This is a genomic window from Mangrovimicrobium sediminis, assembly GCF_004745945.1.
GTDB classification, from domain to species: domain Bacteria; phylum Pseudomonadota; class Gammaproteobacteria; order Pseudomonadales; family Halieaceae; genus Mangrovimicrobium; species Mangrovimicrobium sediminis.
Genome location: NZ_SRLE01000014.1, coordinates 114,937 through 172,607 on the forward strand (window position 1 = coordinate 114,937; position 57,671 = coordinate 172,607).

A 57,671-nucleotide genomic window follows, 5' to 3' on the forward strand; every position below is an offset into this window, starting at 1 on the left:
AGTCCATGATCGAATCGCTGATCATGCTGCTCATGCACTCCACGGCGGAGACGTCGACGAACTGGCCGACACCGCTGCGCTTGCGGTGCAACAGGGCGACCAGCGCGGCGTAGGCGGCCGCGGCGCCAAAGGTGGAATCGGCGTAGCGGGTATTCATGCCTTCCGGTGCACCGGGCTCGTGACCGACCAGAGCGCTGATCCCTCCGAGCGCGGCAAAGCACGGCGCGTAACCGGTCTGGTAGGCGAGCGGACCGTCGCTGCCCCACATGCCCATGGAGACATAGATGATCTCCGGGTTGGCGGCCTTGACGGTTTCATAACCCAACCCCAGGCGCTTGACCGCGCCCGGGCGCAGGTTCTCCACCAGGATGTCGCACTCGCCCACCAGGTCGAGGATCAGCTTGATGCCCTCCTCGCTCTTCATATTGATCTGCACGCTGAGCTTCTGCGGGTTGACCGACTGCCAGCCCGGGGCGTTGTCGATATCGTCGACGCCGAAGGTGCGGGTCACATCCAGCGAACCCTCGCTCTCCACCCGGATGACCTCGGCGCCGAGGTAGGCCAGCAACTTGCCCACATAGGGGCCGGCCCACACCTTGGTGAGTTCGAGGACGCGCACGCCCTGCAGCGGGCCGCCACGTTGCTGCGTGCTCATGCCGCACCTCCGCTTGACGCATCTGCCAGGGCGCCGAGTTGTTCGTCGCTGTGTTCGCCGAGCAGTGGCGCGGGACGCTCGATGCACGCCGGTGTCTCGCTGAGCCGGTAGGGTACGGTCGGGTACAGCGCTTTACCCTGCACCGGGTGCTCCACTTCGGCGAAGAACCCGCGGTGCTGGTACTGCGGCGATTCCTGCAGGTCGCGGCCGTTGTTCACCGCCACCAGGGTGAGGCCCAGCTTCTGCGCCTGCGCCGCGACCTCGTGCTTGTCCTGGGTCAGCAGCCATGCGGCGACGTGCTTGCGACACAGTGCCACGCGCTCGGGCGTGCAGCCGCGCTCCAGCCAGTTGGGCGGGAATTCGTCCATCCAGGCGTTGTCGTCGAGCAGCTGGCGCAGGCCGTCCCAGTGCTGCGGGGTGGACATCCAGATGTAGGCGTAGCCATCGCGGCAGCGGAAAATACCCGCCGGGCCGGCCAGGTCGTAGGCGGTGCGCTCGGGGCCCACGGCCATCTCACCGGCGACCATCTGCGCCACCACGTAGTCGCAGCGGGCGGTGAGCACCTGCTGCATGGATATATCGATGAACCGACCGAGGCCGCTGTCGTCCTGCTCGTACAGGGATGCGGCGATGCACAGGGCGGCCTCCATGCCCGACTCGTAGCTGGGCAGGAAGCGTCCCGCGGCGTTCAGCGGCGGCTTGCTGGCATCCGGCGCGCTGGGCGTGTGGTAACCCCAGCCGCTGCTGTGGAAGACGTTGAGGTCCTGGGCGTAGGTGCGGTCCTCGGGCAGGGTGCTGCCGAAGGGTGTGATGGAGGCCACTACCAGGCGCGGCCAGTCCTGCTCCAGGCGCTCCGGGTCCAGCCCCACCTCGCACAGCCAGTCGACGGCGTGATCGTCGATCACCGCATCGACCTTGCCCAGCAGCTGGCGCAGGGTCTCGCGGCCGTCATCCGACGCGAGGTCCACGGTCACCGAATACTTGTTGGTATTGAGGAAGGCAAACAGGCCGCTGCGCTCGGGGTCGTCCCCCTGCGCGGCGAACGGCCCCAGGGCGCGCGTCGGGCTACCGCTGCCCGGCCGCTCCAGCTTGATCACCTCGGCGCCGAAATCCGCCAGCAGCTTGCCGCAGTATTCACCGGCCACGCCCTCGGCGAGTTCCAGTACCTTCGTCCCACGTAAAGCGGACATTCCCGATCCCTCCGCGACCCGGTGACAGCCTAGGCTGTCACCTCCCGGGTCATCTCGTAGTCGCCGGCGTCGTCGAGCACCGCTCGCCAGCCCGGGTAGACCACGATGGTGGTAAAGGTCTCCTCGATGATCGCGGGGCCCGCGATCTCGTTGCCGGGTTCCAGGTCCGGGCCGTGGATGATCGGCACTTCCTGGAAGCCGTCGCCGAGGTTGGCGCGACGGGTGCGCGATACTTTGGCCGCACGCGAGGGTGCGTTGAAACCGTGGCCGACCAGCGGTGACGCGGTGGACACGGAAGTGGCCAGGCGTACACCGGTGATCTCGGGCACCTCGTGCTCGCGGATGTGGCCGTATTCCTGCATGTGGCGCTTGTTGAAGGCCTCGATCGCGTGGGCGCCGATACCGGCGTCGACGAAGTCCATGTCGTCCAGCCCCTCGGCCACTTTCACGTCGAAGTTCAGCGCCCAGTTCTGGCCCGGGTAGCGCATGTTCAGCTGGTAGCGCGCGGTGATGTCGCCGGCACCGAAGCGGGCGTCGGTGAAGTACTTGCGCGCGCGCTCGGCCAGTTCCGCCCACAGCGCTTTCAGGCGCTCGGGGTCGACCTTGTCTGCCGGGGTGATGTAGGAGCGCTCCTCGTCGATCGCCGGGTCGGCGACCAGGGTGCCCAGCGCCGAGAAGGTCGGCGATGCCTTGGGCACCAGCACTTTCTCGATGCCCAGCTCCTGCGCCTGGATGCCGGCGAAGGCTGCGCCGTTGCCGCCGTAGGCGAGCATGCACATTTCTTTCGGGTCCACGCCCTTGCCCGCGGTGATGCGGCGCACGCCCATGGACATGTTGGCGTTGACCACGCGGAAGCAGTCGAAGGCCGCGTCCTCGGCGCTGTAGCCCATCTCGTCACCGATCGCCTGGAAGGCCTCGGTGACACCGTCCATGCTCAGCGAGAAGCTGCCGCCGGCGAACTGCATGTCCGGCGAGAGAATGCCGAGCATGAGCAGCGCGTCGGTGATGGTCGGCTGCTTGCCGCCGCGGCCGTAGCAGATGGGGCCGGGTTCGGCGCCGGCGGAGGCCGGCCCGACTTCGACGATGCCGTTGTTGACGTGGCAGATGGAGCCGCCGCCCGCGCCCAGGGTTTCCACCTGGATCATCGGCACACCCACCAGGTAGCGGTGGTGCATGTTCCAGCCGGCCACCGCCGGCGCGGCGCCGCCGAGTACCATGGAGATGTCGTAGGAGGTGCCACCCATGTCCACGCTGAGCAGGTTCTTGTAGCCCTTGGCCACGCCCACGTGGGCCGAACCGATGACGCCGCCGGCGGGGCCGGAGGCGAGCACGCGAATCGGCGAGCCCTCGATGTATTCCTTGGTCATGACACCGCCGCTGGCCTGCATGACCATCAGCTGGTTGCCGTAGCCGGCCTCTTCCAGGCGGCTGACCAGGCGCTCCAGGTAGGAGTACACGCGCGGCGCCACGTAGGCGTTGACCACCGTGGTGCTGGTGCGGTCGTATTCCGGTGCGCGCGGCAGCACCTGGTACGAGCAGGAGACCTGCACGCCGGGGATCTCCTCGGCGACGATCTGCGCGACGCGCTTTTCATGTTCCGGGTTGACGAAGCTGAACAGCAGGGAAATCGCGACGGACTCCACCCCCTGCTTTTTCAGGCGATGGCAGACCGCGCGTACCGCGTCTTCGTCCAGCGCCTGGTGCACGCTGCCGTCGAACAGGATGCGCTCGGGCACGGTGAGGCGGCGACGGCGCGGGGTGATCTGCTTCGGCGGTTCCAGGCGCAGGTCCCAGATGTCTTCCTTGTAGCCGCGGCGGTATTCCATCTCGTCGCGGAAACCCTCGGTGGTGATCAGGCCGGTGAGCGCGCCATTCATCTCGATCAAGGTGTTGTCGGCGACCGTGGTGCCGTGGACGATGGCGTCGCAGCGGCCCATGAAATCCTGCAGCGGCAGCTCTTCCATCTCGGCCAGTTTCTGCAGGCCGCTCATCACGCCCACGGAACGGTCCGCGGGGGTGCTCAGGTTCTTGTACAGTATGACGTCGTTGCCCTTGAGCAGCGCGAAGTCGGTGAAGGTGCCACCGATATCGATTCCAACGCGGTATCCCATCTTATTTTGCTCCAAGTCCTCAGGCGGCGCGCTCGCCGCCCATCTGCTCGCGCAGCGCTTGCGTCGCCGCGATATCCACTGCCAGGTCGAAGTCCTCGACGGTGCCGGTGAAGACCACGCCGTACTTCTCACGCGCCCGCTCGACACTGACGATCTCGTCGAGCACGTCCTCTTTCACCGCCTCCGGGTTGCGCATGATGGCCGGTTCGAAACCGGCGCCGCCGCCATACTGGTAGGCGATCACCGAGCCCGAGGGCAGCATCTCGTTGGCCGAGACATCGATATGCACCTCGTCGGGGGCGCCGACACGGAAGCGGTTGGAATAGGGGCTGGCGTCGTCGCCGCCGCACATGCCGCGCAGCGGGTGGTCGACGGTGACCATCCAGGTCATCGCCGTGGTCGGCGCCAGCACCTGCTTGACGTTGAGGCTGCCGGGCTGGCCGCGCCAGCGGCCGGCGCCCTCGGAGTCCTGCACCATCTCGCGGCTCATATTGAGCATGGGGAAGCGCGCCTCAGCGTCCTCCACCTGCGACAGCAGCAGGTTGCCCAGCGCCGCCGGGCAGGAGCCCCAGCCGTCCATGCCCTCTACCGCGGAGGAGTCATGGGTGCGCGAATCCACGCCCTGGTCCAGCCACATGCGGCCGAGTTGGTCGAAGCCGATGACCGCGTTGGGCATGCCCATCTTGTACACCTGCGGCGCCGCGCGCCCGGGCACGATGCCGGACAGCGCCACACACACCGCCTCGGTGATCTCGCAGGCCGGGTGGAAGGAACCCAGCGCGGCGGGCTTGTTCGGCGGCGGGTGCGCGATGCAACCCTCGGGGATGATCATCTCCACCGCGTTGAAGAAGCCCTCGTTCTTGTTGATGGTCGGGTCCATCATGGCGACCACCTGGGTCATCACGTAGCCGCGGCTGTTGCCGAAGGTGTTCCACACGCCGACCAGTTCCTGGCGGTCGTCGGTACCGGTGAGGTCCACGGTGAGCTTGTCGCCTGCAACCTTGCAGGCCACGTGCACGCGAATGTCCTTGTGCTTGCCGATACTGTCGTGGTCGATGTACACGTCGGCCTCGTAGACGCCGTCGGGCCACGCGGAAACTTCTTCGCGCACGCGCTTCTCGGTGTGCTCCACGTTGTAGTTGATCGCCGCCTTGACCTTGTCGGAGCCCCACTTGCGGATCAGGTCGGTCATCAGGCGCACCGAGTGCTGCACGCCGCCGATCATCGCCGCGAGGTCGCCAGCGAACTCGGGCAGGCGGTTATTGCGCACCACCATGTCGAACACGTCCTGGCGCATGACGCCGCGGTGCACCAGCTTCAGGCAGGGGAAGGCCATGCCCTCGGTGTAGATGTCGGTGGCCTCGAGGGTGAAGCCGCCCGGGTCCTTGCCGCCGGTGTCGCCCTGGTGGGCCTGCAGGCACTGCACCATGATCAGCTCGCCCGCGTCGTCGTAGATCGGCGCGTAGACGTTGTAGTCGGGCAGGTGACCGCCGCCGTAGTCGGGGTCGTTGGCGAGGAAGACGTCGCCCGGACCCCAGTCATAGTCGTGCTGGCGGTCGAGGCCGTAGCGCACGGTCAGGCCGGTGACGAAGGTCAGGTGCGGCGTGCCGATGGCGGCGCCGGCGAGGCGGCCGTGGGCATCGACGATACTGCCGTTGCGCTCGTTGGACTGGTTGATGATTGCCGACGATGCGGCGCGCCCGAGGTAGGTAGCGGCCTCGAAACAGATCGTCTCCATACCGCCGCGGATAATGGCCGCGGTGACGGGGTCGACGGTCGCTGATGTGGGCAGGGGCTCGCGCCTGGCGGCGAGTTTGCGGTTCAACTCATAGGACATGCTCTTATTCCTCCCGGGACGAGTGAATCCTCAGACGGCAAAGTCGTGCAACGATACACTAAACACCCTGTTGATAAGGCGACAGCAGATGAAAGCTGATTGACATTTGACGCAATAATTTGCGCCTGCGGGCAGATTAATTTTCACCTGAGCGCACTCCATGTCACCCAGTAACTCATTCCTGGCCGGTTTTTTCCCGCCAGCGGGCAAAGGCGAGGTCCGCGCCCTTCTGCCGCTCCTCGGCCATCTCCTCGAAGTCCTCGCGCAGGCGGTCGAAGGACTGCCGGCGCAGGCGGTTGACCCGCTCGAAGTGCGGCATAACGTGGCGGGCGTACAACTCGTAGGATTTCTTTGTAGCGCCCCACTCCGCCCAGTTGTGGGCCTGCAGCAGCAACACACCGAACTCGCCCTGCTTGGCGATCAGTTTCTCGACCATGGCGATGGCGTCCGCCGGCGTACCGATCACCGCGCGGCCGGCGTTGACCAGCAGGTCTACCGGGTCGCCGTTGCCGACCAGGCCGCCCATGCCCTTGGGCGCGACGCGGTCGAAGTACTCGCACCAGCGGGCCAGGCCCTCGCGCACGTCGGCGCGGGCCTGCTCGCGGGTCTCGGCGATATGCATGGGGGCGACCAGGCGCAGCTTGCGCGGGTCCATGGTCTGGCCGTGCTCGGCGGCCACCTGGTTGGCGATCTTCCAGTTCTCGCCGAGCACGTCGAAGCCGGCGGTCTCGGTGGCCGCCACGCACAGCATGCCCAGGCCGTACTTGCCCGCGGTCATGCCGCCGGAGGGCGTGATGGCGCTGGCCACCGCGACCTCCGGGTGCGGGTGTGAGTACGGCAGCAGGTGCACCCGCGCGCGCTCCAGGGTGTACCAGGAGGACTTGTCGGTGACCTCCTCGCCGCGCAGCAGGCGCAGGATCACATCCAGCGCGCGGGCCATCATGTCGCGCTGCGCCTTGATGTCGATGCCCAGCATCTGCGCGTCGGTGGTCAACAGGCCGGGGCCGGCGCCGAACATGGTGCGCCCCATGGTCATGTGGTCCAGCTGGATGATGCGGTTGGCCACCATCAGCGGGTTGTGGAAGGGCAGCGACACCACCCCGGTACCGAGGCGGATACTGCGGGTGCGCTCCGCGGCGGCGGCGATCATCAGCTCCGGGGAGCAGATCGTCTCCCAGCCGGTGGAGTGGTGCTCGCCGAACCACGCCTCGCGAAAACCCAGTTGTTCGCACCACGCCACCAGTTCGATGTCCCGGCGCAGGGCGACCGTGGGGCTCTCGTCGATGTCGTGGTAGGGCGCAATAAACAGGCCGTGTTCCAGGAAGGGACGGTTCATGCCGGTGTCACCTCGTTATCGTTATTCTCGTGGCCGGGCCGCGGGCGCCGCGTAAACGCCGGACGCGGCCGTCGGCATAGCGTTTACTTGCGCCCGCGGGCCACCGTCAGCGGCGGGTTCAGGCGCTGGAAACTGCGGTCGATGTAGTACGACAGGTACGGGTACGGCGGCCGCGTGGCACTCACCTCGTCGAGGCGCTGCACCTGCTCCGGGGTCAGCGACCAACCCACCGCGCCGAGATTGTCGCGCAACTGCTCCTCGTTGCGCGCACCGAGGATCACCGTGGCCACCGTGGGCCGCTGCAGCAGCCAGTTGAGCGATATCTGCGCCAGGCTTTTGCCGGTCTCGGCGGCGATCTCGTCGAGCACGTCGATGACGTTGAACATCAGCTCCTCGTCCACCGGCAACCCCCAGTGCGCCACCTGGCCCAGGCGGCTGCCCTCCGGCGCCGGCTGGTCGCGGCGCACCTTACCCGCCAGGCGGCCCCAGGCCAGCGGGCTCCAGACCATGGCGCCGACATTCTGGTCGTGGGCCAGGGGCATCAGGTCCCACTCGTAGTCGCGGGTGAGCAGCGAGTAGTGCACCTGGTGGGAGATGTAGCGCGGCCAGCCGTGGGCATCGGCAATGCCCAGCGACTTCATCAGCTGCCAGCCGGTGAAGTTGGACACGCCGACGTAGCGCACCTTGCCGTCGCGCACCAGCGCATCCATGGTGGAGAGCACTTCCTCGATCGGCGTGTGGCCGTCGAAGCCGTGCAGCTGCAGCACGTCGATGTAATCGGTGTCCAGGCGCTTGAGCGCACCCTCCACCCCGCGGTGCAGGCGCAGCCGGGAGGAGCCGGATTCGTTGGGGCCGGGGCCCAGCGCCAGGCTCATCTTGGTGGTGATGATGAGCTTCTCGCGGCGGCCCTTGATGGCGCCGCCGAGGACCTCCTCGCAGGCGCCGTCGGAGTAAACGTCTGCGGCGTCGAACAGGTTGACCCCGGCCTCCAGGCAGATGTCAATCAGGCGGCTGGCCTGCTCCACGTCGGTGTCGCCAAAGGCGGAGAAAAACCGGCCGCTGCCGCCGAAGGTCGCGGCGCCAAAGCTCAGTACGGGCACCTGCAGGCCCGAGGCGCCGAGGTAGCGGTATTCCATGTCAGACATCGGCGGCGTCGCCTCCCCTGTTATGGTTATGATTTTCTGGTCTGAAGCGTCCTGCGCAACCCCGGTATTAGGCCATATGCGTACGCTTCGTACCCGACATCTCATGTGTTACCATCGACAGTCCACGCAAGCAATCCCGACTGCCCCCTGCCGGTTTGGCAAGGAGTATATAAATATGAACACGGGCGAGAATATCTTCTTCGGCGTCGACGGCCCGCTGGGCTCCATGCCGGTCAACGGCCAGATGCGCATCGCCAACCTGAGCGCCCTGCCCGGGCTGGTGCGCCGGCTCGGCGCGGACCCCACGCCGATCCTGGAACGCCACGATATCGATCCGCAGAACCTGGCCGACCCGGACCACTACGTCGAGTGCAAGTCGGTGGTCGACCTCTTCGAGTACTGCAGCAATACCTTCAACGATTCCCTGTTCGGCCTGCAGCTGGCGCAGATGCAGAACGCCGACGTGTTCGGCTGCGTCGCCGCCCTGTGCCGCTCCGCCGCCACCGTGCGCGAGTCGCTCAACTGCTTCATGGATTACATCCCCGTGGTGCACTCGCCGAACACCCTGCTGGAGATGGTCGAAGGCGAGAAGACCGCGGAGATCCGCTGGGGCCTGCGCACGGACCTCGGCCTCAACCGCCAGGCCAACTACCAGGCGGTGCTGCTGGACATGAAACTGCTGCGCCTGGTGGCCGGCGAGGCCTTCCGCCCGAGCTACGTCAACCTCGCGGTGGACGCGCGGCCGCGGGACATCCCGGAACTGGAGCGCACCCTGGGCTGCCGTTTCAACCCGACCAAGGCGGACAACGCAATCGCCTTCCCCACCGCCCTGCTCGACCAGCCGGTAACCAGCGCCAACCGTACCGTGTTCCGCCTGCTCGGCGGTTACCTGCAACAGGTGAAGATGGCCTCGCGCACCAGCCTCGCGCAGCGCGTGGAGGACTACGTGCGCGGCAGCCTGTCCTCCGGTCACTGCTGCATCGAACACTGCGCGCGCAAGCTGAGCCTGTCCGTGCGCACCCTGCAGGCCCACCTCAGCGAGCAGGGCCTGGTGTTCTCCGAGATCCTCGAGCGCCAGCGCTACGACCTGGCGCGCGGCTACCTCGCCCGCGAGGACCTGACCCTGGACGACATCGCCGCCCTGCTCGGCTACGCGGAGCAGTCCAGCTTCGGCCGCGCCTTCAAGCGCTGGAGCGGCACCACGCCGAAACTCTACCGCCAGCAGCTGGGGCGGCGCGTACAGGGCGCTTCACTCGCGGCGCAATAACGCCTGCCCCTGGGCGCAACGCGCAGCGCGCGCGCAGGGCGCCCCTTGCCCCGCCCGGGGCGATTGCGTATAAACATCAGGCCTGTAATTCCCGCCCGGCACAGCGTGCCCGGCGGCACCCATCCTACTAACAACATCGGGCCGCCCACGCGAGCCCGGGCAGCAAGCACGGAGACATTCGCATGCCAGATTCATCATCCAAACCGGTCGCGCTGGTCACCGGCGCCAGTTCCGGTATCGGCGACGCCATCGCCCGCAAGTTCGCCGCCAACGGCTTCGACCTGGTGGTCGTGGCGCGGCGCCGCGAGCGGCTGGAGCAACTGGCCGCAGAACTCGCCGACCAGGCCCGCGTCGAGGTCGTGGTGGGCGACGTGACCGACCCGGCCACCGCGGACAACGCCGTCAAGGCGGCAATGGACGCCTTCGGCCACCTCGACTGCCTGGTGAACAACGCCGGCTCCGGCATCTGGGCGCCGGTGGGTGATACCACCGACGAGATGATGGACGAGGTCATCGACATCAGCCTGAAGGGCCCCTTCCGCTTCTGCCGCGCGGCGGTGAAAGTCATGCAGCCCGGCTCATCGATCATCAACATCGGCTCGGTATTCGGCGTCATCGGCGGCATGACCGGGGGCGTGTACTGCGCGGTGAAAGCCGGCCTGATCGGCCTGACCCAGGCCATCGCCGCGGATTACGGCGCCAATGGCGTGCGCTGCAACGTGGTGGCGCCGGGCGTGATCCGCACCGAGATGACCGACGCCTTCTGGGAGGCCGAGCCGTTCCAGCGCAGCAACCAGGAACAGACCCCCTTCGACCGCGACGGCACCATGGCCGACGTGGCCAGCACGGTGTACTTCCTCGCCTCCGAGGGCGGCAGCTACATCAATGGCCAGACCATCGCCCTGGACGGCGGCTGGTCGACCACCAAGTTCCTGTGCAAGGAGGCGCTGCTGGCGGAGCGGGTGCCGCAGCAGGGCTGATTATCCGGCGGGGCCTGGCCCCGCGTTTTCCCCGACAACCTGTCGCGCCGCACCCCAGGCGCGACACGCCCCATCGCTGCGGGCGACCACTCACTCGTAGCGGATATCCAGTACCTCGAGTCCAAAGGCCAGATCGCGTACTTCGTCATCGCCCTGGCTTGCGGCCTTCTCCCGCACCGTGTCTGTGTCCGGCACCGGCTCATGACGCAATTCGATCGTCACCACGTAGGGCGACGCCAGCCGGTGTCGATCCAGCCGCAACTCGAACTCGCGAAGATCCTGCGTGCCCATGTCCTCGCCGTTCACTGACAGGCGGGTCGCGGTGTGCGCGCCGAAGTAGCGTCCGGCGATCTTCATCACCAGCGTGTCCCAGGACAGCGACCACAGGGCGAACTCGACCCGGCCACGTATTACCGACAAGCCACCGTGGGACCACACACCCCACTGCTCGGGCTCGTACCAGCCCTCGACCAGCAGGTGAGAAAAAGAACGCCAGCGGCGGGAGTGCCGCGGCAGCAGTGCGATACCGCCGTAGCGGGAGAGGCTGCCCAGCGAGCGTGCCAGGGCGAAGTCGAGTTGTTCCTCGACGCTGCGCGTTTCCGCGGGCAAGTCGCCGGGCTCGAGCAGGCGCGCTGGCACGCCCCACTGGGCGACCAGTTGCTGGTTGCCCTGCGCGTAGTGCGCCCGAATGCGCTCGACATCCTCCATCGGCAGGTAGTAGCGGCGCCCGGGGAACGGCGTAGCGGCCTGGTCCAGCAGTAACAGGTCGACCAGCGCCCGGCGCCGGCGCCGGTCCATGCTGGCCTGCCCTGGCAGGGTCAGCTGCTCCAGCAGTGCCAGAAAACGCGCGGAGGGCAGGTCCAGGCTGAGGTTGTGCTCGCGGCTGTTCGCGGGAGATTCGATACGGCAGCCGATGCGGCGCGCGAAATCCGCCACGATATCGCCGTCCGGCAACTCGCGCCGGTCGTACAGCCCCACGTCCCATTGCCGCACACTGAACACCGCATTCCAGCGTTCGATGGTGCGATGGTAATCGCGCGTGGCCGGCAGCTCGCGGTGCCGGGACTCCGACTCGAAATCGACGCGCCGGACCACGCCGCGCAGTTCCTGCAGCAACCCCGATTGCAGCATGGCCGCCTGTTCGCGGACATAGAACACGACCCGCAACGGGTAGTCGCGCAGCTGTTCGTGCAATTGCTGGAGCTCGGTATCACCCAGGAAATGCAGCCCCTCCCAGCTGAGCAGGCAGCGCGGGTACGGCGCCGCCGCGACCAGCGCGTCCTGCAGCGGCTGCGCATCGCCGTCGAGAAAACGCCGGAACAGTGTCTGGTGGCCTGAGGTATTGAGCACGGACAGCGGCGGCACGAAGATGCCCTGCGCGAGCAACTGTTCGCGGCTGTGCACCAGCGCGGCCTGCAGCGCGGTACTGCCGGCCTTGTCCAGGCCGATATGCAGGATGAGTTCGGGGAGCGCGGACACAGTATCAGGCTACAGCTGCCGTGGCCGCGCGGTGGTCAAACGCTGCGCGGACACGGCGATGCCAGGCGCGGCCTGCGGGCAGGCTGCGGGCGGGACGAAACCAGCGGCACCTGACATCGGCTCAGGCACCACAGATCTCGACGTAGCCGGACAACACGCCGGCGTGCTCCGGGAACGAGGCTTCGAGGGCCTTCGAGAACTGCCGGAGGAAATCAGCGTGGGGACGAATTTTCTCGATGGCCGCGGCCGCAGGCCCTGTATCGGCCGCTGGCAGGGCCGGGATTTCCCTGCGGTAGCGCTGCAGCCGGCGGTTGATGACCTCGCCGTTGGGTCGCCCATGCTGGGCAAACTGCATGAAATCCCGCGATATCCGCGGGTCGATGTCCTCGATCGCGATGGCGAGTTCGCGAAACGCGTCGACATGCGGCTTGCACAGTGCTTCCAGTTGTCGCGCCGCATCCTTGTCCAGGGGAGCGGCAGCTGCGCCGGCCGAATCGACGTGGTCAGCGCCGCCGGTGTACTCGCCGATGACTTCGAGGGCGATGCGCAGGGAATCCGGATCGACATGCGCATCCGGCTCAACGGCAGGGTCTGCACTTGAAAGCACGTGCGGTTCCGCCAGGAAAGTTTCTACCAGCGCCGCCTCCACCGGTTCGCGGTAGGACGCCAGCGGCGGCTCGATAGCGGCGATGGCCGCCCTGGTGGCCGCCAGTTCGGCGTCGGTGATCGGGGCGGATTGGCGCTCGGGATGGTCGGCGATCAAGCGGTTGCTGATCCTGGTGGCCAGGCGAGGATCGTCGTATACGCGGTTCACCTCGACGAGTAAATTGAGCTCGCCGCGGGTCAGGCTGCGGTTCACCGTGGCCGTCTCGGCCAACTGCCACAGCGCCGCGTCCTCGCCGATCAACTCGAGTACCCGCGGCAACAATGTTGTCCTGTCGAACGGGAGCACGTGCACGGGCGGCATGTAGGCCGCCACATTCTGGATGTAGGAAGCGGGCAGGCGCCGGGCGACATCGCCCACCCATGCGTCGAAGGGTCGCGCCACCGCATCGCGTTTCACGCACTGCATGTAGGCCGAAAACAGCTGCTCCACCAGCGGCCGTCCGATGACAATGATCTCGACCTCGTAGCCGAGCCGGGCAAAGTAATCGGTCATCGCCCCGGCACGGTCGGCCGGCGCGGTGGAGAAAAACTCCGAGGAGACCAATACGGACCTGTCGGGGTCCTGTACGCGCTGCAACAGCCGGTCGATCTTCTCGTGCAGCACCTCCAACCTGAATTCCGGGTTGAGCCGGGGTGAGAGATAGTGGCCCACTTCCACACCGTTACCGCTATGGATGGTCAGGAACGACTCGTGAGTGGCCAGCAACGGGTAGCTGACGCAGCTAAACTGCGATTGCTTTTCAAACCACTCGAAGCAGTTTTGCAGGTAGGTGGTGCCGGTCTTGGGCAGACCGATGTGCAGATACAGCTTGGGCACGGGCTCTGCCCTCCCTCGGCGGTTAGTCAAAGTTGCGAGGAGGTTGCGCAGCAACGCTCCCCGCCGTCGACCCCGGTCAGCCAGTTGCGCAAGCTCACTGGCCAGGGTGGGCGCGAGCGGTTCCAGTTCGCCGGCCAGCTCTCGCAGGGTCCCGGTGTGCTCGCCGAGGACCTCGCGGTAAATCTTCGGGTCGCAGGCAACGCTGGTCGCTTCCGCCGAGGCCAGGCGGCGGTCTAACCCGGTGAGCTGATGGGCAACGTCGATGGCCCCGGGTCGCCCCAGGCTCGCCAGTTGCATCAGGTTGCGGGCCCGGGGCGGGTCGTGGGGCTCGAGCGCCGCGGCCAGCTTGCGCAGGGTCCTGGCGTGTGCCGACAGGACGTTGCGGCACAGGCGCTCAGGAGCGGACGCCTCCGCGATCATCTGCTCCACGCGCACCCGCTGCTCGTCGGTGAGCCCCGCTTCAGCCGTCAGGTAGTGCTGGATGGGCTGCAGGAAGTGCTCCGGCAGGCCGGGCAGGGCGCCGGCCAGTTCGTCCAGTTGCCGGTCCGACCAGGCGCAGTCACCGGGCTCGGGAACGCCGTCCGTATCGCAAAATTCCGGCCCGAGGTTTTCCAGCAGCCAGCCATTGAGCTGCTCGATCTGCGGCAGGACTTCCACCAACTCGCCTTGGTTGAAGCGAAATTTTTCACCGGAAACCTTCAATAACGGTGCGGTATCGTTGCGGTTCCGGTACGGGCTTTTCTTGCCGCGGACAATACTGGGGTATTCGGCGCTGATGCTCTGCATCAGGCGCACGGCCTGGGTGGATGGACTTCGATTCAGCCAATCGGCCGCATCTGCGAGCTCGTCCGGCAAATCGAGCAGGCGAAAAAAATGACGCACCGAGCTGCCGTGCTGTTCGCAAACCTGTTCGAAACTGTAGAACTCCACCGCCGGGAACACCGACCTGACCGCACTGACCCGTTCGATGATTTTTTGCGCCTCGTTGGTTTTCGCTGGATCATCACCCAGCCTGCTGCGCTGCGCAAACCAGCTGGAAAAAAAGGTCGCGGGACGGCGCAGATAAACAACCGCGCGAACCTCCCAACCGGCGGCTTCGACAAACTGCTTCAGGCTCGTCAATTCGACCGCGGACAACAGGGAGATCGCCTCGCCGGACAGCACCAGCCGACTCTCGCTACAGTGTAACGCCTGCTCCAGCTGCTGCCGGAAGCAGGTGTTTGCCGCGATGACATCGTGCCCAATCAGCAGGTTGCGCGGGAACTCCTCCGGCCTTTCGCTGAACATCGAGTAGACCGGGATAGAGTGGTTCCGGTTGTACTGGACTCCCTCAAACACGAATTCCGGGTAGTAGATACCGGCTTCACCCAGGCGCTGCGCATTGATCCTGCAGGCTTTCTGGATCGACGTGGTCCCGGTCTTGTGGAACCCCATGTGCAGTATCAGTTGCCTGTTCATCTGGATACGTGTCCGCTGGCCGTGTCGCGCGCTGGCCGGGCTTCTTCGGGGTCGGCTTCTTCGGGGCCCGCCTCATCCGGACCTGCCACATCCAGGCTGGCCCCATCCGGGACGGCGCCCTGCGACCCGGCGCAGCCCGCCTGCGCGACTATCGCATACTGGCCGGTGACCCGGCCACTGAACGAGGCGACTTCATAGCCGGCGGACAGGGCGCTGAGGGAGATTGCCCGCTCCAGGGCATGGGCCAGGGTGCCATCGACCTGGCCGGCCTCGACCTCGAAATCCGCCCTGGAGAAACCCAGCTCCAACAGGGGCTTCAATGCGTCGACGCGGGCGATGAACATGGTCCCCGCGACAAAGTGCGCCGCCAGCATCCGCTCGACATCGATACCCAGCGCGGCGCCGATCTCGCCGACCTTAGACGCATTTTTAGCCATGAATTCGCGCATCGGCGCCAGGTGCCGGTCCGGACCGAGCACCCCGAGTTGCGGACGCATCAGCAGTTGCTGCAGTCCTTTGCCGAGGCTGACACTCTCGAACAGGGCGTCGAACAACTCCTGGCGCCACAGGGTGCCATCCTCCCGGTGATGGGATTTCTTGGTGTGCCCCTTCACAACATAGGCATGCCCCGCCGCCACGATATCCGGGAGCACGCCGAGGAACGGCAGCAGGTCGCGCCCCCGGTTCTCGCAGGGGTAGATGCGGAAACTGGCGATACCGCTGGCCTCCAGCTGGCGCCGGATCTCGCCGACATGTTCATCGACCGTGGTGACGTACAGGCAGAACGAGACGCTGCGGATGGTGCGCAGGTACTCGAGCAACTGGGCGAAGACATCGAGGTAGTAGGCGTGAATGACCAGGGCGACGCTATCGCCGTCGGCGGCGATTTCCGCCGCCGGACTGCTCAGGCTGTTCTCCAGCCGATAGCGGCGCCGCAGCCCGCCGGGATCCCCATCGACCTGCGGCGACGCTGGCTCGCCAGGCGCAGCCGGCAGCAAGCGCGATTCATGGCCGCCGATGACGCGATACAGGCGCGATCCGGCCAACACACTACCGGTGCCGGCCGCTGTGGTAATGGCGTCCCGGGTCGCCTGCAGGTTTTGCTGCCCGCAGGCTTCATCCGCTTGCAGGTACGCGCCCGCCGCCCAGTCGTTCCAGGCATTGACGAAAACCAGCGGCGCATGCGGTCCGGCGTTTGCGCCGGCCTCGCGCAGCAGCGACGCCAGCCAGTAGCTGTAAACCCCGGGTGTGAAGCCGTGGAAGATGCGCGCCGCTTGTGCCCGCTGCGGTGTCTCGTCCCAGGCCAGCATGGCAGTGCGATAGCGCGGGTGGCGCGTGGGCGGCTCCTCGATGCGGTCCTTGGCGTAGTGGTAATAGTCGAAAATCTCGCCGCGAAACCCGGCGCAGGTCGCGGACAGCTGGTCGTTCACGATCGGCGCCGGATGTTCGCCCGGCGGCATCTCCACCGCCAGGTCGAAGCCGGGCGGCAGCGGCTCATCGACGGCACGACTGCAGGCGGCAAGCAGGATTTCACCGACACCTGCGCCGCGGCAGGCGGTGCGTAGATGCGCGCTGGTCGCGACGGTACCGGCCAGCGCGGAAGCGCGCTCTACCAACAGCAGAGGCCTGCCATCGACCCGCAGGTAGCGCGGATCGGCCAGCAGCGGCAGCAGTGCATCGACAAGCGCAGGGTCGATATTTTGACGACGCTGGCACCCCGTTACTCTCTCGCTGTCCGCGCTCCCCTCCCCGCCGGTCGTGCCGTCGTTCTGCCAGCAGACGCAGAACGGAAAGTCCATGCCGGCCTGGGCGAGCAGCGGCCGCAGCGGCCGCTCCAGCCGCCGCTGGCCATCGCGCCAGTTGAGGTAGTAGCAGAAACCCCGGATACCGAACTGCCGGGCGAGGTCCGCCTGGACACGCTGCACATCGCGGTCCGTCTGCGAGTTCCTGTCCTCCTCCAGCGGCTGCCGCGGCTGCTGGTGCCCGGGGTACAGCGGCTTCGCGCTGCGAACCTTGGCCCAGAGCGGGTTCTCCCGGCGCCACAGCCAGCCTCTGCCCGGACCGCGGTGAAATTCCGGCCGGTGGAACGCGATAACGCCTGGCTCGCCCTCACCCGCTTCGGCGCCCACCGCAGCATTGGTTCGCGACTGGTCCGTCGCCTCTGTGCACGCTGTCGCCAGCCAGCGGGTATGGAAGCGGTTGCGGTTGGCGGTTTCGCGCAAATAGTCGATGCGCCCCTCGGTGATCGACTCGTAGTGGTACAACTGGCTGCGCGCGCAGTACACCGTCAGCAAACCGCGCTCACCGGCACGCAGGCAGTAGTCGACGTCCTCGAAGCCGTTGCGGTAGCCCGTGTCGAAGCCATCGAGCTCCAGGAACAGCGCGCGGCGCGTCAACAGGCAGGCGCCGGTGACCGCGGCGACCACGCGGTCGTCGCTGACCATGGCATCCTCCCGCGGACGCCCCAGCCCCAGGTGGTAGGGCAGCCCGTGCCTATCGAAAGCGATACCGGCGTGCTGTACCAGCGCGTTGCCGGGGAACACCAGGCGGCTGCCGACCACGCCGACCTGCGCGTGTTGCTCCAGGGTGTCGAGCATGGGCTGCAGCCAGCCCGACATGGGAATAGTATCGTTGTTCAGGAACAGCAGGTGCTCGCTGCGCGCCCGCAGCGCACCGGCATGGCAGGCTCGGGCAAAGCCCTGGCAGCTGCCCGTGTCGACGATCTCGACCCCGGTGACCAGCCGCAGCAAGTCCCGGTCGGAAGCCTGCGAACCGTCATCGACGATGATGATTTCGTACCCGGCCGGCGTGTTGCGCTGCAGGTGGTAGAGGCACTGCAGCGTGTACTCGACGCGGTTGTGCATGGGTATGACGATCGAGCAGCACGGATTTCCCGGTCGCTCGAAATGCAATTGTGCGGCCCGGTCACTGGCCTTGCGCCCACAGTCCTGTGCGCCCTGACGCACCAGCACGTCGGCAATGACAATGGCCGTATCCGTCGGGCGGTCCGCCACGACGCGGAAATCCGCGCCGTTGGTGCGCCTGGTGTGGCGGGCGTCGTCGATCTGGAATTCAAAGGTGACGAAGTCGTTCGAGTTGCTGACCGCCTGGCTCGGGGTGCGCTTGAAGGCGCCCGGCTGGCCGGGGACGATATCAACGCTGTCGTCCTCGGAGTCGTATTCAAGCCACAGGCTGGCGTCGAAATCGCAGTACAGGGTGACCTCGATGCTCAGCCGGCTGCCCAGCATCTGCGCGGCAACCGGCAGGCACATATACAGCCAGGGAGCACCCATCGGGTTGCTCGCCTCGATACAGGGTCGGTCCAGCTTGTCGAGGGTACGCGTGCGGCTGTCCGGGGCATCCATGGCGGACAGGGCGAATTCACTGGCGACGGTCGCGCGTTCACCCCCCGACCAATGGGATCGGAAAATCGGACAGATAAACCCGTCGGTTTCTCGCGTCACGCGTGGGAAGACCTCCATTGTCTTCGCCGCGGTATCGCTGCCGGGGCACTCTGGAAAGCGCCCTCACCAGCAGCCTTTCCGCCGGCACTGGCCGGGAAGCGTGAATTATTGGACGTTGCTTCCAGGCGTCATCAGGATACCAGGGCACCGGTACAGACCGGACACTGATGGCGACACTCTACCAGATAGCCGCAGCCCTTTGTGCAGCTTGTGCAACGCAAGTGGAGAATTCGGAAGGAACACGCAGCGGGGGCTGCAAGGCCCCCGTGTGCGCAGGGAGCAATATCTCAGCCCATACCCAGTTCGGCTACCGTCTTGCGGCAGTAGTAGTCGCGGAACATGACGAACTCGCCGTCGACGATGCGCGTGGCGTTCATCACCGGCAGCGGCATGTGCTTGTCGCCCATGACGTGGGTGTCGATGCGCTCGGCGAGCAGCCACTCGCCGTTGCAGGCGATATTGAGCACCTCCACGTCGATGCGGGTGAGGTGGGCGAAGACCATCTTCAACCACTCGCGCACCGCCTCGCGCCCGACCATGGGCTTCTTCTCCGGGACGTTGTCGTAGACGCCGTCGACGGCGAACATGTCCGCCATGGCGTCCCACTCGCGGGTGGCCCAGTAACCGAGAAAACGGCGCATCAGCGCCTCGTTGTCGTTCATGTGTATCCCTCTTATTTTGCGGGTTTGACGGCGGGCTGCGGCCGCGCCAGGACAATCTGGAACTCATCCCCCGGACCCTGCGGAATGTGCACGCCGCCGGACAGGTCGCAGATCTGCTCGAAATGGGTGGCGATATCCTCGGCACTGGCGGGCGCATCCAGCGCCCCGTGCCAGCCCTCGGTGGCGCCGATGAAGACCCGGGCGATGCGCCCGACGCAGGCGGAGTACACCGCGTGGGTCGAGGTGCAGGCCTCGCTGGCCAGGTACACCGCGAGGCCGGTGTTGAATGCCGGCGACATGGCGTCGCCGATCACCGCCATACGCTCGGCGGCCTCGGCCATCGCGGTCTCGCCCATGCGCTCGGCCAGCTCCGCGCTGACCATGTCGGTCATGCGACTGATGGCGTTGGGCATGACCGCGTTGCAGGTGATGCCGTGGGGGGCGCCCTCCAGGGAGAGCACGTTCATCAGGCCGGTGATACCCGCCTTGGCGGCGGCATAACAGGCGTAGAGTTCGCTGCCGTACATGCCGGTGCTGGAGGACGTGAACACCACGCGGCCGTAGCCCCGGGCCTTGAAGTGCGCCCACGCCGCCTGGGTGACATTGAAGCTGCCGCCGAGGTGCACGCGCAGGATGGCGTCGAAGTCCTCCTCGCTGTACTCCTCGAAGGCCTTCACGCGCATGTTGCCGGCGTTGTTGATCACCGCGTCGACGCGGCCGAAGGTCTCCAGCGCCGTGTCCACGATAGCCTGCGCCCCCGCGCGTGAGGCCACGCTGTCGTAGCTGGCGACGGCGCGCCCGCCGGCGGCGGTAATCTCCTCGACCACGGCGTCCGCCATGGAGCGCCCGGCGCCGGGCCCCTCGACGCTGCCGCCGAGGTCGTTGACCACCACCGCGCCGCCGCGACGCGCGATATCCAGGGCATAGGTGCGGCCGAGGCCGCCGCCGGCACCGGTGACGATCGCCACCCGGCCGGCAAAGGAAATATCCGTCATCTTATTCTCCGCGTTGCGATTACTGCCTGGTGCAGCCTACACCGGGTCCCACTCCAGCGGCAGGCGGTCGATACCGAACACGCCGCCGGAGTGGTACTCGTATTGCTCACCCTCGGCGATGCGGATATTACGGAAGCGGGCGAGGAAGGTCTCGATGACCATGCGGATCTCGCGGCGCGCCAGGTGCATGCCCAGGCAGATGTGCGGGCCGGTGGCGAAGGAGACATGCCGCCCCTTGCGCTCGATGTCGATACGGTGCGGCTCGTCGTAGGCCAGCGGGTCGCGGGAGGCCGCGGGGGTGGACAGCACCACCACGTCGCCGGCCTTCATCTGCACACCGTGGAACTCGCAGTCGCGGCGCACGCGGCGGGTAGGCGTGGCCACACCAAAGGCGCGCATGAACTCCTCTACCGCGCCCGGCAGCAGGTCCGGGTTGTCGCGCAGGCGGTCCTGCAGGGCGACATCGCCGGCGAGGTGGCGCATGACCCAGCCGAGCACGCTGTACACGGTGTCCAGGCCGCCGATGTAGAACAGGTAGCACATGCCCAGCAGTTCCTCCTCGGTGAGCGGGCGCTCCTTGTTGTAGGTGGCGCCTACCATGCCGCGCAGCAGTTCGGTGGTCGGGTTCTCGCGCTGCTGGCGCACGAACTCCTCCATGTAACGCAGCACCGAAAGCATCGCCCCGGCGCGTTTCATCATGTCCTTCTCGCGCAGCATCAGGCGCTCCCACTCGAGGAAGTCCTCGAGCTTGTCCTTGGGCATACCCATGAGGTCGAGGAACACGTGGGAGGGAAACATCTCGGCGAATTCGCTGATGAATTCGCAGGAGCCGCGCGCGGCGAAGCGGTCGATCAACTCGTCACAGGCCGCCTGCACCGGCGCGTCCATCTCGCGCACCCTGGCCGGGGTGAAGAACGGGTTGAGGATGAACCGGTAGTAGTGGTGCTCCGGCGGGTCGAATTCCAGCGGGTTGAGCTTCCAGGTGATGCCCAGCGGTTCCAGCGCGCGGTAGTCGCTGGAGAAAGTCTCCCAGTCGCTGAACGCCTCTTGCACGTAGGCGTTGCGCGAGATCACCCAGCCCGGCGTGCCGAACAGCACGTCGGTACACCAGTCGATGCCAGTGCCCTCGTGCAGCTTCGCCACCGCCAGGTAGGGGTCGTCCCCGGCACTGGTATAGGCCTCGTAACTCATGTCGATGACGCGCTCGGCGGGCACGTGCCCGGGAACGGCGCTGGCTGCGGTATCGGGTGATGCGGTCATGCTGGGGCACCTCTGTCGGCGTTAATTATCGTAATGGCCCCGTCGCTGACACACAGCGGCGGCGGGGTTTCGGGTCCGGCGGACATCATACTTTGCATCGCAAAGTAAATAAACACAAAAAGCGACCCTGGCGTTGCATTTCACGCCATTCCCCTTCGCGGCGCAGACAGGCGAACGGTAAAACCCATTGACCGGGGCACTAACTTTATCGTACAAAGTTATTGTACTTTGCAATACAAAGCTATAGGCACAGGTCCGGCGCCAGACCGGCCAGCCCACACCCACAATACCGATAACAGGTGGTTCACATGCTACTGATACGCCCCCGCCGACTGCAGTCGGCCACGGTGCTCGCCCTGTCGCTGATCGTCGCGGCACCGGTCAGCGCACAACTCGAGGAAGTCATCGTCACCGCGCGCAAGCGCGAGGAATCGATCATGAAGATCCCGGTGGTCGCCACCACCCTCGGCCGCGAGCGCATCGAGCAGTTCGGGCTGGATTCGGTCAACGGCATCTCCGACCAGGTGCCGGGCCTCAACGTCGGCAACCAGGTGCTGGCCAGCGGGGTGCAAGTCACCCTGCGCGGGGTCGGCACCTCGACCCTGAACCCCGCCGTGGACCAGTCGGTGGCGCTCAACGTGGACGGTATGCAGATGACCCAGGGCTACGCCTACCGCATGGCGATGTTCGACATGGGCCGGGTGGAAGTGCTCAAGGGCCCGCAGGCCCTGTTCTACGGCAAGGCCAGCCCCGCCGGCGTCATCTCGATCACCACCGCGGACCCGGGGGACGAACTGGAACTGCTGCTGCGCGGCGGCTACGAATTCGAGACCGAGGAAAAGATGACCGAGCTGGTGCTGTCCGGCCCGCTCACCGATACCCTGGGCGCGCGCCTGGCACTCAAGTACGCGGATTCAGACGGCTATTTCACCAACACCGCGGAGCCCGGCTACGACCCGCTGCCCGAACTGCTCGGCGACCCCGCCCTGGGCGGGCGCACCCCCGACAGCCGCGACTTCAACGCCAACGAGTACTGGATGGCCCGCGCCACCGCCCTGTGGGAACCGACCGACGTATTCAGCGCCCGTTTCAAACTGAACTACGCCCACGACGAGACGCCCAACAACGGCGGCCTGGGCCAGCTCTCCTCCTGCCCCGACGGCACCGACGGCCTGTTCCTCAACTTCATCGGCGGCAGCGAGAACTGCAAGGTCGACGACAAGACCAACGTGATCTCGCTCAACCCCGACTTCTACCCCAATGTGAAAAATGGCGGCCGCCCGTTCAGCGATGCGGAGCAGCTGTTCACCACCCTGGAGTGGAACTATGAAGTGGCCGAGGACCTCACCCTGACCTCGGTGACCGGCTACTACGACATCGACATCGAGACCATGATCAACGGCACCGCCACCACCCAGTTCGGGCCGGCCTTCGCCGCCAATAACGACATGACCCGCGAGGACCTCACCCAGGAACTGCGCCTGACCTCGGACTACGACGGCGCGCTCAACTTCATGCTCGGCGCGTTCTACCAGGACAGCACCACGGAGTTCCTCGTCGACCTGCCCTTCAACCAGATCATCGCCGGCGCCCAGGCCCTGGACCTGCCCACTCTGGGCCGCGCCCTGCACACGGTGGACGGCGAGGCCTGGTCGCTGTTCGGCCAGGTGCTTTGGAACATCACCCCGGAGCTGGAACTGGGTGCCGGCGTGCGCTGGACCGACGAGGAGCGCACGCACACGGTGATCGACTCCACCGCCGCGGTGTTCGGCGTGCCGCCGTTCAAGGTGAATCTCGCCGAACCGGAGATCAGCTCCGACGACTTCTCACCGGAACTGTCGCTCACCTATACGCCGACCGACGATCTCACCCTGTTCGCCTCGCTCAAGCGCGCCTTCAAGTCCGGCTCCTTCGACGTCGCCGGCCTGCCCGGCGACGGCGAGAAAACCTCCTTCGACGACGAGAAGGTCACCGGCGGCGAGGCGGGCCTCAAGGCGCGCATGGCGGGCAGCCGCGTGCTGTTCAACGCCGCGGCCTACTACTACGAGTTCAGCGACCTGCAGGTGGAGCGCTCGGACTTCGACGCCAAGACCGGCCGCTTCCTCACCCACACCATCAACGCAGCCAGCGCCGACGTCTACGGCATCGACATGGACATCGCCTGGACGCCCGAAGCGCTCGAGGGCATGACCCTGTACGCCGCGGGCAACTGGAACCGGGCGGAGTACGCAGACTTCGACAACGCCGCCTGCAGCGGCGGCCAGACCATCGCCGAGGGCTGTAACCTCAACTACAGCCCCAACGCCAACGGCGGCGCCGGCGGCTACATCGCCCAGGACCTGGGCGGCGAGTCGCTGCTGCGCGCGCCGGAGTGGGCGGCCAACGCCGGCTTCGACTACCGCGTGCCGGTGTTCGGCGACATGCTGCTGGCCCTGGGTGCCAACGCCAGCTACGCCTCGAAATACCTGGCCAATCCCCTGGCCCGCGACGACATGTGGCAGGACGCCTACACCAAAGTCAGCGCCAGCATCGGCCTCTCCGGGCGCGACGAAGCCTGGGAAGTGCTGTTGATCGGCGACAACCTCACCGACGAGCTGGTGTGCGGCAGCCTCGGCGAGGCGGACTACGCCAACGCGGGGCTGTTCGGGGATATCGTCACCGGTGCGGAAACCGCCGGTGCCAGCGGTGTGACCGAGCTGGCCTGTATTACCGACCCGGGTCGGACCGTGTGGTTGAAGTTGACGCTGCGGCCGACGGCCTGGCTGGGTGGCTGAGGCTTGCTGGGGGAGAGAGCGGCCGAGGCCGCGCTCTTTGCAGCACTGAAGATCGAAGCCGGCTTGCGCCGGCTTTGTTTTGCCCTGAAGTTCACCGGGCTGGAGTGCTCAAGCTAACGTTTGCGCCCGCTGGAAACCAGCGGGGACGCGGCCTACGCCGCGCTGGCCCCGAAGCAGTGTTGGGCCACGGCCTGGGCCTGGCCACTGCGGCCGCCGAGTTCGGAGATCAGCGCCTTCATGCGGTAGGTCCACAGGTGCAGGTCCATCTCCAGGGTCATGCCCATGGCGCCGCTCATCTGGTGCACGTCGTAGATCACCCGGGTGGCGCTGTCCTGGGCGTGCAGGGCCGCCAGCGCGGCATCCCCGGCATCGCCGGACCAGGCCGCCTTCAGCGCCAGCCAGCGCACGCCGCCGGTGAGCACCGCGCACTCGGCAATGCGGTGGCGCAGGGCCTGAAAGGTACCGATGGGACGGCCGAACTGCTTGCGCACGCTGATGTGCTCCACGGTGGCGTCCACCGCCGCCTGCAGCAGGCCGGCCATCTCGGCGGCGCAGGCCACACGCATCCAGTTGCGCACCGCCTCGGCCTGTTCGGCGGGCAGCGGCGTAACTTCCGGTGAGCCGGTGAGCCGGCCCATGGGGTAGGCGAACAGGGAGTCCGGCAGTGCCTCGACATCGTCCGGTGTCGGGTGGGCGATACCCACGCTGTCGCCGTCGATGACGATGAGCGTCTTCGCGCTGGCCACGTAGCGGCCGGGACGGCCGTTCTCGATCACCGCGATGGGCCGCGGCAGTTCCAGGTCCAGGTGCGGGCGCACCAGCATGGACAGCGCGATCTCCGCGGTGTACGGCAGGCGCGCCAGGCGCTCCACCGCCAGCGCGGCGGACAGCGGGCCCATCTCGGGGATCGCTGCAATCTCGAAGTACTGGCTCTCTTCCAACTCGTTGTCCAGCTCCTGGCTGACCAGGGCGAAGCCGTGGAAGTCCACCGGCGAAGTGGCGAAGCGCTCGGCGAGCTTGTCCAGTGCGCCCTCGACCGCGAGTTGGTCGTCGTTCAGTGCAAAGTCCATCAGCGCGGCTCCCTCGGCAGTTCCAGGAATTGGGTGGCGATCAGGTTGAGCTGGATCTCGGCGGCGCCGGAGGCGATGCCGGCGACGATGCCGCGCTGGTGGTGCGCCAGCAGCAGCGGGTGGGCGCCGCTGATCGCCTCGGGCACGTGCTCGACCACGAACTCGCTGACCAGGCGCTCACAGATCACCGTGGCGAAGCGGCCGACGCTGGCCTCGGCACCGGCGATGATGCCCTTGGCGCGCTGGTCGATGATGCTGTAGCTGTACAGGCGCGCGGCCTCACAGGCGGCGTGGGCCTTGGCCGCCTGCTCGGCGACGCCGGGGCCGAAGCTGCCCCTGGACTGCAGCAGTTTCACCGCGTCCGCGAGGGTCTTCGAGGCCAGGGCGAAACGCGGGATTCCCACGCGCTCCAGCGACAATGCCTTGCCGACGATCTCCCAGGCCTGCCCCTCCTCGCCCAGGCGCGCGCTCTCCGGCACCTCGACGTCGTCGAAGAACACCTCGTGGATGTCGCCCTCGCCGATGATGCTGGGGATATCGCGCACGGTGATACCCGGCGTGGTCATCGGCAGCAGGAAGATGGAGATGCCGCCCTTGCCCTGGGAGGTGCGCGCCAGCAGGAAGCAGGTGTCCGCGTCGCCGGCGTAGGAGGTCCAGATCTTCTGGCCGTTGATGCGGTAGACATCGCCCACGCGCTCGGCGCGGGTGCGCAGGGAGGCCAGGTCGGAACCGGATTCGGGCTCGGAGAAGCCCTGGCACCAGATGGTCTCGCCGCGGGCCATGGGCGGGATGTAACGCTCCTGCTGGGCTTCGGAGCCGAACAGCATCAGCGTCGGGCCGATCCAGTTGACGTTCATGTACTGCCCGCCGCGGGGTTCGCCGGCCATCCACATTTCCTCGGCGAGGATGAAGGCGATCCACGGGTCGGCGTCGCGGCCGCCCCAGCGTTCGGGCCAGTGCGGTACCAGCAGGCCCGCCTCGGCGAGGGCGCCGCAGAACTGCTTGGCGAAGGCCGACTGCTCCTTCGAGGCGGGGCCGTGGGCGATGTGTTCCCAGTTATCGGGCAGGTTGTCTTGAATAAACTGACGGACAGAGGCGCGGAAGCTCTCCTGTTCGCTGGTCCAGGCAAAATCCATCGGGCGCGTTCCAGGTGTTGTTGACGTTATCGGGCGGCGGCTTCAGCCGTCTTTCTTGCCCTTGCTGCCGATGCCGGCGACGTATTTCTCGATGCCGGCCAGGTAATCCGGGTTGAGCATCAGGGCGCTGTTGGCCATGCGCTCCACGTGGCGGGCCTGGTCGCGGCCCAGTTCCCAGCACATCTCGATGGCGAGCTTCGCGGTACCCATCTGCTCGCCGTGCTGCTTGGCCAGGTGCCGGCAGAACTGCATGACGTCGTCCTCGAAGGTATCGTCGGGGAAGACCTCGTGCACCAGGCCCATAGTATACGCGCGGTCGGCGTCCGCGGGCAGGTTGGCCATGATCAGGTAGCGCGCCCAGTGCGGGCCGACGATACGGGTCAGGCGGCTGACGCCGTTGGAGGCCGGCAGCACGCCGAACTTGCCTTCCGGAAAGGCGTAGGACGCGCTCTTCGCCGCCAGGCGAAAATCGCAGGACAGGGACATCTCCAGCCCGCCGCCCACGCAGGTGCTGTGGTGGGCGATCACGATGGGCTTCTCGATGTGCTCCATCTCGTCGTAGATGCGGTGCATGCCGTTCAACTGCAGGCGGTGGCGCTCGCGTACGGCCACGCCGGTGCGGTCCGGCGAGGGTACCGAGCCGTCCTTGGTGCCCGCGCGCAGGTCGGCGCCGGAGCAGAAGAAGCGGCCGGTGGCGCGGATCAGCATTACCTTGAGTTCCGGCGTTTCGCGGAAGCGGATCAGGGCCTCGTCGAACAGCGCCATCATGTCCGGGGTGATCGCATTGAGCTTGTCCGGGCGGTTCAGGGTGGCGATGAGGATGCCGTCGTTGTCCTCGGTCAGCAGGTGCGGTGCGTCGGTCATGTGGTCTCTCCTATCCCCGGGTGCGCGGCAGGCCGAGCGCGCGCTCGGCGATCATGCTGCGGTGGACTTCGCTGGTGCCGCCGTAGATCGTCGTGCCGTGTGCGTGACGGTAGGCGAGGTTGATCTCCCCGGCGGCGCCCTCGCGCTTGGACAGCGAGTACGGCGCGGTGAGGTCGAGCAGGTCGCGGGAGTCGGACTGGAACTTCTCCGAGGAGAACATCTTGGTCATCGGGCCGAAGGCCAGGTTGGGCATCTTGTTCACACCCGCCCACAGGGCGCGGTTGCCAAGCATCTCGGAAATATAGAAATGCGCTCGGCAGCGGGCCAGGCGCTTCTGCGCGTCGACCTGTTCGATCAGCTGCCCGCCCTGGAACTGGATCTCGCGGCACAGTTCCTCGGCCGCCTCGCACATGGCGCGCTGGCTCTTGGCGAAACCGCCGCCGTGTTCCAGTTCCAGCGCCGCGGCCATCACCTTGACGCCGCCGTCCACCGGGCCCAGGCGGTAGCTGTCGGGCACGATCACGCCGTCGTAGAAGGTCGCGTTGGTGCGCTCGTCCTGGAAGGTGTACACCGGCTGGATCTCGATGCCGGGGCTGTCCAGGGGCACCACGAACATGGTCAGGCCCTTGTGCTTGGGCACGTCCGGGTTGGTGCGGGTGAGCATCAGCACGTACTGGGCGATGTTGGCGCCGGAGGTCCACATCTTGGCGCCGTCGATGCGCCAGGAGCCGTCCTCCAGCTGCGTCGCCTTGGTCTTGGCGGCGAACACGTCGGAACCGCAGCCCGGTTCGCTGTAGCCCAGCGAACAAATCGCGTCGCCGTTGACGATCTTGGTCAGGACCTCTTCCTTCAACACGTCGCCGCCGACCTTGCGGATCATGGTGCCGACCAGGTTGGTGGTGCCCACCGGGTGGCTGGTCCAGCCCTGCTCTTCCCACACCTTGTACATGGCGTTCATGACGTAGGGCTCAGCCTCGCGGCCGCCGTATTCCTTGGGCCAGGACGGGAACAGCAGCTTGGCCTCGGCCAGTTTCTTGTGCACACCGGCGTCGAAGCCGTCGAAGGAGTAGTGCGCCTTGGCGCGCAGCTCCGGGGTGAGCACGGCGTTGAAGAAGTCGTCCAGCTCGCGGCCCATGGCCTCGGCTTCTTCGCCGAGTTCGAAGTTGATCAGCACCTCGCCCACCTCGGGCAGCGCGGCTCTCTCACCGGCGTACAGGCGGCGGCCGGCCTCTTCCAGGAAGCGGGTCGGGTCGCCCCACACCAGCGGCCAGGCGCGGGCGCGCAGGTTGTACAGGTGAATGTCGTATTCCGTGGCCAGGCCGTAGCCGCCGAAGGTGTGCAGCGACTGGGTCACCGCGCGCGCCGCGGTGTCCGCCGTCCACCACAGGGACAGGGAGATCAGCGCGCCGGCCGCCTCGGGCTCGTGCACGATGTCGTGCACCGCGCGCCAGGTCAGGTACTTGCCGCCGTCGACGTCGACAATGAGGTCCGCCAGCGGGTGGGACATGCCCTGGTAGGCGCCGATCGGCTGGCCGAAGGCCTCGCGCTCGCAGGCGTATTCCGCGGCCAGGCGAATCGCCTCGCGCGACAGCCCGGACAGGGCGATGGCCATGAGCAGCTTCCACTCCTCGATGGCCTTGTCGAACTCGGCCACGGCATCGGCGCCGCTGGCCAGCACGGTCTTGTCCGCGGCGGCAAAATCAATTTCCGCAATCGGCGTGGAGGCCAGGTTGTCCTCGCCGCGCTCGTCACCGGCCAGGGTGACCAGCACTACCGCATCGCCCTCGCGCGCCACAGCGACGTCGGCGACAGCGCCGCCGGCCAGCCACTGCACCGGCTGCGCGGCGATATCGTGCATGGCCAGGGTCAGCACCTTGCCGCCCACCAGCACTTCCTCGAGCAGTTCCGCCTGTGCCTCGCCGCCCAGCACTGCGAGCAGGCGCGCCGCCATCAGGGTTTCGGCGAGGGGGCCGGAGGCGATGGTGCGCCCGGCCTCTTCCATCAGCACCGCGGCGTCCATGGTGCCCAGGCCCAAACCGCCGGCCTCTTCCGGGATACGCAGGGCAAAGGCGCCCAGCTCCGCCAGGCCCTGCCACAGCGCGGCGTCGAAACCGCCCTGTTCGGCCGCGGCGCGCACGCGCTCACTGTTACTGTTTTCATCAAGGAAGCGAGCGAATGACTCGCGCATCATCCGCTGATCTTCGGAAAGATCGAAATTCATAACGTGGTGACTCCGGATACGGGCTGGGACAAGTTCAGGCTACAAGTTCAGGATAAATCGGCGTCGAAAACGAAGGGGCCGCGAACTGCGAGCGCCGCTGGCGAAACAGGCCGCAACACGAGCGCTGTTCCGGCCTCGCCCCCGCGTAATCGCTATTGGTATGAGGGCATTCATCGGCTTCGACCAAATCCAGACAAGGGTACTATGTGCCGTCCAGAATGGTCAACTTGATCAACACCACTGTCTATTTGCTGTACAAATGCGCCAAGTATTGGCAGCATGCCATACCGGCAGGAATTACTACAACACTGTCGTATATTACCGAAATAACAGTACACAAGCGGAGTAATTACAGGTGATTGGAGAAGACCCCCTCGACCTGGACGGCCAGGTCGCCTTCGTTACCGGGGCCGGCCAGGGCGCCGGCCGCGGCATCGCCCACGCACTGGCGCGGCACAATGCCGGCGGTGTGGCGGTCAACGATTTCGTCGCCGAGCGCGCCGAGATCGTGGCGGCGGAAATCCGTGAGCTGGGCGTGCCCGCGGTGGGTGTGCAGGCGGATGTCGGCGATCACGCCTCGGTGGCAGCGGCGATGAAAACCGCTGCGGAAGCGCTGGGGCCGGCCACCCTGCTGGTGAACAACGCGGGCAACGCCGGGCCGCGCGCGGACATGGGCTTCTCGCCGCCGTTCTGGGAGGCTGACCCCGGCGAGTGGGACAAATTCATGCGCACCAACCTTTACGGCGTGATGAACTGCTGCCACCTGGCGCTGCCGGCGATGGTCGAGGCCGGCCGTGGCCGGGTGGTCACTATCGTCTCGGACTCCGGCCGGGTCGGCGAGGCGCGGCTGAGCGCCTACTCCGCGGCCAAGGCCGGCGCCGCGGCGCTGATGCGCTCGCTGGCCAAGGAGACCGGACGCTACGGTATCACCTGCAACGCGGTGTCGCTGTCCACCCTGGAGCCGCCGATGTCGCCGGAGGAACTCGAGGGCCTGTACGCCAACGAGCGGGTCAAGGCGCAGCTGTCGCGCTACACCCTGCGCCGTTTCGGCAAGCCCGACGATGTCGCCGGCATGGTGCTGTTCCTGTGCTCCGACGCCGCGGCGTGGATTACCGGGCAGACCTACCCGGTAAACGGCGGCTATTCCTTCAGCCAGTAACCGGCTTCGACAATCCCCCAGCCTGGCCGCCACCGGCGGCCAGGTGAAACACAATAAGTGACCGACCGGCCACTTGAATGCGCGACGCGCTTGCGCGCCACGTCCCGATAAAAGCAAACACAAAGGAGACCGCCATGACCGACTCTGCAGCGCTGCAAACCCTGATCGACAAGGACCAGATCCGCGAACTGGGCATGCTCTACTCGCGCGGCGTCGACCGCAAGGACGCGGCCCTGTTGCGCACCCTGTACACCGCCGAGGCCACGGACACCCACGGCGACACCTTCGACGGCCCCGCCGACAAATACGTGGATTTCCTCGAGCAATCCTTCCCCTACATGCGCTACAGCGGCCACCACATCTGCAACCACCTGATCTCGGTGGACGGCGATACCGGTGAGGGAGAGATCTACGCCCTGGCCTGGCACATCATCCCGGACGGCGCCGGCGGCTGGCAGGAGGATTTCATGACGGTGCGCTACATCGACCGCTACGCGAAGGGCGATGACGGCCGCTGGCGTTTCGCCAAGCGTGTGGTGACCTACGACCTGCGCGCCCGGCGGCCGCTGGTCACGCCAGAAGATGCCGAACCGCGCGGGGAGGACCCCAGCTACAGCGTCCTCGCCAGCCGCCTGTTTGCCGCGGGGCCGCGCATCTAGCGAGGCCTTGGCGAGCAGGCACGACACCCTGGCGCCGCAAGGGCGCTGGGCGTGCGTTCTGCGCTGATATTAAATGTTCAGGCCGCGGGCGCGGCGTCATCCTCGGCGTCTACCGGGCCGCTGTAGCGCTCGACCAGTTCCGGGTAGTGCTCGCGGGTCAGGCTGCCGAACAGGGTCAGGCGCATCATCTCGTCCATGAAGCGCTTCTGCATTTTCGCCCGCGCCTTGCTGCCCTTGGCATGGGCGCCGACCCAGATCGGCCAGAGCAGCGCGCTGGACAGGGAAATGAAGGCGAACACCTCCACGTCGATATTCTCGCGACCGTAGCCGCCCTCGGCAAACTGGCTGAGTTCCTTCACATATTTCTTCCAGAAGCGGTCGGTGACCACCCCCTGGGTGGACATCACGTCGAACAGCCAGGCGCGGCTGAGCTCGGGATTGTTCATGGCGAAGTTGCACAGGCGCGCCAGGGCCACGTCTGGCGGGTAGACCTTGCTCAGCTCCGACTGCTCTACCATGTCGCCGTAGAACTCGTCGTAGATGCGCTCGCTCACCCAGCTCGCGGTGGCGTGGGCGAGGTCTTCGCGGGTGGGAAAGTGCTGGTAGGCGGTGCCGCGGTTGACCCCCGCGCGGCGCGCCACCTCGGTGACGCTGAGACTCTCGGGACCGTCCTTGGCCAGCACCTCGAGGGCGGCCTGCAGGATCTCGCGACGCGTGGATTCCGGATTGGTGTTATTGCGCCGTCCCGACCTGGATTTGTCTGACATGTGTTTTCCCCTGTAAACGTCAGTAAACATACATGTTGATCAGTACCGGCGCAAGCGAGCGCCGCGCGAAGGGGTACTAAACATCAGCGTTGACTACTGACTGGCGGTGAAGTACTTTCCCCGCTGCACCGCCGCGACCGACAGCAGGCGCCCGCCTCACGGCAGTCGCGAACAGCCGGGCCCCGAAAAATTCATCGATAGAACCCATAACAAGAGGAACCAGCACATGTCACTCAACGGAAAGATCGCCGTGGTCACCGGCGGCGGCAGCGGCATCGGCCGCGCCATCAGCCTGAAACTGGCCGCCGACGGCGCCGCCGTCGCGGTGTGGGACCTGAACCCGGAAGGCGCACAGGAAACGGTGGAGATGATCACCGCCGCCGGCGGCAAGGCGCTGGCCTGCGTTGGCAATGCCGCCGATGCGGCGACCATCGCGAGCAGCGCGGCGCTCACCCGGGAGACCTTCGGCGGGCCGATCACCATCCTGGTCAACAACGCGGGCATCACCGGCTTCACCCCGTTCCTGGACATCACCGAGGATCACTGGGACCGCATGATGGCGATCAACCTGAAGGGGCCGTTCCTGTGCTGCCAGCAGATCGTCCCGGACATGCTGGAGGCGGGCTGGGGCCGCATCGTCAACATCTCCTCGTCCTCGGCGCAGACCGGGGCCATGGTCATGACCCACTACTCCGCCTCCAAGGGCGGCGTTATCGCCTTCACCAAGTCCCTGGCCAAGGAGTTCGCCGCCAAGGGTATTACCGTGAACAACATTCCGCCGGGCTTCGTCGATACGCCGATGCTGCGCGCCTCGCCGGTGAACGTGGATGCGGAAGCCAGCTCCGGCAACTCGCCGATGGGCCGCCCGGGCGTGCCCGAGGATATCGCCAACGCCTGCGCCTTCCTGGTGTCCGAGGCGGCCGGTTACATCACCGGCCACACCCTCGGCGTGAACGGCGGGCGGGTCATGCCCTGACAGGAGTGCCCTGACAGGAATGCCCTGAGCCGGCTGCCGCCGGTTCAGCTGCCGCGCGCGAGGCCCACGGCCTCGCGCGGGATGTCGAAAAAGTCCATGTAGTCGCCGTAGTCCTCGGCGACCTCCTCAGCCACCAGGCCATACTCCTCCAGCGCGTAGGGATTCGCGCCGCGCGCACCCTTGGGATTGTCCCGGTGCCAGCGCGCGACCGCGTCGCGCACCGCCTGCGGGGAATCGATACCCAGCCCGGCATGCACCTCGCGCATCGCGCCCGCCGGGTCATCCAGCAGGCGGTAGTAGTCCACGTGCACCACCCTGTTGGCGTCGGCGCCGCGGGCAAAAGCCAGGATACGGTCGATATGCAGGCGCATGAACGCGCGCATCTGCCGGCCGACCCGCGCAGGCTCGGCGGGCGTATCACAGCGCGCGCTGCGCAGCAGGTGGGTGAGCTTGCACAGCGAGGCCAGGGTCTGCACCGGGTCGCGGTGGGTCATCACAAAACTCGCCGAGGGGTGCACCCGCAAAATCGCATCCATGGCCAGCACGTGCGCCGGGTACTTGAGCGCCCAGCGGCAGGCGGGCGTGCGCCATTGCAGGAGTTGTAACTGGCGCTTGTGCACCGCGTAGGCGGCGGTGAAATCCAGGTCATCGCGCAGGTAATCGAAATACCCGGGCACGTCGAGCAGGTTGTGGAAACCCGCGGCCGCGCTGGCGTGCTCCATGAAGGCGTGGCACTCCTCCGGGCCGTCCGCGTCCATCAGGTGCAGGGCGTCGAAGCCCTCCACCATCGGCCGGGCCGCGGCGCGCCTCTCGGCCTCCTCGCGCTTGCGCTGCTGCACAGATGCCGGGTCGAAGCCGGGGGGCGGCTGCGGGGTGATCGCCTCCCAGGTGCGGATCAGGCGGAAGCGGTCGTCGCGGTCGAACAGGTACTGGAAAAACGTGGTGCCCGAGCGCGGCAGCCCGGTGAGGAACACCGGTCGGTCGATGACCTCGGCGGCGATCTCCGGGTAGTCGGTCACCCAGCGCTGCGCCGCCAGGCGGTCGGCGAAGCGGTCGACCAGGCCGTTGTGGGTGATCGCCTCGCCCCAGTCCGGCAGGCCGCTGTCGGCGTTGATGGAGGCCACCAGGGCGCGCAGGTTGTCCTGCAGCGACGCGGCGTCGGCGTCCTCGCGGCCCTCCCGTTGTTCCGCCTCGCGGCGGATGGCGTCCGCGTCCAGCACGCCGCTACCCCGCGGTGATGCCGTTGTCGATGTTGATGCAGGCGCCGTGGTAGCCGCGCGCCGCATCCGTGGCGAGGAAGGCGACCATCTGCGCCACGTCCTCCACCTCGACCAGTCCGCGCAGCGGCGCGATGCGCCCGAGCAGACTCGGGTCCGGGTCCTCCAGTTTGGTCAGGCCCATGGCCAGGGCGGTCATCATGCCGCCCGGCGCCACCGCGTTGAAGCGGATCGGCTGGTGCATGTATTCCATCGCCAGCGATTTGGTCATGTGGGTGAGACCGGCCTTGGTCGCCGAATACGCCGCGAGGTAGGCCTGGCCCATGAACGCGGCGCAGGATGTCACGTTGACCACCGCACCGTGGGTCTCCAGCAGGTGCGGGATGGCGGCGCGGATCAGCTTGAACGGCGCCGCGAGGTTAACCGCCAGCGTGGTGTCCAGTTCGTCGTCGGTCATCGCCGCGCTGTGCCGCGGGATGAACACCGCCGCAACATTGCACAGGGCGTCGAGCCGGCCATAGGCCTCCACCGCGGCGGCGACAGCCGGTGCGCACTGGGCGGTCTCGGACAGGTCGATAGCCTGCACCTGCGCCCGGGCGCCGAGTTCGCGCACCATGGCCGCGGTCTCCTCCAGCCCCTGCGCGTTGATGTCCAGCAGGCTGAGGCTGGCGCCGGCGCGGGCCAGCTCCAGGGCGGTGGCGCGACCCAGCCCGGCGGCGGCGCCGGTGACCAGTGCGACCTTGTCGTGCATGTCAGAGGGTGTGGGCATGTTTAGCTCTAGCTCCTGTTATCTGGGGTAGCCCGGCAGCCGTGCTAGCGGGATTTTTGCGGGGCACTGTCGTCCAGCAATTGCTGGAGGTGGGGAAAGGACTCGGCGCGCACCACGCCGTGCATCATCAGGCGCAGCATCTCGCGGCGCATGCGCCGGGTCATCGCCTCGCGCTCGCGGGTCGTGCGCGAGTTGGCGCGCACCCACAGCGGCCAGAGGAAATAGCCAGCGAGCATGACCACTGACAGCGCCTCGGCATCGATGCCCTCCTCGCTGTGCTCGCTCTCGGCGAGGTCCCGGGTGCTCTGGGCGAAGCGGCGGAAGAAGGCGTTTTCTCCCGGGTTGTCCGAGGACATGACCGAGAACAGCCAGATACGCCCGAGTTCGGGATTCTCCACCGCGAAGTCGACCAGGATGCTGATCGCCTCGAAAATCGGCCGGTTGTGCGGCTGCCCGTCGCCCTCGTCGTTGTCGCCGAAAATGCGTTGCAGCAGGTGTTCGCTGACCCAGTCCACAGTCGCCTGGATCAGGTCGTCGCGGGTCTCAAAGTGCTGGTAGGCGGTGCCGCGGTTGACGCCGGCGAGGTGCGCGACACGCGACAGGCTGAGGCCGTCGGGTCCGTCGGAGGCGAGCACGGTGCGCGCGGCGGCGAGGATTTCCTCGCGCGTGGCCTGCGGATTGCGCCGGCGCCGACCGGACGGGGGAGCGTCCGTGGGACCCACCATACTAATCACCAATGTCGATTATTATCTCGGCGGATTCTGCGCGCCTGTACCGGGGCTGTCAACCGCGCCGGGGCGCCGCCTGCAGTGCCGGGCTCAGCGCACCGGGTTTTGCTCGAGGTAGGACTGCAGCAGCGCATGGGTGTCCGCGCGCAATACGCCGTGCATGCTCAGGCGCAGCACTTCGCCGGCGAAGCGCCGCGACATGGATTTGCGCGCGCGCTTGCTCTGGGCGTGGGAACTCACCCACACCGGCCACAGGAAAAAACCCGAGAGCATGAGCACGGTGAGCACCTCGATATCGATGCCCTCCTCGCCCGCGCCGCCCTGCACCATGTCCTGGACCGAGCGCATGAAGCGCTTGTAGAAGACATCCTCGCTGGGGTTATCCCGCGACAACAGGTCGTAGAGCCAGATGCGCCCGATATCCGGGTTGTCGATGGCGAAATCCGCCAGGCGCACACTGAACTGCGCCATGCGACTGACCAGTTGCCCGATGTCCACCTCACTCGCCCCGGCCACTTCCCCGGGGTCGATATCCTCGGGAAATACCGCATCCAGCAACTGGCTGCTCACCCAGTCGAGGGTGGCGCGCACCAGGTCTTCCTTCAGTTCAAAGTGCTGGTAGGCCGTGCCGCGATTGACCCCGGCCAGTTTGGCCACGCCGGAAACGCTCAGGCCCTCGGCGCCATCCTGGGAGAGCATGGTCTTGGCGGCCTCGAGAATCGCCAGCCGCGTCCCCTCGGGATCGCGCCTGCGGCGTGGTTGTCGCTGTTCGACACGCGACATGCTTGAATCCCCTGTGATTCCACTTGGTCAGAGCCGGCGCGAATCATTGTTATAAATGCGTCCGGACATTGCGGTTTATAGCAGTTTGCCGCCGCAAATGACAACGCCGCGTCCGCGGCGCCCCGCCGCTTGCAGGCAAATACCCAAATTTATATGCTAGCCGCTCTTCGCAATCCCCGTTCGCCCGCGCGTTGCGCGCAGGCGCGCCTCTATTCTTCAAGCAGGAAGGACACCATGCTAGACAAGCTCCGCGTAGTCATCACCGGCGCCGCCGGCTCACTCGGCCAGGCCGCTGCAGAAAAAGCCCGCGCCTCGGGCGCCTATGTTATCGGCCTGGACATCGTCGATACGCAGAGCCTGGCGAATACCGACGAGTATCACCAGGTCAACCTCATGGACCGCGACGCCACCCGCGAGTGCTTCGCGGCCCTCGGCGACATCGACGCCCTGTGCAATATCGCCGGCGGCTTCGCCATGGGCGACACCGCCTACGATGCTGACAGCGACCAGTGGGCGAAGATGTTCGCCATCAACGTCGACACCATGCGCAACGCGACCATGGCGGCGGTGCCGCTGTTGAAGCAAAAAGCGAAGGGGGCAATCGTCAATATCGGCGCCATCGGCGCGCTGTCCGGCATCGGCACGATGAGCGCCTACTGCTGCTCCAAGGGCTCGGTGATGAAACTGACCGAGAGCCTGTCCGACGAACTGCGCGAGGACGGCATCAACGTCAACGCGGTCATGCCCAGCATCATCGACACCCCGCCCAACCGCGAGGGCATGCCGGACGCGGACTTCTCCAAGTGGGTCAGCCCGCAGCAACTGGCCGAAGTGATCTGTTTCCTCGCCTCGCCCGCGGCCAGTGGCGTGCACGGCGCGCTGGTGCCGGTGCGCGGGCTTTCCTGAACCCGCTGCGCGCCCGTGTTAGCGGGCGCGCGCACTCTCCCTGCGGTATTCCCCGCCAGGCTTTTGCGAAAAAGCGCGCCGGTCAGGTCTCCACGACAGCGCGGTTACAGCTCGAGTGAAGTCTCGTCCAGCAGGTCCGGCTGCGGTTTGCGCTGCTCGTGCATCCACGCGAAGCGCTCGCCCGCCGGGTTGTCACGCAGCAGGCTGGCGGCGAACGCCGGACGCAGGGACTGGAAGTACAGCCGCGCCTCGATGTGCAGCCCCGCGTTATCCAGGCCCGCCCAGGGCAGGCGGTAGTGCACGGTGTCGCTGCCCGAGCCCTCGCCGCTGCCATCGTTGTTGAAATCCGCGTCGTTGCGCGCCCGCCCCGCCACCGCGATGTCCGCCGAGTAATCCGGTGAATCCGCAGTAAAACCAGCGGGAGGAATGCGGTTGTCCTTCACGTAGCGGGCGCCGTAGAGCAGCGTATAGGTGACCTGGCCGTTCACATCGGCCATGACGGCCTCGTACACCGGCACCTGCGCCGCGTTGCTCACCACGTCGCGGTGCGGCAGGTAACAGCGGGTGGCGACGAAGTCCGCGGGCTTGTGCGGCGCCAGGCAGGCTGCCTGTGCCAGCCGGGCGTCGCTCCCCAGGCGGCCGTCCGCGTCCGGCGTACCCGACTCGAACAACACCGCGCCGTCCGCGTCGCTCACCACCAGGTTCACCCACACACGACGGCTGGGAAAACTGGTGGGCAGCTTGTGGCCGCTGCGGTTGCGGATGGTGACGGCAATCTCCAGCAGGTCGTCGTCCAGTTGCGCACTGTCGATACTCAGCGTGGCGGTGCGGTTGCGCATGAATCGCGTGTTACTGGCGATCTGCGCATCGAATCCCTCCGCGGTCGTGCTGCCGGCGATGCCCAGTTCCGCGCGGAAATCGCGCAGCAGTTCCAGCACGTAGACGTTGCCGCCACGGAAGCCGTGCTGCGAGTAGGTGTCGCGCTCGGGCCAGGCGGGATTGGCGTCGCCGTTGGGCTTGGTGGCGATCGCCGTGCTGTAGTCCTCGATCACCGGCATGTGGCAGTCCTGGCAGCTGCGGTCGCCGGCATCGCCCTCGCTGTAAGTGCTGTTGAGCCACTCGGCATAGGGTGACTGCTCGACAAACTCCGCGCCGGTCAGCGCATCCGTGTTCACATCCACGGTCGGCGTCTTCAGGTCGTGGCAGGTGGCGCACAGTTCCGAGGACTGGATGTGGCTGGCCCCCATGACCGTGTACTGGGTCTGGCGCTGCATGGGCATGGCCAGCGGGTCGCTGTAGGGGCCGTAGATGATGCGGCTGTCGTAGATCACGTATTTGCCAGAAGCCGCCTCACCCAGGTCCTGGGCGTCGATCTGGTGGCACAGCGTGCAGCTGACGCCCTCGCGCGCCATGTCCTGCTGCGCGGCGCTCTCCAGCCGGTAGCAGCCCTCGTCGTCCAGCGGGCAGTCCTCGGTTTCCAGCGAGGTGAGGGTACTGTGGGCGTTGCTGTGGGCCATGGGTGAATGGCAGGTCAGGCACTTGTCCTCGATGGTACCGGCAAGTGCGGGGAACTGCGCGGTCTCGCCGGCCAGCTGCGCCTGGAAGATGGGGTCGTCGAAACTGTGGGCCATGGCCGAGTGCTTCCAGCCAGCGTACGGGCTGATGTCCTCACCGTCCGCGTCCTGTGGATAGCGCAGCACGCCGCTGCCATCGGTGGCGGCGGAGTGACAATCAGCGCAGGTGGCGGCGTCGGTGAAGGCGCCGATCACCCCCCAGTGCGGATCGAATTCGTCTACTGAGACGATGCTCTCTTCAACGTCCTCGAAGTCCTCGACCTCCTCGACCGCCTCCGGCAGTGCCAGGGGCGGCTCGCTGGTGCGCGGCGGTGAAGCGGACCCGCCGCTACCGCAGGCAACGAGCCAGACACAGAGCAGGTTGAGCAGGAACGATTTGCGCTTGAGCCTCATGATGGCGTTCTTCCGGAAGCTGCGATTTCCTCCAAGCTATCAACAGCCGCCCGCCGGCGGAGTGACAATCCGCAAGCGCTGGCGATTTTCCCGGTACTGGCAGGCAAACGCATCGAAGCCGGCGAAAACCCCCGCCGGCAGCGAATAGCTGGTAGAGTCTCCTGCGGCATACCACCGCGCCACACCCTCACGGAGGACCGCACCCATGGCACAGCAGTACCGCGCACTGGAAGACAAGCACATCGAATTCATCGCCCGCCAGCAGATGTATTTCGTCGGTTCCGCCGGCGCCGAGGGTTTCGTCAACGTCTCGCCCAAGGGCATGGACAGCCTGCGTGTACTGGGCCCCAACCGTGTCGCCTGGCTCAACCTCACCGGCAGCGGCAACGAGACCGCTGCCCATGTGCTGGAGAATGGGCGCATGACCGTCATGTTCTGCTCCTACGATGCGGCGCCGCTGATCCTGCGCCTGTACGGCAAGGCTGAGGTCGTCTACCCGCGCCATGAGCGCTGGGACGAACTGGCGCAGCACTTCCCCGCCCACGCCGGCGCGCGGCAGTTTTTCGACCTCGACGTCGCCATGGTGCAGACCTCCTGCGGCTACGCGGTACCGCGCTACGAGTTCGTGGAACAGCGCCCGACGCTGGTGCAATGGGCGGAAAAACACGGCGCCGAGGGCGTCATGCAGTACTGGCAGGATAAAAACCGCGTCAGCCTGGACGGCGCGGACACCGGCATCTTCGAATAGAACATAAACACAAGGAGTACAGCATGCGCTTGAAGGGACGCATCGCCCTGGTCACCGGTTCCTCGCGCGGTATCGGCGCGGCGATCGCAAAAAAACTCGCGGCCGAAGGGGCCAGCCTCGTGCTGCACGCGCGCGAGACCGACGAACAGGCCCAGCAGGTGGCCGGGGCCATCCGCAGCGCGGGGGGCGAGGCGCATATCGTGCTGGGCGACCTGACCACGCCGGAAGCCCCGTTGCGCGTGGTGCAGGAGGCCTTCGCCGTTCACGGTGCGCTGGACATCCTGGTGTGCAACGCCGGCGGCAGCAGGGGCGGACTGGTGGTCAACCAGCAGTTGGCGGATATCGACGCCACCCTGGCCCTGAACCTGCGCGCGGTGATGCTCTCGGTCGGCGAATTCGCCCGCCTGACGCAGAGCGACCAGGGCCGCATCGTGCTGATTTCCTCGGGTGCGGCAGCGCACCCGGCCTACGGCGCGTCAGGCCTGTCCGCCGCCAAGGCCGGCGCCGAGGCGTTCATTCGCGCCGCCGCGCAGGAACTGGGAGAACGCGGGATCACCGCCAATACAGTGGCCCCGGGCACCACGAAAACCGACCGCATCGCCGGCCAGGCCTGGACCGACAAGGTGCCGCCTTGGACCGCCCTGCGCCGCCTCGGCGAGCCGGAGGACATTGCAGATATCGTCGCCTTCGTGGTCTCCCACGAGGCGCGCTGGCTGACCGGCGCCACCCTACCCGCCAGCGGCGGCCTGCTCACCACCGCGGCGAATATCCTGGCGCTGGACCAGCGCTAACCGCCAGCGCCGCCTCGCCGGGGAGGTATCGCCGACCAACGCGGACACATGCCACTACAGGGCGAGGCTCACCAGCACCCAGAACCAGGCCGGGCCTTTGCGTTATTCGTCCGGTGACATGGCTGCGCTCAGGGTGGGACTAGCGCTGGTACTTGCCCAGCGGCCAGTTCGCAGTGCGCGTCGCGGCCGGCATCAGCGGTTTCATCAGCGCCATCGTCCCCAGCATCATGCGCGCGCCGAAGGAGACGCGGCCGGTCTCGATATACGCCTTGAAGTTCTGCGTAATCCACTTGCCGCCGGAGGCCATGGACTTCTCGGTCTGGGTGCCGGCCGGCACATTCTCGGTGATCAGCAGGAACTCGACGCCGCCCTCCACCTCGGTGAGGCGGTAGGTGACCTTGCAGGGCGCGTCGTCGTTGGTGGTGAACTTGAAGGTCTGGGTGTACAGGTGCGGCGGTTCGAACTCGAGCACCTCACCGACCACGAAGGCGTTCTTGCCATCCGCGGAAATCATGCGGTAGGGCGCGCCCGGAGCCAGGCCGGGGGTGTCGCACAGGGCGTTGTAGAAGAAGGGGCGCGGCGAGGTGGTGTTGACCAGTTCGGACCACACCCGCTCGATGGGCGCGTCGATGACGACGCGGTAGACCTGCCTGGCGGCACTTTCAGCTTCCATCCCTCTCCCCCTTTTTGCGGCTTTTCGCCTGCGGTGACGGCGGCGCTGTCGCGCTCTCCGCCAGGTACTTGATACGGGTCAGCTGTCCGGCCCAGTAGGCGCTGTACTGCGTGGTCCAGCGTTCGTGGATCATCTGGATGGGCACCACATTGAAGTACAGCCTGCGGCTGCGCCCATCGGGTTCCGACACCACCAGCCCCGCGGCCTCGAGAATCGCCAGGTGCTTCATCACCGCCACCCGGCTGACGTCGAATTCGCTGGCCAGCGCCCCCACCGCGAGGCCCGGCCGGGCGGTGAGGATATCCAGCATGCGCCGGCGGCTGGCGTGGGCCAGGGCGTGGAACACCGCATCCATGTCGCGATCGTCTTGCATCAGGTCAACGCGGCAAACAGCTAACGTGTAACCATAAGGTTACATTAAAGTGGCGCGCTGTCAAGTGTCTACCGTCAGCTGCCAGTAGCCGACGTCCAGCCAGCGCCCCTGCTTGTTGCCCACCTCGGGAAAGTGGGCCACCTTGCGCATGCCCATCTTCTCGTGCAGGGCGACGCTCGCCGGGTTGGGCAGGGTGATGCCGCCGATCATCGCGTGCACGCCGAGCGCCCGCAGCTGGCCGAACAACTCGCTGTACAGGCGCGTGCCCCAACCGCCGCCGCCGCGCTCGGGATGCAGGTAGACCGAGACCTCCGCCGAGTGGCGATAGGCGGCACGGGCTTTCCAGCGGCTGGCATAGGCGTAGCCGATCAGTTCGCCCGCCGCCTCCGCGACCAGCCAGGGGTAGCCGGCCGCGGCCACATCGGCCATGCGCACGTTCATCTCGGTCGCATCCAGTTCCTCCTCCTCGAAGGTGGCGACCGAGTGCCGGATGTAGTGGTTGTAGATCGCCGCGATGGCCGCCGCGTCCTCCTCCTTCGCTGCCCGAATCATCAGTTCAATCTCCTTACCGCCTGTTGCATTTCCCGCTGCAGCGCCGCCGCTTCCCGGGCCGGGTCATCGGCGTAGGCCAGCTGCTGGTAGCAGCGGGTGATCGACTCGATGGACTGCGCCAGCCGCGGCACCGCCTGGGCGGCGCGCCGCGCATAGGACCCCGGCGCCTCGCCCGCCTCTCGCACCACGCCCATGCGCGCCAGCCGCGCGCAGAACTTCAGGTACAGGCGGTCGTGGGGCGCCAGCGCCGCCAGCGGGCGCCGCCACAGCAGCAATACCGCGGCGGGTAGCAGCGCCAGCGCCAGGGCGCCGAGGATCACCGCCGCGATACGCAGCGGGCTGACCTGCCCGAGCCAGTCCTGCAGCAGGTTCATCTGGCGCGTGCCGTCGAAGCTCACCACCCAGCTCTGCCAGCGGTAGGTGAGCGCGTCGTAGCGCAGGCGCACCTGGTTGATCCAGCGAATCCCGCGGTAGCGCAGCGGCGACAGTGGCTGGTCGGCGAGGAAGGTGCCCTCCGACGCCACCGCCTGCTCCAGGCCGAACTCGACGCGCGCCGGCGACACCGCGGAGGTGGGGTCGACCCGCACCCAGCCGCGCCCGGCCATCCACACCTCGGCCCAGGCGTGGGCGTCGAACTGGTGGACGATCACCGTGCGGTTGACCGGGTTGATCTCCCCGCCCTGGTAACCGGCGACGACCCGCGCGGGGACTCCGGCGGCGCGCATCAGCACCACGAAGGCCGAGGCGTAGTGCTCGCAAAAGCCGCGCCGGGTGCCGAACAGGAAAGCGTCGACCGCGTCCTGTGCCGGAAGAGTGGGCGGTTCCAGGGTGTAGAAAAACGACTGTTCGCTGAACAGGGCCAGGGCGCGATCGACGATCGCCTGGCTGTCGTCGCTACCCGCGGCGAGTTCCTGTCCCAGTGCCAGCGTGCGCGGGTTGCGCCCCTGCGGCAGGGCCAGTTCCGTCCGCTGCCGCCAGGGCGAGAGTTCGGTTTCCAGCTCGGCCGCTGGCCAGGACTCCACCGTGTAGCGGAAGTCATCCTCGATAACCACCGGCCGGAACAGGCGGTAGTCCGCGGCATTCATGATGCCGGTGTCGGCACTGCGCGCGTAGCGCAGGGCATAGAGCCAGCGCTGCTGCGTGGGTGCCATGATGACCGAGTAGCGCAGGGGCGCTTCGGTCACTTCCGGCAACGGCGGCCGCCGCTGGTCCGCGGGCACGTCGTAGTAGTCCAGCGTACTCCAGGTGCCCGCCTCCAGGCGGCTCATCACCAGGCCGCGCCAGTAGAGTTGGGAGCGCGGCGGGATCTCGCCCTCGAAGGCCACACGGAAGGCGACCTCCCCCGAGCGCGACAGCCGCGAGACATCGCCCGGGCGCATGAAATCGCTCATACCAGTGACCGCAGACTGGCTTTTCAGCGGCACGGTCCACAGCGGGCCGACGCGCGGGAAGATAAAAAACAGCACGACCATCAGCGGCGCCGACTGCAGCACCATGGCCGTCGCCGAGCGCAGCGGGCGCAGGCTGAAGCGCTCGTCACCGGGGCGGTGCAGGGCGACCAGCGCAGTGGTGACCAGGATCACGTTGCACAGGCACAGCAGCACAATCAACAGGTCCTGGCTGAACAGGAATTCGGTGAGCACCACGAAATAGCCGAGGAACAGCAGCACGTAAGCGTCCTTGCGCCGCGCCACTTCCAGCACCTTCAGCGCGAAGGCGACCAGCAACAGCGCGACCATCGGCTCCAGGCCGATCAGGTTGCGAAACGACAGCAGTATGCCGCCAACCCCGGCCAGGATCAGCGCGAGCTTGACCGGCCAGCGCGGGAACGACCATGAGCCGCGGTAGACCATGATGCGCCACAGCGCGGCGCACAGGCTCACGGCCACTACCCAGATCGGAACCCGCGGCAGGTGCGGCGCCAGCAGGGTGAACTGTGCGGCAATCATCCACACCAGGGCATTGCGCGGAATCTGCTCGGCCTGCTTCATCGGCTCGCCCTCATGCGGGGGAACCCCGGCCATACAGGGCCAGCGCACGCAACACGCGGTCGCGGTGCAACTCGCCGCGCCCCGGCGCGATACTCACCCCGGGCAGGCGCAGACCGTAATCCTCCCCGACACGCTCCATCTCCAGCGCCCAGTAGCACAGGTGCGACAGGCGCTGCTCGGTGCCCAGCCCGGCGAACATCTCCCAGTCCAGCCAGGCGCTGCGCTCGGTGTGGGTGACGTACTGGGCCACCTGCAGGGTGCGCCCGCGGGCCAGCCCCTTCCAGTAGATCTGGCGCAGGGAATCGCTCTGCTGGTAGTCGCGAAAGCCGTAGAAGTCATCGTTGCCCGGCTGCGGCAGGGAACTGCCCTCGTGGTCGGCGCTGGCGACGCCGGGCGGCGCCGCGCTGGCCAGCGGCTGCGGGTAGACCAGCGCCGGCAGGTCCAGGTCTACCAGGCTCCAGCAGCGCAGCAGGCCGAGCGGGTACCAGGATTCCACCACCAGCCGGCCAGGCTTGTACCAGCCGCGCTCGCGGCCGACCGGTGCGTGCAGCGCCAGCCGCACGCGGTCCTCGCCCAGCAGGCTGACCTGCACCACGGAACTGTCCGGCCAGTGCAGCGACAGGCCGACGTGCTCGCGCCGGCGACCGCGCTCCACCAGCAGTTCGAACTCGGTGTGCTGGCCGGGAAACGCCGGGCGCGCGTGCACCGCGTGAATGGTGAGCCCGGCGAGATTGCCGTAAGTGTGCAGGGTGGCGACCACGAACAGCGTGGCGAGCAGGAAGGTGAGCGCGTAACTCAGGTTGTTCTGGAAGTTGATCGCTGCCAGCAGCATGACGCACAGGCAGACGGCAAAGAATACGCCGGTGCGGCTGGGCAGGATGAAGATGCGCCGCTGGTTGAGGGTGATGCTGCGCGCCGGGGGAATGCGCTGCTCCAGCCACTGGGCGAAGCGCCGGCGCAGGGACTGGCGCAGTCCGAAGATACCGCTACCGCCCGCCCCCGCCACTCGCGCCGCGTCCCGCGCTCAGGGCCGGATCACGTCGACGTTGCGTTGCAGCAGCGCCACCAGGGCCGCGCCGTCGCCGGCGTAGTCGCCGCTCGGTACCAGGCGGTGCGCCGCCACCGCCGGCAGTACCGCCTGCAGGTCTTCCGGGATGACGTGGTTGCGGTTGTGCATCACCGCCCAGGTCTGCGCGCTGCCGAGCAATGCCAGGGCGCCGCGCGGCGACAACCCGACCTCGAACTCGGGACTCTCGCGGGTGTAGGCGACCAGCCGCTGCAGGTAGTCGAGCAGGTTGTCCGAGGACTGCACCTCGCGCACCGCCTCGCGTATCGCCGCCAGTTGCGCAGTGCTGATCACCTGCTGCAGGCCCTCGCGGGCATTGCCCGGCGCCTGGCGCCGCTGGAACATGGCGCGCTCGGCGCGCGGGTCCGGGTAGCCCAGGTGCAGGCGCATGAGGAAGCGGTCCAGTTGCGACTCGGGCAGTGGATAGGTGCCGGACTGGTGCACCGGGTTCTGCGTGGCGATGACAAAAAACGGGTCGGGCAGCGCGCGGGTCTCGCCATCCACCGTCACCTGTCCCTCGGCCATCGCCTCGAGCAGCGCGCTCTGGGTGCGCGGCGTGGTGCGGTTGATCTCGTCGGCGAGCAGCAACTGGGTGAACACCGGGCCGGGACGGAAACTGAAGCTGGCGTCGTTGGCGTTATACACGGAGACACCGAGGATATCCGCCGGCAGCAGGTCCGAGGTGAACTGCACGCGCTTCCAGGACAGGCCGAGCACGTCGGCCAGGGCGTGGCACAGGGTGGTCTTGCCCATGCCGGGCAGGTCCTCGATCAGCAGGTGGCCGCGCGAGAACAAACAGCACAGGGCGAGACGCACCTGGGGTTCCTTGCCGAGCAGGACCTTGCCCACCTCGGCGACCGCGGAATCGATCAGCTCCTGTAACTGCATGCTAGCGTCCCGTCACCCTCAAGCGATTGCGTCGAACCCCCGTTGCAGGTCGGCCTTGAGGTCGTCGAGAGCCTCGAGGCCGACGGACAGGCGTACCAGGCCGGGGCGGATGCCCGCCGCCTCGCGCTGCTCATCGCTCAGGCGGCCATGGGTGGTGGTGGCCGGGTGCACGATGGTCGACTTGGTGTCGCCGAGGTTGGCGGTGAGCGAGAAGATGCGCGTGGCGTCGATGAAGCGCCAGGCCTCGTCCTGCCCGCCCGCGACCTCGAAGGACAGCACCCCGCCGAAGGCGCGCTGCTGGCGCGCGGCCAGCGCGTGCCCCGGGTGCGTGGGCAGACCCGCGTAGTTCACGCGCACCACCGCGTCGCGAGCCTGCAGCCAGTGCGCCAGGTCCAGCGCCGCGGCGCTGTGGGCCTCCATACGCAGGCGCAAGGTTTCCAGGCCCTTGAGGAACACCCAGGCGTTGAACGGACTCATGGTCGGGCCGCAGGTGCGCAGGAAGGTCACCACCTCGGTCATGTGTTCTTCGCTGCCGATCACGGCACCGCCCACGCAGCGGCCCTGGCCGTCCAGGAACTTGGTCGCCGAGTGCACGACGATGTCCGCGCCCAGGGCCAGCGGGGTTTGCAGCGCCGGAGTACAAAAACAGTTGTCCACCACCAGCAGCGCGCCGCCTGCATGAGCCAGCGCAGCCATGGCGGCGATGTCCGCCACCTCGCACAGCGGGTTGCTCGGGGTTTCCAGGAACAGCATGGCGGTGTTCGGGCGCATCGCCGCCTGCCAGGCCGCGATATCCAGCAGCGGCACGCTGGTCACCTCGACACCGAATTTCGCCATGTACTTGCCGAACAGGTTGGTGGTGGTGCCGAACACGTCGCGCGAGCAGATCACGTGGTCGCCGGCCTTGAGCAGGGCCATGGCGGTGGACAGGATCGCCGACATGCCGGAGGCGGTGCCGACCCCGGCCTCGCCGCCCTCGAGCGCGGCGATGCGCTGCTCGAAGCTGCGTACGGTCGGGTTGGTGTAGCGCGAATAGACGTTGCCCGGCTGCTCGCCGGCAAAGCGCGCGGCCGCCTCCGCCGCGCTGGGGAAGACGTAGCTGGAGGTGGCGAAGATCGGCTCGGCGTGCTCACCCTCGTGGGTGCGCTCGATACCGGCGCGAATAGCCAGCGTGTCGAGCTGCGCGCCCGCCAGCGGGTCGTCGGGAGAATCGGTCATCGCTTCAGTTCGTGCAGGGCTCAGACATTGTTGTGGATTCCCACTACCGCGCCCTCTTCCTGCAGGGAGGCGCGCTGGGCGCACTGGGCCTCGTCGTTGCGCGCGGCGTCCAGCTGGTCGAGATAGGCCTGGTCGACATCGCCGGTGGGGTACTCGCCGGAGAACACCGAGCACTCGAAGGCATCGACGTGCGGGTTGCCCTCGCGCGAGCAGGCGATGAGGTCCTTGAGGTCCTGGTAGACCAGCCAGTCGGCGCCGATCAGCTCGCACACTTCCTCTTCCGTGCGCCCGTAGGCGATCAGTTCGGAGGCCGAGGGCATGTCGATGCCATAGACATTGGGGTAGCGCACCGGCGGCGCCGCCGAGGCGAAGAACACCTGTGCGGCACCGGCATCGCGAGCCATCTGGATGATCTGCCGGCAGGTGGTGCCGCGCACGATGGAGTCGTCCACCAGCATCACGTTCTTGCCGCTGAATTCCAGGGGTACCGGGTTGAGCTTCTGGCGCACCGATTTCTTGCGCTGGTTCTGCCCGGGCATGATGAAGGTCCGCCCGATATAGCGGTTCTTCATGAAGCCCTCGCGGAACTTGATGCCGAGTTCATAGGCCATGGACTGCGCGGCGATGCGGCTGGTATCCGGGATCGGGATGACCACATCGATCTTCAGGTCCGGCTGTTCGCGGCGCACCTTGGCGGCCAGGGTCGCGCCCTGGCGCATGCGCGTCTTGTACACCGAGATCTCGTCCATCATCGAGTCCGGGCGGGCGAAGTAGACGTGCTCGAAAATGCACGGGCGCAGCTCGGTGTGCTCGGCGCACTGGCGCCGGTGCAGGTTGCCCTGCATGTCGATGAACACCGCTTCGCCGGGGGCGACGTCGCCGAGCAGCTTGAAGCCGAGCACATCCAGCGCCACGCTCTCGGAGGCCATCATGTACTCCTTGCCGCCGGCGGCGTTGCGCCGCTCGCCGACCACCAGCGGGCGGATACCCAGCGGGTCGCGGAAACCGACGATGCCGTAATTGACGATCAGGCTCACCGCCGCATACCCGCCGCGGCAGCGCCGGTGCACCGCGTCCACCGCCTTGAAGATGTCGTCGGCGCGCGGCGAGAGCTTGCCCAGGGTCTGCAATTCGTGGGCGAAAATATTGAGCAGCACCTCGGAATCGGAATCCGTGTTGAGGTGGCGCAGGTCGTCCTGGAACAGCTCCCGGGCCAGCTGGTTGGCGTTGGTCAGGTTGCCGTTGTGCACCATGGCGATGCCGTAGGGCGAGTTGACGTAGAAGGGCTGGGCCAGCGCCGGGCCGGAGCTGCCGGCGGTGGGGTAGCGCACATGGCCGATGCCGACCGTGCCCTGCAGGCGCTGCATGTGGTGCTGGCGGAACACGTCGCGCACCAGGCCCTCGCTCTTGCGCAGGCTGAAGCGCCCGAACTCGCAGGTCATGATGCCGGCGGCATCCTGCCCGCGGTGCTGCAACACCGTCAGCGCGTCGTAAATGTCGGGGGCGACGTCGTGTTCAGCTACGATTCCAACCAGGCCACACATCGGGCTTTCACCTCGGTTTTCAAGTCACTATCGGTGCGCCGGGGGGCGCGTTGGCGAATACCGCCTGCACCCAGTCCACCAGCAGCACAATCTGTGGCATCAGCACGGATTGATGCACCACCTGCTGGTACTGCGCCGGGGCCAGCTGCTGCGCCACCCAGGCCAGCGCAAGAATGATGATGACGCCGCGGGCGAGGCCGAATACCGTGCCCAGCAGTCGATCCAGCACGCTCAGCCCGGCCAGCCGCACCAGCCCGGCCGCCAGCCGCACGATCACGGTGAACACCACCAGCGTGGCCACGAACAGCAGGGCGTAGGCCACCACGTAGCGCCCCGTGGGGTTGCCGATGGCCTCGGCCAGCGCCAGTGCGAGACGATCCACGAAGGCGTGTGCCACCACGAAGGCGGCCACCCAACCCAGCAGCGACAGCGCCTCGCGCACGAAGCCGCGCCACAGGCTGAGCAAGGTGGAAATGCCCAGCACCACCAGGATCACCCAGTCGAGGGCGGTCAGGGCAGCCGGATCAAACATGCTCGCCAGTCATTGGGGCGCATTCTAACAAACGCGGGCGGCCGCGGAAAAAACTCTTTCGGGAAAAGATCACGACTGCGGAGGCTCAAGGATAATACCTGACGACCAGCGACTTGACGCCGAACTCGCTGTCGATGCCACCGCGGATGGCCTCCAGGCGGGATTTCTCCACCTTGGGCCCGATACACACCCGGTACAGGGCCTTGCCGCCGCTGAACACCTTCTTCACGTAGGCTTTGTGGCCGAGCTCGACCAGTTGCGCGCGCAGCGCATCGGCGCGCTGGGCCTCGCTCACCGAGGCGACCTGCAGCACCCAGGCGATGGGGATGTCCTGCTCGTCCAGGGCGGTCGGCTGCGGCGGCTCGGTGCGTGTGCTGCCCGGTTCGGGCAGGGCGGCGACCGCGGGAGACGGAGGCTCCTCCTCTACCTCTGCGGAGCTTGCCGGAGTGTCGGCGGGACTGTTGGCATCCGGCAGGGCGTCCACCGGCATGGCGTCACCGAGGGCGGCGCGCTGGGCCTCGTCGTGGGGCGCAGCGACGCGCAGGCCGGCGCGGTCCGGCGGCGGTACGGGAGCGGTATCGATGGCCGGGGGCGGCGGTGCCTCGCGCACCGCGCTACCGCTGGGGGCGCCCGGCTCGACGAAGATGATAGGCCAGAACACCACGCCCAGGGCGAGCAGGATCAGGGCTCCGACCAGGCGCTGCTTGAGTACGTTATTCATCCCTCGCCATGTCCCCCAGGTCTCGTTCCAGTGCCGGCAGCACGCCCGCCAGGGTATAGAAGGAGCCGAACACCACGGCCTGGTCGCGCGGCGTCAGCAGCTCGAGGCAGCGCGCCGCGGCGGCGGGCAGGTCGGCGCACAGCTCGTGCTCGCCCTGGCCCTGCCCCAGCAGGCTGGCGGCCTCCCGGGCGGGCATGGCCCGCGGGTTGTCCGGCTGGTCGGGAAACAACCAGTAATCGAAGCGCCCGGCGCACAGGCTGAGCATCTCGCCGACGGCCTTGTCGTGCATCGCGGAAAATATAGCAATCCGCCGGCCGTCACAATGACCGGCGTCGAGTTTTTCCACCAGCCGCGCCACCGCCGCCGGGTTGTGGGCGACGTCCAGCAGGAAGTCGTAGCCGCCCAGCTGCAACCTCTCGCGACGCCCGCGCAGTGGCGCGGCGGCAATCGCCCGGGCCAGTGCCGCGTCGTCGAAGTCTGCACCCAGGGCCAACGCGGCCTGGGCCGCCGCGGCGACATTCGCCGGCAACAGGGCGCCCACTGCGGCGCGCAGCAGGACCGGCGCCCCGCCCGCGCACGGCATCAGTTCGAATGCCGTGGCTGCGTGGCTGTCGGCGCAGCCGAAATCCGCCCCCAGCTGGTACACCGGCTCGGCGCCGATGCGCTCTACGGCCGCCAGCAGCGATGCCGGCGGCTGCGGGTCGGCGATGATCGCCGTCTTTCCGGGGCGCAGGATACCGGCCTTCTCCACCGCGATAAGCTCTCGGGTGTGCCCCAGCCACTGCTGGTGGTCGAGGTCGATACTGGTGATCACCGCGACGTCGGCGTCGACGATATTGGCGGCATCCAGGCGTCCGCCCAGGCCCACTTCGAGCACGATGACATCCGCGCCCAGTTCGCGGAACACCCACAGTGCAGCGAGCAGGGCGAACTCGAAATAGGTGAGCGTGGTCTCGCCACGCGCGGCATCGATGGCCTCGAAGGCGGCGATGATGGACGCGTCGTCGACCTCACCGCGGGCCAGGCGAATGCGCTCGTTGAAGCGCAGCAGGTGCGGGGACGTGAACGACCCCGGCCGGCGGCCGCACTCGGTAAGCAGGGATTCCAGCACCGCGACGGTGGTGCCCTTGCCGTTGGTGCCGGCTACGGTCACCACCGGTACCGTCACCGGCAGCAGGCCCATCGCCCGCGCCACGGCGCCGACCCGGGCCAGGCCCAGGTCCATGGGGTCAGGGTGGAGGGTCTCCAGGTATTGCAGCCACCGCGCGAGTGGGGTGTTACTCATCCCCGGCGTCGTCAGCCTCTTCCGTCTCGACTTCGACTTCGGGTACCAACTCGACGTCCGGTGCGGGCAGGTCGCCCAGCTTGGCCAGCAGGCGGCCGATGGTCTCGCGCATCTCGCCGCGGGGGACGATCATGTCGATAGCGCCGTGCTCGAGCAGGAACTCGCTGCGCTGGAAGCCCTTGGGCAGCTTCTGGCGGATGGTCTGCTCGATGATATTGGGGCCGGCGAAACCCGCACGGGCGTCGGGCTCGGCGATGTTGATGTCGCCGAGCATGGCCAGGGAGGCGGATACGCCGCCGTAGACCGGATCGGTCATTACCGAGATGAACGGCACGCCCATCAGCTTCATGCGCTCGAGGACGGCGCTGGTCTTGGCCATCTGCATGAGGGAGATGAGCGCCTCTTGCATGCGCGCGCCGCCAGAGGCAGAGAAACACACCATGGGGACGCCGAGTTCCATGGCCAGCTTCGCCGCGCGGGTGAATTTCTCGCCCACCGCGTTACCCATGGAACCGCCGTGGAAATTGAACTCGAAGGCCACGCACACCAGCGGCATGCCCAGCAAGTTGCCGCGCATGGCGACCAGGGCGTCTTTTTCACCGGTGGATTTTTGCGCCGCACTGAGGCGGTCGCGGTAGCGTTTCTTGTCCTTGAACTTGAGGCGGTCGACGGGCTCCACCTCGGTGAGGATTTCCTCGCGGCCCTCGGCGTCGAGGAACAAATCGAGGCGGCGCCGGGCGCCGATGCGCATGTGGTGATCGCACTTGGGACAGACGTCACCGTTGCGCTCGAGGTCCGGGCGATACAGCACCGCATCGCATTTCAGGCACTTCTTCCACAGCCCCTCAGGAACGCTGGCGCGTTTCTGGCCCTCCGCCTTGCTCACCCCGGACGGTAAAATCTTGTCTATCCAGCTCATGCTTTTCCCCACCCCACTGCAAGAAACGAGTATAGAACGTGAGCGGCGCTCTAGGAAGCGGCCCGGTCCACCCCGGCGCGAATATCTGCCAGCAGTGCGCAGGCCACCGCCCCCGCCGCCGCGTGATCGGCCCCGCCGTCCAGGGCATCGGCCATGGCGCGAATCAGCGCGCTGCCCACCACCACGCCGTCGGCCACACTGGCCACCGACGCGGCGGAGTCCGCATCGCGGATTCCGAAGCCCACCGCCACCGGCAGTGCGCTGGCGGCGCGAATGCGCGCCACGTGCTCGGCGACATCGACGGTGTCCAGGTGCCCGGCACCGGTCACGCCCTTGAGCGACACGTAGTAGATGAAGCCGCTGGCCTGGGCGACGATGCGCGCGATGCGCGCCTCAGGCGTGGTCGGGGCGACCAGGAAGATGTTGTCCATGCCCACCCGGTGCAGTTCGGCGTTGACCTGCTCGACCTCCTCCGGCGGGATGTCCACGGTGAGCAGCGCGTCCAGGCCCACCGCCGCGGCGGCGTCGGCGAAGGCCGCATAGCCCATGTGCTCGACCGGGTTGGCGTAGCCCATCAGTAGCACCGGGGTGGTGGTGTCTTTCTCGCGGAAGGTACGTACCACCTCGAGGGCGTCGCGCAGGCTGGTGCCGCCGGCCAGAGCCCGCTCGTGGGCCTGCTGGATCACCGGCCCCTCGGACATGGGGTCGGAGAACGGCACGCCCAGCTCGATGATGTCCGCGCCGTTTTCCACCAGCGCATGCATCAGCGGCACGGTGGAGGCGAGGTCCGGGTCTCCGGCGACGATGTAGGGAATGAGGGCCTTGCGACCGGCGCGCGCCAGCTCCTCGAAACGTCCGGCAATTCGACTCACGCTGTGTTCTCCTACAACTCGATGCCGTCGATCTGCGCGACGGTATGGATGTCCTTGTCGCCGCGACCGGACAGGTTGACCACGATGTTCTGTTCAGGGCTCATGTCGGCGGCCAGCTTCTGCGCATAGGCCAGCGCATGGCTGCTCTCCAGCGCGGGCATGATGCCCTCGATGCGGGTCAGGGCGTGGAAGGCCTTGAGCGCTTCGTCGTCGTTGGCGGCAACGTAGTTCACGCGGCCGATGTCCTTGAGCCAGCTGTGCTCGGGGCCGACGCCGGGGTAGTCGAGGCCGGCGGACACCGAGTGGGTATCCATGATCTGGCCGTTGACGTCCTGCATCAGGTAGGTGCGGTTGCCGTGCAGTACACCGGGGGTACCGGCGGACAGCGGCGCCGCGTGCTGGCCGGACGCCAGGCCGTGGCCGCCCGCCTCCACGCCGTACATGGCTACCGAGGTATCGTCGAGGAACGGGTGGAACAGGCCGATGGCGTTGGAGCCGCCGCCAACACAGGCGACCAGCGCGTCGGGCAGGCGCCCGGTCTGTTCCAGGCACTGGGCGCGGGCCTCGCGGCCGATCACGCACTGGAAGTCGCGCACCAGCATCGGATAGGGATGCGGGCCGGCGACGGTGCCGATGATGTAGAAGGTGTCGTCGACGTTGGTCACCCAGTCGCGCATGGCCTCGTTCATCGCGTCCTTCAGCGTGCGCGAGCCGGACTTCACCGGGATCACCTCGGCGCCGAGCAGCTTCATGCGATAGACGTTGAGCGCCTGGCGGTGCACGTCCTCCTCGCCCATGAACACCTGGCACTCCAGGCCCAGGCGCGCAGCGACGGTGGCGGTGGCCACGCCGTGCTGGCCGGCGCCAGTCTCGGCAATCACCCGCTTCTTGCCCATGTGCTTGGCCAGCAGCGCCTGGCCGATGGTGTTGTTCACCTTGTGCGCGCCGGTGTGGTTGAGGTCCTCACGCTTGAGGTAGATGCGCGCTCCGCCGATCTGGTCGGACCAGCGCGTCGCGTGATACAGCGGCGAGGGACGGCCCACGTAGTGCGCCAGGTCCTCGTCGAACTCGCGCTGGAATTCGGCGTCGTCGCGCAGGCGCACGTACAGCGCTTCCAGTTCGTCCAGGGCGGACATGAGGGTTTCGGCGACAAAGCGGCCACCGTAGATCCCGAAGCGGCCGTGCTCATCGGGCACCGCCGCAAACGGCTTCTGGTTTGCTTCACTGTTCATCTTGCTCGTCCACTTGCTGTTGGTCCGCGGCGCGTACCGCGGCGATAAAACGCTGTATTTCGGCGGTGTCCTTCACCCCCGGCGCGGCTTCCACCCCGCCGCTGACATCCACCGCCCAGGGCGACATCGCGGCGATCGCCGTGCCCACATTGCCGGCGTTGAGGCCACCGGCGAGCACCACGGGCAGCGGCAGGTCCGGTGGCACCATGCGCCAGTCGAAAGTCTTGCCGGTGCCGCCCGGCACGCCCTCCTGCCAGGCGTCGAGCAGCAGGCCGCGGCCGCCGGCGTAGTCGCGACTCGCGCGCGGCAGGTCGATGCCTTCGCGACAGCGCAACGCCTTGATCCAGGGCCGACCGAACGACGCACAGAAGGCGGGCGATTCCTCGCCGTGAAATTGCAGCAGTCCCAGCGACAATGCGGCGGCCAGTTGTTCAACCTGCGCGGCGTCTGCATCGACGAAGAGGCCGACCAGGGTCACGAACGCGGGAACCTCGGCGGCGATCTCGCGGGCCCGGTCCAGGCTCACTGCCCGGGGGCTGGGCGGGTAGAACACCAGCCCGATAGCATCGGCGCCCGCCTCTACGGCGGCCAGCGCATCCTCGGTCCGGGTAATGCCACAGATCTTGATACGCGTGCGCGCCAAAATGGACTCCAGGGTGAGCCGGTTTTAAGGCCGCGCATGATAGCAGAAGCCCCGCGCGCTGTCTGTACAGCGCCAGCGCGGGGTACCCGGTAACGCCGCGCTGCTAGGAAGACACGTCCGCGCCCAGCAGCAGCGGACCGGGCGGTGTCGGCGGCAGGCCGAACTGCGCCGGGTAGAGTACGTCGACCAGGTACAGGCCCGCTGCGGGGGCGGTATCGGCGGCGACGGTGCGGTCGCGGCCGCGCAGGAGATCGGCGATCCACTGCGGCTTCTGGCGCCCGCTGCCCACCGCCAGCAGGGAGCCGACGATATTGCGCACCATGTGGTGCAGGAAGGCGTTGGCCTGGATATCGACCACCACGATGTCGCCGCGGCGGAACACGCTGACGGCATGGACGTTGCGCATCGCCGTGGGCGACTGGCAGGTGGCCGCGCGAAAGGCAGAAAAGTCCTGCTCGCCGAGCAGCGCCTGCGCCGCCCCGTGCATCCGCGCGGCATCCAGCGGGTGGCGGTACCAGGTGAGTTGCCCGCCGAGCAGGGCCGGGCGCACCGGCGTGTTGGCGATCAGGTAGCGGTAGCGGCGCGCAAGGGCGGAGAAGCGCGCGTGGAATTCCGCGTCCACCGCCTGCGCCCAGTGCACGCGTACATCCTCGGGCAGGTTGGCGTTGCCGCCCAGCACCCAGGCCCGGGGTGGCCGCGCACTGGGGGCGTCGAAGTGCACGATTTGGCAGTGGCCGTGCACGCCGGTGTCGGTGCGGCCGGCGCAATGCACACGCACGGGCGCGGCGGCAACTGCGGTGAGCGCCGCCTCGAGGGCCTGTTGTACGGTGGGAGCTGCGGGATCGGGCTGGCTCTGCCAGCCGCGGTAGTGGGCGCCGTTGTATTCGATGCGGCAGGCGATGCGCGCGCCTGCGGGCAGGCTGCGCGCACTGCGGGGGGACTGCTCGTCAGTCAATGCGGTCCAGCAATGCCTGCGCTTCGCTGCGATTCTCCTCGGAGCCCTCGGCGACCACTTCCTCGAGGATCTGGCGGGCGCCGTCCTCGTCACCCATGTCGATATACGCACGGGCCAGGTCGAGCTTGGTAGACATGCCGTTGGCGTCGGCGGCGATCACCAGGTCTTCGTCGTCCTCATCGTCATCGTCGCCCAGCGGGCTGTCGAGGAAATCCGCAGACAGGTCGAGGTCGTCCTCGATGGTATCGTCACCGCCGGTACCCTCGATTTCGAGGCCGACAAAATCCGACTCCAGTCCGCCGCCGATCTCCTCGGCCAGGCCCGCGGGGGGCTCGGACTGATTGTCGGTTTCACCCAGCAGTTCACGGGCGCGGGCGGTGGCCGCAGCGTCGCCGCGAGCCTCCAGTTCGTAGAGCTGTTCGCGCGCGGCGGGGCGATTGCCCAGCTGCAGTTCTGCCTCGAGCAGCTTGAGGCGGTAGGCGGTGTTCTCCGGCTCGCTGGCCAGGGCGCTCTTGAGCAGTTCGCGGGCCTGCGGGTAGCGGCCGTAGGCGATGTAGATGTCCGCCTCGGCCAGCGCATCGCCGGAATCCATATCGGAGGCGTACTCGCCGCCCTCGGAGTCAGCTAACGGCGCCTCATCGGCAAGGGCTGGGGCCGCCGGCTCCAGCGACTGGTCGAGGAAGGAATCCGCGGGACCGGTGTCCAGTTCGTCGGTGAACGGGTCGTCGAGCAGGTCGTCGTCGAGCAACTCGTCCAGCGGCTCCTGATCGGGCGCTTGCGGGGCCGGTGCAGGCGGCGGTGTCTTGAGTTTGACGTCGGCGAAGGCATCGCGCACCGGCTCGTCGACTTCGTCGTCACCGGAGCGACGCCAGCGCACGAAGAGCAGGCCGAGAATGGCCAGCACCAGGGCACCCAGGCCGTACAGGGCATAGCTCATCCAGCCGGACTCTTTCGGCGGCGGCACCTTGGCCGGCGGCAGTTTCTTCGGCTTGGATTCGGGCTTGGCTTCGGGCTTGGCGGCGGCGGGCTTTTCCTCAGCCGGCGCGGCCGCGGCGGGTTCCTCGGCAGGTGATATCTCTTCCTCTACCGCGGAGTCCACGTCCTCGTCGTAACTGTCCAGCCCACTGTCGTAGTCGTCGTAGGGCGCGGGCTCCTCGCCCAGGTCTTCTTCAACGGGGAGCGCGTCGGCTTCCACACCGGCCTCAGCCAGCGCAGCCTGCAACTCGGCAATCTGGGCATCCTTCAGGCTGACCAGGCGCTCCAGGCTGTCAACCTGGTTTTCCATCTCCGCGATCTGCGAGCGCGCCTGGCCGAGGGCGGCGCTGTCGCCGGCCCCGCCGCGCGAGGATG

At 67.2% G+C, this 57,671-nt stretch carries 48 protein-coding genes (2 of these 48 only partly in view); 9 read left to right on the plus strand and 39 right to left on the minus strand.

All coding sequences use genetic code 11. The features are described 5' to 3' along the window. From E4634_RS18970 to E4634_RS18995, 6 genes are all read right to left on the minus strand, one after another. On the minus strand, positions 1-655 hold the 5' portion of the coding sequence (locus tag E4634_RS18970; RefSeq protein ID WP_135446247.1) for a CaiB/BaiF CoA transferase family protein. It extends 551 nt beyond the left edge of the window; 655 of the gene's 1,206 nt are visible here — the first part of the coding sequence; it begins with the start codon at positions 653-655; the stop codon falls past the left edge of the window. After that, complete coding sequence (locus tag E4634_RS18975; RefSeq protein ID WP_135446248.1) at positions 652-1,845, minus strand: CaiB/BaiF CoA transferase family protein; 1,194 nt, start codon at positions 1,843-1,845, stop codon at positions 652-654. The genes E4634_RS18970 and E4634_RS18975 overlap by 4 nt, the downstream gene beginning before the upstream one ends. Before the next feature lie 29 nt (positions 1,846-1,874). Beyond that, the gene (locus tag E4634_RS18980; RefSeq protein ID WP_135446249.1) at positions 1,875-3,956 is read right to left on the minus strand and encodes a hydantoinase/oxoprolinase family protein; all 2,082 of its coding nucleotides are present in this window, start codon (positions 3,954-3,956) and stop codon (positions 1,875-1,877) included. A 19-nt stretch (positions 3,957-3,975) separates the two neighbouring features. Beyond that, on the minus strand, positions 3,976-5,793 hold the full coding sequence (locus E4634_RS18985) for a hydantoinase B/oxoprolinase family protein (protein ID WP_135446250.1): 1,818 nt from the start codon (positions 5,791-5,793) through the stop codon (positions 3,976-3,978). Between the two features lie 175 nt (positions 5,794-5,968). Continuing rightward, positions 5,969-7,129, minus strand: coding sequence for an LLM class flavin-dependent oxidoreductase (locus E4634_RS18990; RefSeq protein ID WP_135446251.1), 1,161 nt, complete (start codon positions 7,127-7,129; stop codon positions 5,969-5,971). 83 nt (positions 7,130-7,212) lie between these two features. Beyond that, the gene (locus E4634_RS18995; protein ID WP_206046953.1) at positions 7,213-8,274 is read right to left on the minus strand and encodes an aldo/keto reductase; all 1,062 of its coding nucleotides are present in this window, start codon (positions 8,272-8,274) and stop codon (positions 7,213-7,215) included. Positions 8,275-8,449: 175 nt separating this feature from the next. Between E4634_RS18995 and E4634_RS19000 the strand changes: the two genes are divergently transcribed. Beyond that, positions 8,450-9,541 (plus strand): AraC family transcriptional regulator, encoded by a 1,092-nt coding sequence (locus E4634_RS19000; RefSeq protein ID WP_135446252.1) that lies wholly within the window; start codon positions 8,450-8,452, stop codon positions 9,539-9,541. Between the two features lie 182 nt (positions 9,542-9,723). Continuing rightward, on the plus strand, positions 9,724-10,521 hold the full coding sequence (locus E4634_RS19005; protein WP_135446253.1) for an SDR family NAD(P)-dependent oxidoreductase: 798 nt from the start codon (positions 9,724-9,726) through the stop codon (positions 10,519-10,521). A 90-nt stretch (positions 10,522-10,611) separates the two neighbouring features. Here the strand turns inward: E4634_RS19005 and E4634_RS19010 are convergent, their stop codons facing one another. The 6 genes from E4634_RS19010 to E4634_RS19035 all read right to left on the minus strand — a co-directional run bounded on the left by E4634_RS19010 (position 10,612) and on the right by E4634_RS19035 (position 21,322). Then, on the minus strand, positions 10,612-12,000 hold the full coding sequence (locus tag E4634_RS19010; protein WP_135446254.1) for a hypothetical protein: 1,389 nt from the start codon (positions 11,998-12,000) through the stop codon (positions 10,612-10,614). Positions 12,001-12,121: 121 nt separating this feature from the next. Next, positions 12,122-14,941, minus strand: coding sequence for a hypothetical protein (locus E4634_RS19015; protein ID WP_135446255.1), 2,820 nt, complete (start codon positions 14,939-14,941; stop codon positions 12,122-12,124). Further along, the gene (locus E4634_RS19020) at positions 14,938-18,405 is read right to left on the minus strand and encodes a glycoside hydrolase family 99-like domain-containing protein (protein WP_167854989.1); all 3,468 of its coding nucleotides are present in this window, start codon (positions 18,403-18,405) and stop codon (positions 14,938-14,940) included. The genes E4634_RS19015 and E4634_RS19020 overlap by 4 nt, the downstream gene beginning before the upstream one ends. 287 nt (positions 18,406-18,692) lie before the next feature. Next, complete coding sequence (locus E4634_RS19025; RefSeq protein ID WP_135446257.1) at positions 18,693-19,067, minus strand: nuclear transport factor 2 family protein; 375 nt, start codon at positions 19,065-19,067, stop codon at positions 18,693-18,695. 11 nt (positions 19,068-19,078) lie between these two features. Then, positions 19,079-20,062, minus strand: coding sequence for an SDR family NAD(P)-dependent oxidoreductase (locus E4634_RS19030; protein ID WP_135446258.1), 984 nt, complete (start codon positions 20,060-20,062; stop codon positions 19,079-19,081). A 36-nt stretch (positions 20,063-20,098) separates the two neighbouring features. After that, entirely contained in the window at positions 20,099-21,322 is a 1,224-nt protein-coding gene (locus tag E4634_RS19035; RefSeq protein ID WP_135446259.1) for a cytochrome P450, read from the minus strand. Positions 21,323-21,630: 308 nt separating this feature from the next. Here E4634_RS19035 and E4634_RS19040 point away from each other — a divergent pair, with 308 nt between their 5' ends. Beyond that, positions 21,631-24,096, plus strand: a complete 2,466-nt coding sequence (locus E4634_RS19040; protein WP_135446260.1) for a TonB-dependent receptor — start codon at positions 21,631-21,633, stop codon at positions 24,094-24,096. 152 nt (positions 24,097-24,248) lie between these two features. On the opposite strand, the gene E4634_RS19045 is transcribed toward E4634_RS19040, so the two are convergent. Genes E4634_RS19045 through E4634_RS19060 form a run of 4 tightly spaced genes read right to left on the minus strand, consistent with a single transcriptional unit; the run spans position 24,249 to position 29,387 of the window. Then, positions 24,249-25,166 carry an acyl-CoA dehydrogenase family protein gene (locus E4634_RS19045; RefSeq protein ID WP_135446261.1) on the minus strand — a complete coding sequence of 306 codons (918 nt, stop codon included), beginning with the start codon at positions 25,164-25,166 and terminating at the stop codon, positions 24,249-24,251. After that, positions 25,166-26,302: an acyl-CoA dehydrogenase family protein gene (locus tag E4634_RS19050; protein WP_135446262.1), complete on the minus strand. Its 1,137-nt coding sequence runs from the start codon at positions 26,300-26,302 to the stop codon at positions 25,166-25,168. Before E4634_RS19050 ends, E4634_RS19045 begins: the two co-directional genes overlap by 1 nt. 42 nt (positions 26,303-26,344) lie before the next feature. Next, the gene (locus E4634_RS19055; protein WP_135446263.1) at positions 26,345-27,166 is read right to left on the minus strand and encodes an enoyl-CoA hydratase/isomerase family protein; all 822 of its coding nucleotides are present in this window, start codon (positions 27,164-27,166) and stop codon (positions 26,345-26,347) included. Positions 27,167-27,176: 10 nt separating this feature from the next. Then, on the minus strand, positions 27,177-29,387 hold the full coding sequence (locus tag E4634_RS19060) for an acyl-CoA dehydrogenase family protein (RefSeq protein WP_135446264.1): 2,211 nt from the start codon (positions 29,385-29,387) through the stop codon (positions 27,177-27,179). Positions 29,388-29,742: 355 nt separating this feature from the next. Between E4634_RS19060 and E4634_RS19065 the strand changes: the two genes are divergently transcribed. Next, complete coding sequence (locus tag E4634_RS19065; RefSeq protein WP_135446265.1) at positions 29,743-30,546, plus strand: SDR family NAD(P)-dependent oxidoreductase; 804 nt, start codon at positions 29,743-29,745, stop codon at positions 30,544-30,546. A gap of 134 nt (positions 30,547-30,680) precedes the next feature. After that, on the plus strand, positions 30,681-31,205 hold the full coding sequence (locus tag E4634_RS19070; RefSeq protein WP_135446266.1) for a nuclear transport factor 2 family protein: 525 nt from the start codon (positions 30,681-30,683) through the stop codon (positions 31,203-31,205). Positions 31,206-31,282: 77 nt separating this feature from the next. Here E4634_RS19070 and E4634_RS19075 read toward each other — a convergent pair whose 3' ends face one another. Next, positions 31,283-31,972, minus strand: a complete 690-nt coding sequence (locus E4634_RS19075; RefSeq protein ID WP_167854990.1) for a TetR/AcrR family transcriptional regulator — start codon at positions 31,970-31,972, stop codon at positions 31,283-31,285. A 226-nt stretch (positions 31,973-32,198) separates the two neighbouring features. Between E4634_RS19075 and E4634_RS19080 the strand changes: the two genes are divergently transcribed. Next, positions 32,199-32,948, plus strand: a complete 750-nt coding sequence (locus tag E4634_RS19080; RefSeq protein ID WP_135446268.1) for an SDR family NAD(P)-dependent oxidoreductase — start codon at positions 32,199-32,201, stop codon at positions 32,946-32,948. A 44-nt stretch (positions 32,949-32,992) separates the two neighbouring features. On the opposite strand, the gene E4634_RS19085 is transcribed toward E4634_RS19080, so the two are convergent. The 4 genes from E4634_RS19085 to E4634_RS19100 form a co-directional block, all read right to left on the minus strand. After that, positions 32,993-34,168 carry a sulfotransferase family protein gene (locus E4634_RS19085; RefSeq protein WP_167854991.1) on the minus strand — a complete coding sequence of 392 codons (1,176 nt, stop codon included), beginning with the start codon at positions 34,166-34,168 and terminating at the stop codon, positions 32,993-32,995. Between the two features lie 4 nt (positions 34,169-34,172). Then, positions 34,173-34,934, minus strand: coding sequence for an SDR family NAD(P)-dependent oxidoreductase (locus E4634_RS19090; RefSeq protein ID WP_135446270.1), 762 nt, complete (start codon positions 34,932-34,934; stop codon positions 34,173-34,175). Between the two features lie 44 nt (positions 34,935-34,978). Beyond that, a complete protein-coding gene (locus E4634_RS19095) occupies positions 34,979-35,659 on the minus strand; it encodes a TetR/AcrR family transcriptional regulator (protein ID WP_135446271.1) in 681 nt (226 codons plus the stop codon). A gap of 93 nt (positions 35,660-35,752) precedes the next feature. Beyond that, the gene (locus E4634_RS19100) at positions 35,753-36,445 is read right to left on the minus strand and encodes a TetR/AcrR family transcriptional regulator (protein WP_135446272.1); all 693 of its coding nucleotides are present in this window, start codon (positions 36,443-36,445) and stop codon (positions 35,753-35,755) included. Positions 36,446-36,679: 234 nt separating this feature from the next. Between E4634_RS19100 and E4634_RS19105 the strand changes: the two genes are divergently transcribed. After that, positions 36,680-37,351 (plus strand): SDR family NAD(P)-dependent oxidoreductase, encoded by a 672-nt coding sequence (locus E4634_RS19105; protein ID WP_135446273.1) that lies wholly within the window; start codon positions 36,680-36,682, stop codon positions 37,349-37,351. Between the two features lie 104 nt (positions 37,352-37,455). On the opposite strand, the gene E4634_RS19110 is transcribed toward E4634_RS19105, so the two are convergent. Next, positions 37,456-39,318: a hypothetical protein gene (locus E4634_RS19110; protein ID WP_135446274.1), complete on the minus strand. Its 1,863-nt coding sequence runs from the start codon at positions 39,316-39,318 to the stop codon at positions 37,456-37,458. 205 nt (positions 39,319-39,523) lie between these two features. Between E4634_RS19110 and E4634_RS19115 the strand changes: the two genes are divergently transcribed. Both E4634_RS19115 and E4634_RS19120 read left to right on the plus strand, forming a co-directional pair. Continuing rightward, positions 39,524-40,066, plus strand: coding sequence for a pyridoxamine 5'-phosphate oxidase family protein (locus E4634_RS19115; RefSeq protein WP_135446275.1), 543 nt, complete (start codon positions 39,524-39,526; stop codon positions 40,064-40,066). 23 nt (positions 40,067-40,089) lie between these two features. Then, complete coding sequence (locus E4634_RS19120) at positions 40,090-40,857, plus strand: SDR family NAD(P)-dependent oxidoreductase (protein WP_135446276.1); 768 nt, start codon at positions 40,090-40,092, stop codon at positions 40,855-40,857. 139 nt (positions 40,858-40,996) lie between these two features. Here E4634_RS19120 and E4634_RS19125 read toward each other — a convergent pair whose 3' ends face one another. The 17 genes from E4634_RS19125 to E4634_RS19205 all read right to left on the minus strand — a co-directional run. After that, the gene (locus tag E4634_RS19125) at positions 40,997-41,530 is read right to left on the minus strand and encodes an SRPBCC domain-containing protein (protein WP_135446277.1); all 534 of its coding nucleotides are present in this window, start codon (positions 41,528-41,530) and stop codon (positions 40,997-40,999) included. Beyond that, positions 41,520-41,903, minus strand: coding sequence for an ArsR/SmtB family transcription factor (locus E4634_RS19130; protein ID WP_135446278.1), 384 nt, complete (start codon positions 41,901-41,903; stop codon positions 41,520-41,522). Before E4634_RS19130 ends, E4634_RS19125 begins: the two co-directional genes overlap by 11 nt. Before the next feature lie 60 nt (positions 41,904-41,963). Then, positions 41,964-42,455: an arsinothricin resistance N-acetyltransferase ArsN1 family B gene (locus E4634_RS19135; protein WP_135446279.1), complete on the minus strand. Its 492-nt coding sequence runs from the start codon at positions 42,453-42,455 to the stop codon at positions 41,964-41,966. After that, positions 42,455-44,446, minus strand: a complete 1,992-nt coding sequence (locus E4634_RS19140) for a transglutaminase TgpA family protein (RefSeq protein WP_135446280.1) — start codon at positions 44,444-44,446, stop codon at positions 42,455-42,457. Before E4634_RS19140 ends, E4634_RS19135 begins: the two co-directional genes overlap by 1 nt. A gap of 10 nt (positions 44,447-44,456) precedes the next feature. After that, positions 44,457-45,452: a DUF58 domain-containing protein gene (locus tag E4634_RS19145; protein WP_206046954.1), complete on the minus strand. Its 996-nt coding sequence runs from the start codon at positions 45,450-45,452 to the stop codon at positions 44,457-44,459. 18 nt (positions 45,453-45,470) lie between these two features. Next, positions 45,471-46,400 carry an AAA family ATPase gene (locus tag E4634_RS19150; protein WP_135446281.1) on the minus strand — a complete coding sequence of 310 codons (930 nt, stop codon included), beginning with the start codon at positions 46,398-46,400 and terminating at the stop codon, positions 45,471-45,473. Positions 46,401-46,418: 18 nt separating this feature from the next. After that, a complete protein-coding gene (locus E4634_RS19155; RefSeq protein ID WP_135446282.1) occupies positions 46,419-47,618 on the minus strand; it encodes an O-succinylhomoserine sulfhydrylase in 1,200 nt (399 codons plus the stop codon). A 20-nt stretch (positions 47,619-47,638) separates the two neighbouring features. Continuing rightward, on the minus strand, positions 47,639-49,162 hold the full coding sequence (gene purF, locus E4634_RS19160; protein WP_135446283.1) for an amidophosphoribosyltransferase: 1,524 nt from the start codon (positions 49,160-49,162) through the stop codon (positions 47,639-47,641). Positions 49,163-49,181: 19 nt separating this feature from the next. After that, positions 49,182-49,694 (minus strand): CvpA family protein, encoded by a 513-nt coding sequence (locus E4634_RS19165; protein ID WP_135446284.1) that lies wholly within the window; start codon positions 49,692-49,694, stop codon positions 49,182-49,184. 85 nt (positions 49,695-49,779) lie between these two features. Then, the gene (locus E4634_RS19170; protein ID WP_135446285.1) at positions 49,780-50,415 is read right to left on the minus strand and encodes an SPOR domain-containing protein; all 636 of its coding nucleotides are present in this window, start codon (positions 50,413-50,415) and stop codon (positions 49,780-49,782) included. Further along, a complete protein-coding gene (locus tag E4634_RS19175; RefSeq protein ID WP_135446286.1) occupies positions 50,408-51,700 on the minus strand; it encodes a bifunctional folylpolyglutamate synthase/dihydrofolate synthase in 1,293 nt (430 codons plus the stop codon). The genes E4634_RS19170 and E4634_RS19175 overlap by 8 nt, the downstream gene beginning before the upstream one ends. Continuing rightward, the gene (accD, locus tag E4634_RS19180) at positions 51,693-52,619 is read right to left on the minus strand and encodes an acetyl-CoA carboxylase, carboxyltransferase subunit beta (RefSeq protein WP_135446287.1); all 927 of its coding nucleotides are present in this window, start codon (positions 52,617-52,619) and stop codon (positions 51,693-51,695) included. The genes E4634_RS19175 and accD overlap by 8 nt, the downstream gene beginning before the upstream one ends. A 50-nt stretch (positions 52,620-52,669) precedes the next feature. Further along, positions 52,670-53,491 carry a tryptophan synthase subunit alpha gene (gene trpA / locus E4634_RS19185; protein WP_135446288.1) on the minus strand — a complete coding sequence of 274 codons (822 nt, stop codon included), beginning with the start codon at positions 53,489-53,491 and terminating at the stop codon, positions 52,670-52,672. An 11-nt stretch (positions 53,492-53,502) separates the two neighbouring features. Next, entirely contained in the window at positions 53,503-54,723 is a 1,221-nt protein-coding gene (trpB, locus tag E4634_RS19190) for a tryptophan synthase subunit beta (protein ID WP_135446289.1), read from the minus strand. Beyond that, complete coding sequence (locus E4634_RS19195) at positions 54,713-55,366, minus strand: phosphoribosylanthranilate isomerase (RefSeq protein ID WP_135446290.1); 654 nt, start codon at positions 55,364-55,366, stop codon at positions 54,713-54,715. Before E4634_RS19195 ends, trpB begins: the two co-directional genes overlap by 11 nt. 103 nt (positions 55,367-55,469) lie before the next feature. Further along, a complete protein-coding gene (truA, locus tag E4634_RS19200) occupies positions 55,470-56,321 on the minus strand; it encodes a tRNA pseudouridine(38-40) synthase TruA (protein WP_206046955.1) in 852 nt (283 codons plus the stop codon). After that, positions 56,314-57,671 carry the 3' portion of a FimV/HubP family polar landmark protein gene (locus E4634_RS19205; protein WP_135446291.1) on the minus strand. Its footprint extends 946 nt past the window's final position, so only the last 1,358 of its 2,304 coding nucleotides appear in the window; its start codon lies off the right edge, out of view; its stop codon occupies positions 56,314-56,316. The genes truA and E4634_RS19205 overlap by 8 nt, the downstream gene beginning before the upstream one ends.

Bases quoted from the DNA above. Each gene is read 5' to 3' on its own strand.
- E4634_RS18975 (WP_135446248.1), bottom strand. From the start codon at position 1,845: ATGTCCGCTTTACGTGGGACGAAGGTACTGGAACTCGCCGAGGGCGTG.
- E4634_RS18980 (WP_135446249.1), bottom strand. From the start codon at position 3,956: ATGGGATACCGCGTTGGAATCGATATCGGTGGCACCTTCACCGACTTC.
- E4634_RS18985 (WP_135446250.1), bottom strand. From the start codon at position 5,793: ATGTCCTATGAGTTGAACCGCAAACTCGCCGCCAGGCGCGAGCCCCTG.
- E4634_RS18990 (WP_135446251.1), bottom strand. From the start codon at position 7,129: ATGAACCGTCCCTTCCTGGAACACGGCCTGTTTATTGCGCCCTACCAC.
- E4634_RS18995 (WP_206046953.1), bottom strand. From the start codon at position 8,274: ATGTCTGACATGGAATACCGCTACCTCGGCGCCTCGGGCCTGCAGGTG.
- E4634_RS19000 (WP_135446252.1), top strand. From the start codon at position 8,450: ATGAACACGGGCGAGAATATCTTCTTCGGCGTCGACGGCCCGCTGGGC.
- E4634_RS19005 (WP_135446253.1), top strand. From the start codon at position 9,724: ATGCCAGATTCATCATCCAAACCGGTCGCGCTGGTCACCGGCGCCAGT.
- E4634_RS19015 (WP_135446255.1), bottom strand. From the start codon at position 14,941: ATGAACAGGCAACTGATACTGCACATGGGGTTCCACAAGACCGGGACC.
- E4634_RS19025 (WP_135446257.1), bottom strand. From the start codon at position 19,067: ATGAACGACAACGAGGCGCTGATGCGCCGTTTTCTCGGTTACTGGGCC.
- E4634_RS19030 (WP_135446258.1), bottom strand. From the start codon at position 20,062: ATGACGGATATTTCCTTTGCCGGCCGGGTGGCGATCGTCACCGGTGCC.
- E4634_RS19035 (WP_135446259.1), bottom strand. From the start codon at position 21,322: ATGACCGCATCACCCGATACCGCAGCCAGCGCCGTTCCCGGGCACGTG.
- E4634_RS19040 (WP_135446260.1), top strand. From the start codon at position 21,631: ATGCTACTGATACGCCCCCGCCGACTGCAGTCGGCCACGGTGCTCGCC.
- E4634_RS19045 (WP_135446261.1), bottom strand. From the start codon at position 25,166: ATGGACTTTGCACTGAACGACGACCAACTCGCGGTCGAGGGCGCACTG.
- E4634_RS19050 (WP_135446262.1), bottom strand. From the start codon at position 26,302: ATGGATTTTGCCTGGACCAGCGAACAGGAGAGCTTCCGCGCCTCTGTC.
- E4634_RS19055 (WP_135446263.1), bottom strand. From the start codon at position 27,166: ATGACCGACGCACCGCACCTGCTGACCGAGGACAACGACGGCATCCTC.
- E4634_RS19060 (WP_135446264.1), bottom strand. From the start codon at position 29,387: ATGAATTTCGATCTTTCCGAAGATCAGCGGATGATGCGCGAGTCATTC.
- E4634_RS19070 (WP_135446266.1), top strand. From the start codon at position 30,681: ATGACCGACTCTGCAGCGCTGCAAACCCTGATCGACAAGGACCAGATC.
- E4634_RS19075 (WP_167854990.1), bottom strand. From the start codon at position 31,972: ATGTCAGACAAATCCAGGTCGGGACGGCGCAATAACACCAATCCGGAA.
- E4634_RS19080 (WP_135446268.1), top strand. From the start codon at position 32,199: ATGTCACTCAACGGAAAGATCGCCGTGGTCACCGGCGGCGGCAGCGGC.
- E4634_RS19090 (WP_135446270.1), bottom strand. From the start codon at position 34,934: ATGCCCACACCCTCTGACATGCACGACAAGGTCGCACTGGTCACCGGC.
- E4634_RS19095 (WP_135446271.1), bottom strand. From the start codon at position 35,659: ATGGTGGGTCCCACGGACGCTCCCCCGTCCGGTCGGCGCCGGCGCAAT.
- E4634_RS19100 (WP_135446272.1), bottom strand. From the start codon at position 36,445: ATGTCGCGTGTCGAACAGCGACAACCACGCCGCAGGCGCGATCCCGAG.
- E4634_RS19105 (WP_135446273.1), top strand. From the start codon at position 36,680: ATGCTAGACAAGCTCCGCGTAGTCATCACCGGCGCCGCCGGCTCACTC.
- E4634_RS19110 (WP_135446274.1), bottom strand. From the start codon at position 39,318: ATGAGGCTCAAGCGCAAATCGTTCCTGCTCAACCTGCTCTGTGTCTGG.
- E4634_RS19115 (WP_135446275.1), top strand. From the start codon at position 39,524: ATGGCACAGCAGTACCGCGCACTGGAAGACAAGCACATCGAATTCATC.
- E4634_RS19120 (WP_135446276.1), top strand. From the start codon at position 40,090: ATGCGCTTGAAGGGACGCATCGCCCTGGTCACCGGTTCCTCGCGCGGT.
- E4634_RS19125 (WP_135446277.1), bottom strand. From the start codon at position 41,530: ATGGAAGCTGAAAGTGCCGCCAGGCAGGTCTACCGCGTCGTCATCGAC.
- E4634_RS19130 (WP_135446278.1), bottom strand. From the start codon at position 41,903: ATGCAAGACGATCGCGACATGGATGCGGTGTTCCACGCCCTGGCCCAC.
- E4634_RS19135 (WP_135446279.1), bottom strand. From the start codon at position 42,455: ATGATTCGGGCAGCGAAGGAGGAGGACGCGGCGGCCATCGCGGCGATC.
- E4634_RS19140 (WP_135446280.1), bottom strand. From the start codon at position 44,446: ATGAAGCAGGCCGAGCAGATTCCGCGCAATGCCCTGGTGTGGATGATT.
- E4634_RS19150 (WP_135446281.1), bottom strand. From the start codon at position 46,400: ATGCAGTTACAGGAGCTGATCGATTCCGCGGTCGCCGAGGTGGGCAAG.
- E4634_RS19155 (WP_135446282.1), bottom strand. From the start codon at position 47,618: ATGACCGATTCTCCCGACGACCCGCTGGCGGGCGCGCAGCTCGACACG.
- purF (WP_135446283.1), bottom strand. From the start codon at position 49,162: ATGTGTGGCCTGGTTGGAATCGTAGCTGAACACGACGTCGCCCCCGAC.
- E4634_RS19165 (WP_135446284.1), bottom strand. From the start codon at position 49,694: ATGTTTGATCCGGCTGCCCTGACCGCCCTCGACTGGGTGATCCTGGTG.
- E4634_RS19170 (WP_135446285.1), bottom strand. From the start codon at position 50,415: ATGAATAACGTACTCAAGCAGCGCCTGGTCGGAGCCCTGATCCTGCTC.
- E4634_RS19175 (WP_135446286.1), bottom strand. From the start codon at position 51,700: ATGAGTAACACCCCACTCGCGCGGTGGCTGCAATACCTGGAGACCCTC.
- accD (WP_135446287.1), bottom strand. From the start codon at position 52,619: ATGAGCTGGATAGACAAGATTTTACCGTCCGGGGTGAGCAAGGCGGAG.
- trpB (WP_135446289.1), bottom strand. From the start codon at position 54,723: ATGAACAGTGAAGCAAACCAGAAGCCGTTTGCGGCGGTGCCCGATGAG.